Raw genomic sequence first — 57,671 nt, 5'->3', positions numbered from 1 at the left:
CACTTGTATGCGGCTTGGGTGGCCGCAATTCGGCAAGGGGAGCTTTGTATTCCGATTATGGGTGAGTCCGAAAATGCTTGACATGTCTCCGGTTCGCTCATTAGGGTGATCGCCATCATCAGGGTAGAAGGATTTTGGCCGAGCGGACCGCGAATCAGGCGGCGATCGAGCGGGCCAAGTCTCGGACGGGGGAGTGTTCGAGGGTGGTGGCGGTAGTGCGAATGGATGCGCGCAGTTCCTGCTGAGATGCTCGCTGGCTGAAGGTGTCGCCAGCCCTGGCTTCCGGCTTATCGAATTCTTTTCCCTGCCGTTCTGGCAGGTTATCGGTGACCCTTTTTGGTGGGTCTCATGTGTGCCGCTTCCGGCTACTCAAAGGCGGGCGGAAGCGTGCCAATAGAGTCTCGGTGGGGTATTTTCGTGTTCATTATTGATGCTGTTCGTGCGCGGGTTGTCGAGTCGTCTGAAAAGCCCGCGCTGATCATGCTGGCCGAGGGAGAGAACGAGGCCGAGCGCCTGTCTTTCGCCGAGTACGATCGACGCGCCCGGTCCTTCGCCGCAGGGCTTCAGGCCCAGGGGATGGCCGGCGAGCGCGTACTTATCCTGCTGCCGCAGGGTGTCGACTACGCCGTCGCTTTCTTGGGCTGCCTCTATGCCAAGGCGATCGCGGTGCCGGCCTTCCCGCCGACCAAGAGTCGCAAGGGTGCGCGGGTCGGGGGCATCGTCGACGATTGCACTCCGCGGCTCGCCGTGGTCGGCGTCGACCGTGTCCAGCCGATGCGTCACGAACTCCCCGCATCCTGCGCTGTGATGACGACGGCCGAGCTGTCGGCGGACCCGGAGACATGGCAGCGGCCCGAAGCAGCTCCCAACGACGTTGCCTATCTCCAGTACACCTCCGGCTCGACGGGCCGCCCGCGCGGCGTGATGGTCACCCACCGAAACCTCGTCCATCAGCTCGACATGCTCGCTGATGTGATCCGGCTGGGGCCGGACGAGGTGTCATTGTCCTGGCTGCCGCTCTTCCACGACTTTGGTCTGGTCGCCGGGCTCATGTATCCGTTGCGAGCCGGTGCGACGAACGTCCTGATGGCGCCGATCGACTTCGTCCAGGAGCCGCTGCGCTGGCTCACCGCGGCCACTCGCTACCAGGCCGCGCTGACTTTCGGCCCCAACTTCTCGCTCGACCTGTGCTGCGAGCGCATCCGCCCTGAGGACCGCGAGGGCCTGGACCTCTCGGCGCTCCGTACCTTCATGATCGGTGCCGAGCCGATCCGGCCCCAGTCGATCGAGCGCTTCGCGGCCGAGTTCGGGCCGTCCCGATGTGGTACCGACATCTTCACCCCGGCCTACGGAATGGCTGAGTCCACACTCGCCGTGACGATGCGGCACTCCGGCGAGACACTCGGTATCGACTCCTTCGACGGCGATGAACTGGGCCACGGCCGACTGCGGCGCGTGCCCGACGGTACCCCCGGCAGCCGTCGGCTCCCGAGCAACGGCGATGTTCTGCTGGACACCGGACTGCTGATCGTGGACCCGGAGACACACACTCCGCTGCCGGACGGCGAGTGCGGCGAGATCTGGCTGCGTGGCGAAACCGTGGCCCCCGGTTACTGGCAGAATCCCGACGCGACAGAGGCCACGTTCGGGGCACGCCTTGCCAACGGTGCCGGCCCGTATCTGCGCACCGGTGACCTCGGCGGCCGCCTCGGCACGGACACCTACATCACCGGACGGCGCAAGGACCTCATCGTGGTCCGCGGTGTCAACCACTACCCGCAGGACATCGAGCTCACCGTCGCCGACTCCCACCCGGCGCTCGAACGAGACAAGGGTGTCGCCTTCTCGGTAGAGAACCCTGAAGGTGTGGAACAGCTGGTCGTGGTCACCGAACTGACGCGGAACGGCTTCCGCGACGCCGACCGCGACGAGGTCGTGCAGAGTATTCGGCTCGCCGTCGTCGAAGCCCATCAGGTCGATCCGCAGACCGTCGTACTGATCCGCCCGGCCCAGCTCCCGCTGACATCGAGCGGCAAGGTCCGACGCCAGGAGTGCAAGCGGCTCCATCTGGCGGGCGAGCTCAAGTCGGTGCACACCTCCTCCACCTCCGCGGCGGTCGGCCTGCCCACCCCCGTACCGGCTGGACCGGGCCGCTCCCGGCAGGAGATGACCGACTGGCTGACTGGGCGGATTGCCCACCTCCGAGGGCTCGACCCCCGCGCGATCCCGGTGAACGCTCCGTTCGGCTCCTTCGGACTCGACTCGTTGGGGCTGGCCGGACTCGCCGGTGACCTCCGCGCCTGGCTCGGCGACCCGGTTGACGTCAAGGCCTTCTACAACCACCCCACAGTCGCGGCACTGGCCGGCGCGCTCACTGGCGGCGACGGAACCCGGTCGTGGCAGCGGGCCGAGGCGGCCGCGCCGCAACCGCCGGACGACCGCGAGCCGGTCGCTGTCATTGGCATGGCCTGCCGCCTGCCGGGTGCCAAGGACGTCGATGCCTTCTGGCAGCTGCTCCTCGACGGGCGGGACGCGGTGACCGAGGTGCCACCACGCCGCAAGCTGCTCGGCTACCGGCTGGAGCACGGTGAACCGGCGTGGGGCGGATTCATCGACGGCGTGGATGAGTTCGATGCCGCGTTCTTCGGTATCTCCCGCGACGAGGCGCGGCACATGGATCCGCAGCAGCGCCTACTGCTGACCACCGTGTGGCGGGCCCTTGAAGACGCCGGAACGGACACCGCGGCGCTTGCTGGGGGCAGGACCGGCGTCTATGTGGGTATCAGTACCAACGACTACGGCCGGCTCCAGGACCGTGCTCACCGTTCCGTCACCGCCCACGACGGCACCGGCAACGCGTCCAGCATCGCGGCCAACCGCATCTCCTACCTCTGGGACCTTCGAGGCCCCAGCCAGGTGGTGGACACGGCCTGCTCGTCTTCCCTGGTGGCTCTCCATCAGGCATGCGAAGACCTGCGGCGCGGCGCGTGCGATCGCGCCGTCGTCGCCGGCGTCAACCTGCTTTTGGACCCCGCGCTGACCACCGGCTTCACTCAGGCCGGCATGCTGGCCCCGGACGGCCGGTGCAAGACGTTCGACGCCGCGGCGGACGGCTACGTGCGCGGCGAGGGCTGCGGTGTGGTCGTGCTGCGACGTAGCTCGGACGCGCTCGCCGACGACGACCGGATCCGAGCCCTGGTCCAGGGCTCGGCGGTCTCTTCCGACGGACGCAGCAGCACCCTGACGGCGCCGAACGGACTGGCTCAGGAGGCGGCACTGCGCGCGGCGCTCGCCTCCGGCGGCCTGACGGCCGGACAGATCGGTTACGTGGAGGCCCACGGCACCGGAACCAGGCTCGGCGATCCCATCGAGATGGGCGCGCTGCGTGCCGTCTACGGCGAACCGGACGACCCCGAACTCCACGTCGGCTCGGTGAAGAGCAACATCGGCCACCTGGAGGCCGCAGCCGGCATGGCAGGCCTGATCAAGACGGTGCTCTGCCTGGAACACCGCCGGATCCCGGCCTCGCTGCACGTGGGCACGGTCAACCCGCTGATCGACCTGGAGGGCTCCCGCCTGCGGATTGCTCGTTCGGCGACGGACTGGCCCGAGGGCCCTGGACAGGCCGCGGCCGTCAGCTCGTTCGGCTTCGGCGGCACCAACGCACATGTGATCCTCTCCGGCGCGCCGACCCGGCAACCCGTCGTGGAGGTGGCGGACAGCGGCGAGTGGTTTCTCCTCCCGGTCTCCGCGAAGAGCGGGCCCGCCCTGCACCGACTCGCCGGTGACTACGCGCGGCTGGTGGGAGGGGAAGACGTCGCGACTCCGGCCTCGAACGCGCTGGTCCACACCGCCGGAGCCCGGCGCCCCCACCATGACCACCGCCTCGCCGTGCTGGCCCGGTCGCATCAGGATACGGCGGAGGCACTCACCGCGTACCGGAACGGCCTGCCGACCGACGCGGTGGCGTCAGGCGTTGCCGGCCGCGCAGGGGACGGCCCGGTGGCCTTCGTGTTCACCGGCCAGGGCGCGCAATACCACGGCATGGCCAAAGCCCTGTACTTCCGGCATGCCGCCTTCCGCGAAACGCTCGACCGGGTGGACGCGGTGCTGCGCGCAGAGCTCGGCGTCTCCCTGCTGCCGACGCTGTGCGACGCCCCGGGCCCCAAGGTGGACCTCGAACAGACCCGCTTCGCACAGCCGGCCCTCTTCGCCGTGGACTACGCGCTGGCCGCCCTGTGGCGCGCGAGCGGGATGGAACCCGACGCCGTGGCCGGGCACAGCCTCGGCGAGTACGTGGCGGCCTGCGTCGCCGGCGCCCTGAGCCTTCCGGACGCCGTCCGGCTGGTCGTCGCCCGCGCCACCGCCATGCAGGACCTCGCCGGGCCCGGGACGATGTTCGCGGTCCACGCGGACAGCGAACTGCTCGCGGCGGTGCGCGCGGAGCTTCCCGCGGACCGTTCGGTAGTGGTTGCCGCCCTCAACGGGCCGGAGGACCTGGTGATCTCCGGTGCCGAGGAGGCGACGGCGGGGCTCGCCGCCCGCTGGGCCAAGCGGGGTGCCCGGGTCACCCGTCTGCACGGCACCCGCGCCTTCCACTCCCCACTGATGGCGGACGCCGTCGCCGAGTTCGAGCGCTTCGCCTCGACGGTCACCTTCCACACCCCCGAGATCCCCCTGGTGTCCAACCTGACCGGCGTCGCCGTACCGGAGCTCTCGGCCGGTCATCTCGCACGGCACGCACTGGAGCCGGTGCGGTTCGGTGACTGCCTGGACAGTCTGGCCGCGCTCGGCTGCACCACCGTCGTGGAGTGCGGACCACACCCGGTGCTCAGCCCCCTCATCGACGCCGTGCTCACCGACGCGGTCAGCCTGCCGAGTCTGCACCGGGACGACACCGACGACCGGCGCTTCAACGAGGGACTGGCCCAGTGGTACGTCAGGGGCGGGCAGGTCGACTGGACGGGGCTGCTGAGGGACCGGGACGGGACGTACGGGCGGCTGCCGCTGCCGGTCCGGCTGCCGGGCCACCCGCTCGAGCCGACCCGCCACTGGTTCACCGACGGTGCCGATGGGCGACACCCGCTGCTCGGCGCCCCCGTCGAGCTCGCCGGTGCCGAGGCCCACTGGTTTTCCCGTACTTTGACCGCCGAACAGCCCTGGTACCTCGACCAGCACCGGGTGGCGGGCCGGCCGGTGCTGCCCGGTGCCGCGATGACGGAGTGGGCCGACGCGGCCGTCCGCGCGGCCGCGGGTGACGGGCCGTGGTCGCTTCGCGGGGTGTCCTTGACCGCTTTTCTGCCGTTGCCCGATGACGCACCGGTCGCCACCCAGATGGTGGCCGAGGCGGGGCACGGGATCCGCGGCTTCAGCCGGGTGTCTGGGCGGGACGAGTGGACGGAGCACGTCACGGTGGCCGCCGTGCAGGCGGCGGAACCGGCCCCGGACACCCGGGCCGACCTCGACCGGCTGCGCGACGGCCTTACCGAGCTGGACGTCGGGATGCTGTACAAGACGCTGCGTGAGCGCGGACTTGACTATGGTCCGGCCTTCCGCGGACTGCGTCGGCTTTGGGCGGCTGGGACGCGGGCCGTCGGCCGTGTGGAGGTGACGCTCCCGGCCGAGGACCGCGCTGCGTACCAGGCGCACCCCGTCGTGCTCGACGCCTGCTTCCACGTGACCTCGGCCTTCCTCGGCGACACGGAGGAGCTGTTCCTGCCGGTCGGCATCGACCGGATCACCGTCTACCGCCGACTGCCCGCACACGTGTGGTGCGTGGTCCGTGACGTGGGATCCGAGGACGACGGCACACGCGCCTTCGATCTGGACCTGCTGTCGGACGACGGTGAATCGCTGGCGACCGTCGAGGCGCTGCGGCTGCGGCCGGTCGCGCCGGACCGGATCGCCGCTGCGGCCGGGGCCGGGGTGCGGACGCTTCGGACGGATTGGGTACCGGCCCCACCGGAGGCCACTGACCAGCGTCCGGGCATCTGGCTGGTCTGCGGGACGGACGCCGCGCCGATCGACGACTGGTGCGCCGGGGTCGGAACCATGGCCCAGGCACTGGTAGTCGCTCCGGACGCTTCCGACGAGGAATTGGCCCGACTGTTCATCGAAGCCCGTGACCGGGCGGGCACGGTCGCCGGAATGGTCCTTTGGGGCACCCCCGCGGAAGCCGGGAGCGATCTCTTTGGGCCCGCGGGTACGGCCTTCGCGACTCTCAGGCAGTTCATGCGGGAGTTCGGCTCTGAACGCCCTGATTTCGTGGTCTGCTCGACCGGCGCGGTCCGGGTTCCGCAGGTGCCGACGCGTCCGGATGCCGGACAGGCGATGCTCACCGGGCTGGCCAAGGCGGTCATCGCAGAGTACCCGGAACTCAAGTGTGTCCAGGTCGACTTCGAGCCGGGCGGGACGCCGCCGCCGTTGACCGGGGTGCTCGCCCGTGTCGCGGGACTGCCGGGGCGCGGCCATCTGGCGGTGCGTGACGGCCGGTGGTTCACCGCCCGACTGAGGGAATCCGGGCCCGGCGACGCGGCAACGGCATCCGTCCGTCCGGACGGCAGCTATCTGGTGACCGGCGGACTCGGTGCGCTGGGCCTGGCCACCGCGCTGTGGCTGGCTGACCGGGGCGCGCGGTGCCTGGTGCTGACCAGCCGCTCCATACCATCCGGAATCCCGCGTGAGGTTCAGGAGCTGCGGGCCGCCGGGGTACGGGTCGAGCTCTGGCCGGCCGATGTGGCCGACCGCCCGGCGATGACCGGCCTGTTCGGGCGGATCGACCGGGAACTGCCCCCGCTGCGCGGTGTTGTCCATGCTGCCGGTGTCGTTGATGACGTCCCGCTGATCGATCTCGACCGCGGACGCTTCGATGCCGTCCTCCGGCCGAAGGCCCAGGGCGCGAGTAACCTCCACACGCTCACCGCGGGCGTCGAGCTGGACTTCTTCGTGCTCTTTTCGTCGCTCGCGGCCCTGACCGGCTCGGCAGGACAAGCCGCCTATGTTACCGCCAACGCTTTCCTGGACGGGCTCGCCGAACAGCGGCGTCACGAGGGACAGGTGGCGCTTGGCGTCAACTGGGGCCCCTGGGCGGAGGCCGGCATGGCCGCTCATCCCGAGTTGCTCGCCCGGCTTGCCCGTACCGGCATCACCGGCATCGGCTCCGCCGAGGCCCTGGCAGCGCTCAGCAGCCTGCTGGACGGCGCCCTTCCGACAGCCGGGCTCGCGACGGTCGACTGGGCCCGGTTCACCGCCATGGACAACCACCGGCTGCCGTACACCCTGTTGAGCGACCTGGCTCCGGACCGCACCCCGGGCGGGCGTCTGCCCGAAACCCCGGCGGAACCGGCCGCGGACCTGGAGGGCCGTGCGGCCGACTGCGTGGCTGAACTCGCGCGCCGGGATCCCCAGGCCGCGAAGGCCGCGATCGGCGAGGACCTTCTCGGGGCAGTTGGTGAGCTGCTCGGCCTCACGGCGCGGCAGCGGGACGAGCTGCGGCCCACCTTCGGGCAGCGCAGGCTGAGCGAGCTCGGCCTTGACTCACTGAGCGCCGTACGGCTTCGAAACCGGCTGCTGGCCGACTTCTCGGCGGATGTCCCACCCTCGTTCGTGTTCGGAGGCAACACCGTCGCCGACGTGGTCGATCTGATCCACCGACAGGTCACGCTCCGCGGCCTGGTCGCCGACGACGGAGAGGTCGGCGACGGCGGGGCCGACGATGTCGAGGTTCTCACCATCTGAATCCGATCCACGCCCACATCGCGCCGCCGTCCCACGTCTGTTCGCCCGTCGGTTCACCGGTCGGCGGACGAACAGACGCGCCTCGGACCCGTGGCGTCGTGCCCCTGGGCGCCATGCCCCGGCCCCGGCTGCGTGCCACTTCCCCGTGGCGGTGTCGGCCCGACCGGGTCAGGCGCCCCCGATCGTCCGAAATGGAGTTCCCGGAATGACAGCACACGGAGGCCACGCCGACCCTGCCGAGCTGCTGGGCCGGCTCGCCCAGCAGGGCATCCGCCTGCGGCTGGTCGACGGTGACCACATCGAGGTGCGCGCCACCGCCGGCTCGCTCCCCGACCAGATTCGGCAGGAACTCACCGAGCACAAGGCGGAGCTGGTCGCCCTGCTCAAGCAGGGCGACGCTGCCCGGCAGACCGGCGCGCTCCCGCAGGTCGTCCGCGACGAGCAGCGGCGCTACGAACCGTTCCCGCCGTCTGACCTCCAGATGTCGTTCTTGGTCGGCAGCACTGCTCAGTTCGAGTACCACGTCCGGCCGCACCAGTACATGGAGTTCGACTTCGCGGAACTCGACGCCGCGCGCTTCGAGGCCGCGCTCAACCGCATGCTGCACCGCCAGCGCGACAGCCTGGTGGTGGTGCGCGACGACCTCCAGCTGGAGACCGTCCGTGACCCCGTGCCCGTGAAGGTCCGGGTCACGGACGTCCGGCAGGCCCCCGAGGCCGAGGCGCGCGCCGTTGTCGAGCGGACCCGGGACGAGATGCAGGCGGCCGAACTCCCGCTGGACACCTGGCCCTGGATGGACGTGCGGATCACTCGCTACGGTGACGGCCGGGCCCGGCTGCACTACAACAACAACAACTTCTTCAGCGACGGCCCCGGCACCGGCCGTTTCCTCGACAGTGTGCTGCGCAGCTACCACCACCCGTCCGAGACCCTGCCGGAACTGGAACTGGCCTATCGCGACTGCGTGCTGGCGCTGGCCGCCCTGGAAGAGTCGGAGCGCGGCGAAGCCTCGAGGAAGTACTGGTGCGGCCGGATGGCCGACTGGCCGGAAGCGCCGAACCTGCCGCTGGTGAGCGGCACGGACACCCGTACCAGGGTGCAGCTCACCCGCCGCGAGTTCACCCTGACCGCCGGCCAGTGGACCCGCTTCAAGCAGCGGGCGACGGACAACGGTGTCACCGCGACCAATGCCGTGTATGCGGTCTACGCCGAACTTGTGGCGTACTGGTCCGGGTCCCGGCACTTCCTGCTGAACAACATGATGACCCACCGGCTGCCGATCCATCCGCAGATCTCGGAGGTGGTCGGCAACTTCGCTTCGCTGTACCCGCTGGAGGTCGACTGGCGGCACGACGAGACCTTCCGGGACCGGGCACGACGGCTGCAGAGCCAGGTCATGACCGACATGGAACACACCTACTGGAGCGGGGTGAAGGTCCTCCAGACGCTCAATCAGGTACGGCGGACGCCCGGTCGCGCGACATGCCCGTTCGTGATCGGCAGCGGACTGTTCATGGGCCACCTCGACCAGCCGGTCTTCAGCCATCTGGAAACGCCACAGGTGCTGCTCGATAACCAGTTCTGGGAGCAGAGCGATGGCGGCCTCTGGGTAGTCTGGGACCTGGTGGAGACCATGTTTCCAGCCGGGCTGGTCGATGCCATGCACACGGCCTACCGTGACCTGCTCCTGCTGCTCGCGGACGACCCGGCCGCCTGGGCACGCGGCTCCTTCGGCCTGCTGCCGGACGGACAGCGCGAACGTCGCGCTGTGGTCAACGACACGGTCTGTGAAATACCCGAGGGCCTGCTCGGCCGCGCACTGGCCCGGCAGGCCGGCCGACGTCCCGGGGCTCCGGCCGTGGTGGCGGCGGACGGTGTCACGGACTACGCGGAACTGCACGCCCGCGCCCGGGACGTGGCCGCCATCCTGCACCGCTACGGTGTCCGGCCCGGCGACAAGGTCGCCGTCGTCCTGCCGAAGGGCGGTGAACAGATCGCCGCTGTCCACGGGGTGCTCGCGGCCGGGGCCGCCTATGTGCCCATAGACCCCGGTTGGCCCCGCGAGCGCGTGGGCGAACTCCTGGTGGACGCGCGGGTCGCCGCAGTGCTCACTTCGCCGGACGCACGGAACGTCCTTGCTCTGGACGCCGGCTGCCCGGTGCTGACGGTCGCCGACGCGGAGCTGGTGGAGGGCTCAGTGCCCACGCACGAGGGTGACCCCGGGGACACCGCCTACGTCATCTACACCTCGGGGTCCAGCGGCAAGCCCAAGGGTGCGGTGCTCGACCACCGTGGGCCGCTGAACACCGTGGTCGACATCAACCGCAGATTCGGCATCGGCCAGGACGATGTGGTCTTCGGCGTCTCCTCGCTCTGCTTCGACCTCTCCGTCTACGACGTCTTCGGCACCGCCGAGGCCGGTGCGACCTTGCTGCTGCCCCCGGCCGGAGCCGCGAGCCCGGGACAGTGGGCGGATCTGGTGCTGGAACACGGTGTCACGGTCTGGAACTCGGTACCGGCGATGATGCAGCTGTTCGCGGAGGCCGCCGAGCAGGCCGGGCTCACCTTCCCTGCACTGCGCGTGGTGCTGCTGAGCGGCGACTGGATACCGGTCCGACTCCCGGACCTGATCGCCCGGATCGCGCCCCATGCGCGGGTCGTGAGCCTCGGCGGCGCCACCGAAGCCTCGATCTGGTCCATCCACCACCCGATTGACCGGGTCGATCCGGCCTGGTCGAGCATCCCCTACGGTCGTCCGCTGGGAAACCAGACCTGGCGGGTACTGGACGCGGTGGGCCGTGACGTCCCCGACTGGGTCACCGGCAACCTGTTCATCGGCGGTTGCGGTGTCGCACTCGGCTACCTCCACGACCCCGACCGGACGGCGGCCTCCTTCGTCACCGACCCGGTCACCGGCGAGCGGCTGTACCGGACCGGCGACCTCGGCCGCTATCTGCCGAACGGCGACATCGAATTTCTGGGACGCGCCGACTTCCAGGTCAAGATCCAGGGATTCAGGGTGGAACCGGGCGAGATCGAGCATGCGTTGGCCCAGCACCCGGCCGTGCGGCATGCGGTCGTCGTCGCCCGCGCCTCCGGCTCGGGACAGCAGCTCGCCGGCTATGTCGTCGCCGAGCCGGACGTACTGCGTCCGGAGCCGGAGGAACTGCGTACCTATCTCGCGGAACGGCTGCCTGGCCACCTCGTACCGAGCTTCGTCGTCGTCGTCGACGGGCTGCCGCTCACGGCCAACGGCAAGCTGGACCGCCGCGCGCTGGAGGCCATGGGCCCGGCGCAGGACGGCCCGACCCGTTCGTACACGGCGCCCCGCACGGAGACCGAGAAGGTCCTCGTGGAGATCTGGGAGTCGGTCCTTGAAGTCGAACCGGTCGGCGTCCACGACGACTTCTTCGACCTTGGCGGGCAGTCCTTCGCGGCGCTGCGCGTCATCGGCCTGGTCGGCACCCGGCTGGGTCTGCGCGCCCCGCTCGGGGCACTGCTGGAGCACCGGACGGTCGCCGCGCTCGGCGCACTGCTGGAGGCCGGGCAGGACGAGTGGTCCCCGCTGGTGGCGCTCGATGACACGGGTGACGGGACCCCCTGGGTGATGGTGCACCCGGCTGGCGGGAACGTGCTCTGCTACCGGGGACTGGCGGAACTGCTGGACGGGCCCGCGTACGCCTTCCAGGCGCCCGGCCCGGGCGTGGGCAGGGAGCCACTGGACTCCGTTGAGGCACTGGCCGAGTGCTACGCCCAGGCGCTGCTCGCCGCTCACCCGCACGGTCCCTACCGGCTGGCTGGCTGGTCGTCCGGCTCCGTGATCGCCTTCGAGCTGGCCCGGCTGCTGGAGCAGCGGGGCGAAACCGTGGAGCGGCTCGTGGTGATCGACTCACCAGCTCCGGACCAGGGGGCCTCCAAGGCGGCCGAGCCCGACGATGCGGCCATGCTCCTGTGGTTCCTGGAGGATCTGGACGTCGGCTTCGCCCCGGCGGCGGTTCGCCCCGCCGTGGCGGCCGAACTGGCCGCCGCCCCGGTGCCGGAGCGGCTGCCCCGGGTCGTGGCACTGGCCCAGGAACAAGGCCTCGACGTCCCTGACGCCGCCGACCTGGCACAGAGCTGGCCGGTGTTTCGAGGGGTCATCACCGCTTGCCATCGCTATCGGGCGGCTACGGTCGCGGCCGACATCACCGTGGTCCGGGCGGCGCACGGGACAGTGAGCGAGTTCGCGGACCATCCGCACACGGGCTCGGCGGATTGGGGCTGGGCCTCGCTCACCAGCGGCCGGGCCGCCGCCACGCGCACCGACGGCACCCACCACACACTGCTCACCGACGCCCACGTCGCGGCCGTCGCCGCGCTCATGACCAGCTGTCCCGCTCAGCACTGACCCCAGGGGAGGACCCGCGATGGACCACGATCTGATATCGGAACTCCAGCAGCTCGGCATCAAGCTGAGGCTCTCCGGGGACAGTCTCGATGTGATTGCGCCGCCCGGCGCACTCACCGCCTCGCTTCGTGACGAACTACGAGCGCGGCGCGACGAGTTGGTGACCCTGCTGCGTGCCACCGAGAAGGGTGCCGAGCCGGTGACGCTCACCGCCCGGCCGGGCGAGCGTAACGAGCCGTTCGCTCTGACGGACATTCAGCATGCCTACTGGATCGGCCACAACCGCGCCCTGGAACTGGGCGGGGTTGCGACACATTTCTACTTCGAGCTCGACCGCGACGGCCTCGATGTGGCACGCCTGGAGAGGGCCCTGCGGAAGGTGATCGCCCGACACGACATGCTGCGCGCGGTGATCGGGCCGGACGGCCGCCAGCGGGTGCTCCCCGAAGTCCCTGAGTACGGGATCCGGTTCTACGACAAGAGTGACGCAACCGAGAACGCCTTCGAGGAGCACCTGCGGACCCTGCGGGGCGAGCTCGACCACCAGGTCCTCGCCCCAGACACCTGGCCGCTGTTCGACATCCGCGCGACCCGGCATCGCGAGGGGCTCCGCCTGCACATCAGCCTCGACCTGCTCATCATGGACGCCTACAGCTTCAACCTGTTCTTCCGTGACTGGCAGCACCACTACGAGGACGAGACCTGGCAGCCGGAGTCGTTCGCGATCGGCTACCGGGACTTTGTCCTTGCCGAGGAGGAAAAGCGTGACGGGGCCCGCTACCGGGCCGCCGAGAAGTACTGGCTGGACAGACTCGACGAACTGGCGCCCGCCCCCGACCTGCCCCTGGCGAACCAGCCCGGTTCGGCGGACCGCACGGTCTTCACCCGGCGCCGGGCCGGCCTGCCCCGCGAGCAGTGGGAGTTGGTCAAGAAGATTGCCCGGGAACGTGGCCTCACCCCGTCCTCCGTCCTGCTGGCGGCCTTCACCGACGTGCTGCGCCTCTGGTCGCTGCAGAGCGACTTCACCCTCAACCTGACGCTCTTCAACCGGCCCACCGAGATCCACCCGCAACTCGCCGAGATCATCGGCGACTTCACCTCACTGATCCTGCTTCAGGTGAGTGGCGCCCAGGATCAGTCCTTCGCGCTGCGGACCGCGGGTTTCCAGCAGCAGCTGATGAAGGACCTGGAACACGCGTCGTACAGCGGTGTTCGGGTTCTGCGGGAGCGGGCGCGGCGGCTCGGCAGCGGCCCCGGGGCCGGGATGCCGATCGTCTTCACCAGCGCGCTCGGCTTCTCGGGCGATGCCGACGCGATGGACGGTATGGCCTTCTTCGGCGAGTACCGCCACGGAGTGAGTCAGACCCCCCAGGTCTGGCTCGACCACCAGGTGATGGAGGAGAACGGGGAACTGGTCTTCAACTGGGACGCGGTGGAGGCCTTGTTCCCCGAGGGCCTGCTCGACGACATGTTCGCCGCCTTCCGCACACTGCTGGGCCGGTTGAGCAGCGAGCCGAGCCTCTGGGACGCCCTCGGCCCGACGGTCTCGGCGCCGCGCCCGCAGCTCGAACAGCGTGACGGAGTCAACGCCACCGGTCTCGATCTGCCCGGCGGGACCCTGCTCGGCATCGTTGCCGAGCAGGCGCTCCGTACCCCGGACGCCACGGCTGTGCTGTCCGATGAATGCCGGCTCGGCTACGGCGACGTGATGGCCTCGGCGTACCGGCTCGCGCACAGGCTCGCGGGGCTCGGTGCCGCCACCGGCACACTGGTCGGCGTCGTGCTGGACAAAAGCCCGGAGCAAGTCCCTGCGGTCCTCGGAGTGGTGGCCTCCGGCGCGGCCTACCTGCCGGTCGATCCGCAGTGGCCCGCGGCCCGCCGCCAGCAGGTGATGGAGTCCGGCCGGGTGAGGATCGTGGTCACGTCGTCCCGGTACCGCGACGAGCTGCCCTGGCCCGACGGGACGGTCCTGGTGACCCTGGACGACGCCGAGACGCTGGCGCAGCCGGACTCGGCCCCGGCTACCGGACCGTCCCCTGAGGATCTTGCCTATGTGATTTTCACATCCGGCTCCACCGGCGTCCCGAAGGGCGTGATGATCGACCACCGCGGAGCCGTGAACACCATCCAGGACCTCAACCGGCGCTTCTCGGTGGGCCCGGCGGACCGTGTGCTCGGCCTCTCGGGGCTGACCTTCGACCTCTCTGTCTACGACGTCTTCGGCACGCTCGCGGCCGGCGGCACCCTTGTGCTGCCGAGCGCCGAACGCTCACACGACCCCGGCTGCTGGGCCGAGCTGGCGGAGCGCCACGGCGTCACCGTGTGGAACTCGGTGCCTGCTCTGATGCAGCTGTGGGTCGACTCGTCCGCTCGCCTGTCCGAGGGGCGGTCCGGTGATCTGCGGCTCGTGCTGCTTAGTGGCGACTGGATCCCGGTGGCGCTGCCTGACGCGGTCCGCGCCCGGCACCCGCGGGCCGAGGTCATCAGCCTGGGCGGGGCCACCGAGGCGTCCATCTGGTCGGTGCACCACCCGATCGGCGAGGTCCCGCCGGAGTGGACCAGGATCCCGTACGGCAAGCCCCTGGCCAACCAGACCTTGCATGTCCTCGACGACCGGTTCGAGGCACGCCCGGTGTGGGCTACCGGCGAGATCTGGATCGGTGGCACGGGCGTGGCCAAGGGCTACTGGGCCGACCCGGAGCGCACTGCGGAGCGCTTCGTGCCCCACCCGAAGTCGGGTGAACTGCTCTACCGCACCGGCGACATGGGCCGCTATCTGCCAGACGGAGACATCGAGTTCCTCGGCCGCCGCGATTTTCAGGTGAAGATCAACGGTTACCGGGTGGAACTCGGCGAGATCGCCGCCACCCTGGAGCGGCTCTCCGGAGTGAGCCGAGCGATCGCCCGGGTGCACACCAACCCCGCCACCGGCCGTCGTCAGCTCGTCGCCTACGCCGTCCCGGCCGCGGCCGGGACGGCGGAGAGCGCGGAGCTGCTCGCGGAGCTGGCGGAGCTACTCCCCGAATACATGGTCCCCAAGCACTGCCTGTTCATCGACGCCATCCCTCTCAGCGCCAACGGCAAGGTCGACGTAGCCCGGCTGCCCACACCCTGGAGCGAGCTTGACGCCTACGAGATCGTCGCTCCCCGCGACGAGACCGAGGTGGCTGTGGCAGCCATCTGGGCACAGGCCATGGAGTTCGACGGCTTCGGGGTGGAGGACAACTTCTTCGAGATCGGTGGCGACTCCCTGCACGCAGTGCAGATCCTGACCCGGGTGCGGAAGGAGTTCCACTGGGAGGGCGACACCGAAGAAGGTCTCCAACTGCTCTTCGAGAACCCCACGGTCGCCGGACTGGCCGCCCTGCTCAAGGCCCGGCAGGAGGCATGACCCGGTGAGTACGGAAACGGAAGTCCTGTACTGGGACGACGTGGTCGTCGGCGCGGGTTCGGCCGGCGCGGTGCTCGCCGCCCGCCTGTCGGAGGAGCCCGGACGCCGGGTCCTGCTGATCGAGGCCGGGGAGCTCCCCGGCAACGCGGACGAGCGGGCCGGAGCGCCGGTCCTCACCGGCCGCAACTGGGACTACACGGCACTGCCATCGGAGGGCGGCAGACGGGAGTTCCCGTACAGGATCGGCAAAGTCGTCGGTGGCTCCTCCGCCGTCAACGGCGCGCTCGCGCTGCGTCCCTTGCCCGCGGACCTCGACGCCTGGACGGCTGCCGGGAACACCGAGTGGGGCTGGGAGCAGCTGCGGCCGTATCTGATCGGCCTGGAGACGGACCTGGACTTCAACGGGCCGGAGCACGGCACGGACGGGCCGGTACCGATCCGCCGGGCCGCCGTGGATTCTCTTGCCACCACGGCCGCGGCCTTCCTCGACGGCTGTGCGCGACGTGGGCTGCCGGTCCTCGAGGACCTGAACTCCGGCGCTGCGCTGGGGGCCGGGGTCACGCCGGTCAACGCCGTCGGCGACCGCCGGATCTCGTCGGCCGAGAGCCACCTTGCGGCGGCTCGCGCACGGACTGGCCTGACGCTCTGGACCAAGACCCTGGCGGCCCGGGTTCTGCTGGACGGACGGAACAGGGCCACCGGGGTCGAGGTATGGCGCGACCGACGGCTCCAGCGCGTGGCGGCCGGCCGGGTGACGCTGGCCGCTGGAGCGATCAACACTCCTGCGGTGCTCCAGCGTTCCGGCATCGGCGACCCCGGGCTGCTGGCTGGACTTGGCATCACCCCCGCCCTGGACCTGTCTGGAGTAGGACAGAACCTCACCGACCACCCCGCGGTCGTGCTCTGGTCCGAACCCCGCCCCGGCGTCTGCCGGGCGGGAGACAGCTGGCACCAGGTGACCGCCCGCTGCACGTCCGCTCCGGCTCGCGGAACGCCGGACATCGGGCTGTTTCTGCTGGACGCGGTACCCACTGCGGCGAATCCGTTGATCGGAGGCATGCTCCGGGCCGAGCTCGCCGTAGGGCTGTCCGCCATGGTGCTGCGGCCTGTCTCCCGGGGCAGGGTCACGATCCGGGACACTGCCCCCGAAACCGCACCGGAGATCGTGCTCGGCCTGGCCAGCGAGTCGGCCGATGTCGAGCTGCTGATGGCCGCCGTCCGGCAGGCATGGGAGGTACTGCGGTCGTCACCGATGGCCGGGCTGCTGGAACGGGTGCTCGTCTGGACCGACCGGATGGTACGCGAGGACCGGATGCTGCGTAGCGCCGTCACCCGTTTCGTCTCGCCCAGCTGGCACGCCGTCGGCACGGCCCGGATGGGCCCGGCGGATGACCCAGGCTCCGTGGTGGACCAGCGCTGCGCCGTCCATGGCGCTACAGGGCTGTACGTCGTCGACGCCTCGGTGTTCCCCACGATGACCAGCACCCCGCCCAACCTGACCTGTCTCGCACTCGCAGAAAGGGCGGCACGATGGATGAGCTGACCCGTACCCCGGCTCTCGCCCGGTCCGGCGCGTGGGCCGTCCGCCGCAAGCCGCTGCCGGAGGCCCGGATCCGGCTCCTCTGCCTGCCCCACGCCGGTGGAGGCGCGACCGTTTTCCGCGCCTGGAGGCAGCGCCTGGAGCCGGAGATCGAGGTCGTGCCGATCCGGCTCCCGGGGCGTGAGTCCCGCTTCGGGGAACGCCCCTACAAGCGCCTCGACGACCTGCTGCCGCCGCTCCTACGGGATGTCACCCCGCTGTTCGACCGGCCGCACGCCTGGTTCGGTCACAGCATGGGCGCCGGTATCGCCTTCGAGCTGTGCCGGGCACAGCGTCGGCTCGGCCTGCCCGAGCCGGTCAGGCTGCTCGTCGCCGGGTTGCCCGCGCCGCACGTGCCACGCCGGGCGACCCCTGTGCATGACGCTCCTTCGGAAGAGATTTTTTCCCGACTGGGAGAGTTGCACGGAGGACTGGCCGAGCCGCACGCCGACAACCCGATGCTGAACGTCATGCTGCCCACCCTGCGGGCCGACTTCGCGGTAGCCGAGACGCACACCCACCGTCCCGGCCCGGCATTGGGCTGTCCGGTTACCGTCTATGGCGGCCGATCGGACGCTTCCACCACGAGGGAGGAACTCGCGGCCTGGTCAAAGCATTCGGTTGCCGATACGACTATCCGTCTCTTCCCTGGCGGGCACTTCTTCCCGCACGACGACCCGGACGGCTTCCTGCCGGTTCTGGCGGACGACCTGCTCGGCCGGCGGTCGCACAACGAGCCTGTGAGCAGCGGGGCATACGGTCACTGACGCGGTGCGGTGCGACGGTGGAACACAGCCAGTGCTTTAGCGGCGCGGGTGAAACTGAGCCATGCGGGCCGGTGCCCTGCTCAGGCCGCCGCCGCCGCTCCGTCTGCCCGATCCCCCGTTGCTCCCTCCGGGTAGGCGGAGCACCAACTGCGCCCGCTGGGTCCCGTGGCCAGCCGGGTGGCGGAGACGACCTCGCCCGCGAGCCGGAGCGAGACCAGGTTGTCGGCGACGCGCTTCTCCGGGCCGTAGTGGCCGTCGCCCGCCGCAGACTGCGCGGGGCCGGACGCCGGCCGTACAAGCGGGACTTCAGCACGCGCCAGCACGCTGCTGCCGGGCGCACGCCCCGTGCCGCCCGCTCGGGAGCATGACGGAAGGACCGCAATGCAGGAGATACAGGAGACGGACAAGGCCCGGGCGCCAGCAGCCGCAGAGGACCGGCCGGATCCGCGGCGCTGGTGGGTGCTCGGGGTGCTGTCCCTCGCCCTCTTCGTGATCGTCCTCAACAACAGCCTGCTCAATGTCGCCCTGCCCAGCATGAGGCGGGACCTGGGCGCGAGCATCGGCGAGACCCAGTGGGTCGTCGACAGCTATGCCCTGGTCCTCGCAGCCGGTCTGCTCACCGCCGGCACCCTGTCCGACCGCTATGGCCGCAAGCGAGCCACGCTGCTCGGCATGGCCCTGTACGGAGGGGGCAGCCTGATCGCGCTCACCGCGCAGGGCACCGGCCAGCTGATCGCCGCTCGGGCCGTTATGGGGGTGGCCGCGGCGATGGTCATGCCGGGCACTCTGTCGATCCTGGTGGACGTGTTCCCGGAACGGGAGCGGCCCCGGGCGATCGCCGTGTGGGGCAGCACATCCGCCCTGGGGGTGGCAGTGGGCCCGGTGCTCGGCGGCGCTCTGGCCGCCCACCTCGGGTGGGGCTCGGTGTTCCTGGTGAACCTGCTGCCGGTAGCCGTCGTGCTGACCGCGGGCGTCTTCCTGCTGCCGGAGTCGGCGGCGACAGTACCGCGCCCGATGGACCCGGTGGGCGCCATCCTGGGCGGCGCCGCCATGGTGGGGCTGGTGTACGGCGCCATCCACGCATCGGGCGAGGGATGGACGTCGACGCCGGTGCTCGGCGCGTTCGGCGCGGCGCTCGTCGCCGGTGGTGCGTTCACCGTCTGGGAGCGGCGGCATCCGAGCCCGATGGTGGACTTCGGGCTGCTGCGCCGGCCGGTCTTCATAGGTGCGAGCGCGGGGATCACGCTGCTGTTCAGCGGTGTGGCGGGCACGCTGTTCGTGCTGACCCAGTACCTCCAGTTCAGCCTCGGATACAGCCCGTTGCGGGCCGGACTGGCGATCGCCCCCCTCGCGGTCGCGGTCGGGCTGGGCTCATCCGTCTCACCCTGGCTGGCCCGGCGCACCGGCCCGCGCGGCGGGGTGACGACGGGCCTCGTGGTGGCCGCCGCAGGCATCTTGACGCTGGCCGCGGACGGAGCGTACCCGGGCATTCTGGTCGGACTGGCCCTCTTGGGTATCGGCACCGGTGTGGCGTTGTCCCCGGCGACGGACACCGTGCTGCGACTGGTGCCGCCGGAGCGCTCGGGCAATGCGTCCGCGCTCAACGACACCATGCTGGAGCTGGGCAACGCCATGGGTGTGGCCGTCGTGGGCTCCGTGCTCGCCCAGCGGGCCGGCGACCCGCACGGTGCCGCCCCGTCCGACTTCGAGAGCTCTGCCGCCGCCGGTTTCGGCGCCGCTGCGGCGATCGTCGCCGTGGGCGTCGTGCTGGCCTGCGTGCTGCTGCCGGGACCGGCGTGGCCCGGGCGTCGGGCTCCGGTTCACGGGGGAGCGGAGGTGGAGAAGGATGCGCCGGAGGGATCCGGTCCAGCGACCCGCCAGCCGACCGTACCCCGCTCCTGACCGAGGGCGACCTCATCGACGACCGGGTGCCCGTCATCGCCTTCAGCCGAGTCGTTGCAAGGCGCCGAGCGGCCAGTCAGCCAAAGCAACCAGCGGGAGCACCCCAACCAGGCAATGACTGAACGAACGAACCTGACGTCCTGTCAACCCGCCCTGACCAGCGGATGAACGCCTCCCGCACACCGGGGGAACCTCACCTCTAGACCAGCCGCCTTTAGCGGCTCCAAAGCAGGACCTCTGACCATGCGAACAAGGGGTGGGGCCGCTTGGACGGTCCGCCGTCCCCGGCAGGCTGTCATCGTTTAGGGGGACCATTGACCACACGCACGCTTGACTCTGTAGCCGCAACGGCAACTGTGGCCGGGACCGCAAACGCAGTCGGTTCCCAGCACGCCGATCGGATCTCCAATGCAGCCGAGGTGTTCCTCGGCGAGGCCGCCACTGTCCATCCCAGCGCACCGGCGGTGCGGGACCGCTACGGCGTCTGGACCTACTCGGAACTGGACGCGGCGGCCGACTCCTTCGCCCGGATCCTGGACGGATACGGCATCCGACCGGGTGACCGCGTGATGGTCCGGGTCGGCAGTATCCGAGAGTTTGCCGCGCTGCTCTTCGGTACCTGGAGGCGTGGAGCGGTCCTTGTCCCGATCAACCCCGCAATGAAGTCCTTCCACCTGCAACCGGTGCTGGCCGACTCCGCGCCGGCGCTGATCGTGGCGGAGACAGCGGAACGGGAGGAGGCCGACGGGCAGCGCTGGCCGGCAGGGGCGCCGGTCGTAGTCTGCTCCGAGCTGGACCTTACTGGGCCCGCGGATCCGGGGGGGCGTACCCAGGCCGAGGTGCCTGCCGACCGACTGGCACTGCTGATCTACACCTCCGGCAGCACCGCTGCGCCCAAGGCGGTAGCGTGCCCTCACGCGCAGGTGGCCTTCGCCGCTCGCGCGGTCGCGCAGCGGCTGAACTACCGCTCGGACGATGTCGTGCTCACCGCGGTGCCGCTCTCCTTTGATTACGGCCTCTACCAGATCCTGCTCTCCGCGTTGGCCGGTGCCGAACTGCTGCTGTCGGGCCCGGAGAGCCGCGCCCGGCTGTTGGGGTTCGCCCGCGACCACGGTGCGACCGTCGTGCCGCTGGTGCCCTCGCTCGGTGAGCTGCTGGTGCGCCTGGCCTCCCGCGATCCGCGGCCGACTCGAATCCGGCTGTTCACCAACACCGGTGCGGCGCTCAGCACTTCGCTGATCACCTCGCTGCGGGACACCTTCCCTGGCGCAGCCGTGGTTCCGATGTACGGAACCGCCGAGTGCAAGCGGATCACCGCCCTGGAACCCGACGGGGACCTGGCACGACCGGCCTCGGTGGGGCGTGCGCTGCCCGGCACCGAGGTGCTGGTCGTGGACGAAGACGGGCGGCGGCTGTCCCCATTCGAGATAGGCGAGATCGCGGTGCGCGGACCACATGTGATGGCGGGGTACTGGCGGGCCCCGGAGGCCACAGCGCTGCGTTTCCGGCCGAGCCCGGAGGAGAATAGGGTCACGCTACACACTGGTGACTATGGCTGGCTGGACGAGGACGGATACCTGTACTTCCAGGGGCGGCGGGACGACCTGTTCAAGCGGCGCGGCTCGCGGATGAGCACGGTGGAGATCGAGACAGCGGTCCTGGATATCGACGGGGTCCGCGAGTCGGCCCTGCTGGCTCCGGAGGACGACCGAGACATGGTGCTCTTCGTCGTCGGTGAACTCACGGCGGAACAGGTGCTGGTGAGGCTCGCCGACCGGCTGGAGGCCGCCAAAGTGCCGGACCTGTGCCGGGTGCTGCCCGCCCTGCCGCTCATCGCCAACGGTCAGACCGACAGCAAGGCGTTGCGCGCCCTGGTGATGGCCGACACGGCTCAGCAGTGAAGTTCGGTTCTGAGAGTGCGGTACGTGAAATGTTGTCCGTTTCGTAGATGCCCTGCTGATCTGAACTCATCCGACGTGTCGTGCGATTGCCTCGCGCACCGGTTCGGAAAAGCGGACCATCAGCCCGACCGTCGGCCGCGCTAACCCTCGGACATGACGGACGCCGTGGGCCGGGAGTGTCAGTCGAGAGCAGTGAGGGTGAGGGGCGCCACCGGGATGATCGGGGTGCGGGGCGACTCCGCGTTCTCCTCCGCCAAGGTCGTCGCCGCCTGCCGCCGGGCAGGAGCCCCCCGAGACCGCCTGGACTGCGATCAAGTACTCCAAGGCGATCTGGGACAGGGACGAGAACCGCTGGGTCCCCGACGGACAGGTCGAGTTGTTCGCCGCCTGGCGCTTCCACGCCGTGTTCACCGACAGCTGCCTGCCGCTGGTGGAGGCCGAAAGTACCTCCCCCGCGCGCTGGGCACCCCGGCCTCCGCCTTCCACGCTAAGGGCCGGGCCGGCAGCATGCGCCGTCAACTCCGCTGTTTTGCGGCCTGGTTGACGCAGGAAATCCGCACACTGACCGGGTACTTCCCCGAGCGCTGTCCCTGGCAGGACGCCCTGGAGAACCTGTGCACAGCCCGCGGTCACCCGGCGCCCATCTCTGCCCACCAGCAGAAAACCACCGTGAGAGCCCCGAAATCTCTTCGTCGGCTTCTGCGCGGTGGATCCAGGGGGGAATGCATCAAGGCGCTTCCATGGCGCTGTCCGTCAAGGCCGGCCGCTCGCCAAGGCTGACCAGCGGCACCATCATGACCGGCGTTCACTAAAGCCTTGGATAAGCCAATCTTTCACGTCCGCTGACAGCGATGTAAGTTCGCCGAACGCTCGCCTCCTCGAGCGGGAACGGATTCACGCATCGTGATGAGCTGTGAGAGCTCAGGGGGTTGCCAGGTGTCCGCAACAGATCTCACCACTAGCGTCGTAACCGGAAGGCGGATGCCGGCCGCAGCGGTCATCGCCGGTCTCGGAACTTGTCTGCCGACCGCCGAGATCGACAACAACTCTCTGTCCAGAGATCTGGACACCAGCGACGCGTGGATCCGCACCCGCACGGGTGTCGAGGCCAGGCGCCGGGTCGATCCACAGACCTCGATGCGCGATCTGGCCTGTGCCGCCGGCGCGAACGCCCTGCGTTCGGCAGGTGTGAGCACGGCCGACGGCCTGATCCTCGCCACGTCCACTCCGGACCGCCCCTGTCCTGCCAGCGCCCCGGAGGTCGCCTCCCGCCTCGGTCTCGGTCAGGTGGCAGCGTTCGACGTGGCCGCGGTCTGTAGCGGCTTCATCTACGCGACCGCCTCGGCGGCGGGCCTGATAACCAGCGGAATACTCGACAGCGTCCTCGTCGTGGCCGCGGAGACCTACTCCCGCATCGTCGATCCTACCGACCGCGCCACGGCCGTGCTGTTCGGGGACGGCGCGGGTGCGGTTCTGCTGCGCCGCGGCACCGCGGACGAGCAGGGCGCCCTGCTCGCCTTCGATCTCGGCAGCGACGGGGCGGGCGGCGACCTGATCCATATCCCGGGCGTTGCCGAACAACCGACCGGAGAGCGCTGGTTCCGTATGTCGGGCCGGAAGGTCTACATACAGGCCATCGACCGGTTGGTGGGATCGGCGCTGCGGGTGACCAAGGACTGCGGCTGGGGTCCGGAGGACATCGAGGCCTTCGTACCTCATCAGGCGAACGCCCGCATCATCGACGCGGTCGGGGACCGCCTGGGGCTGCCGCCCCGGGCGGCGGTGACCAATGTGGCCCGGCTCGCCAACACGGCGGCCGCCTCCATCCCGCTCGCACTGGCCGACGGCGTCCGGTCAGGGCAGCTGAAACCCGGTGCCCGAACCGTACTCACCGCCTTCGGAGGCGGATTGACCTGGGGCTCCGTCGCCCTCACCTGGCCCGAGACCACACCTGTCGGCTCGGAGATCTGAACCCCCGACTTCATCTATCGAAGGGAATACGCTGATGTTCGTCGACTACCTCACCACCCTGCTCAGCGGCGTGTACCAGATCCCCGGCACCATTGACGCCGCGAAGTCCTTCCGCGAACTGGAGGTCGACTCGCTGTCTCTGGCCGAGCTCGCCGCGCAGCTGGAGGACGAGTTCTCGATTACCGTGGACGAGGAGGAACTGGGACCGCAGACCACGGTGATCGAGCTGTCCGAGTTCCTCGAGACCCGGGGGGCGGTCCTGTCGGCATGACCCGCCATACTCACTCCCGCCCCGATGTGACCATCACCGGCCTCGGGCTGGTGACGCCGGCCGGCGTGGACACCCAGTCGGCGTGGAAGACGACGTGTGAGGGGCGGCCCACGGCGGCGGCAGATCCACGCCTCGCAGGCCTGGGGGTTCCGTTCAGCTGTTCCGTGACGGACTTCGACGCCGAACTGACACTTGGTGTGGAAGCCCGGCGGATGGCCCCCTTCACCCAGTTCGCTGTCGCCGCCGCGCGAGCGGCCGTTGCCGACGCTGGGGCGGCCGACCACGTCTGGGATCCGACCCGGGTCGGCGTCGTGGTGGGAACCGGCATCGGGGGACAGGAAACATGGGAGGAGCAGGGCGCGCGCATGCGGGACAAGAGCCCGCGTGCGGTCAACCCGCTGACGGTTCCCAAGGCCATCGGTAACATCGCCGCGACAACCATCGCCATGGATCTCGGGCTGCACGGGCCGTCGTTCAGCACGTCCACCGCATGCGCCACCGGAACCACGGCGCTCGGGCTGTCCCTGGACCTGCTGCGGGCAGGCCGCTGTGACGTGGTGCTGGCCGGCGGCACCGAGGCCGCCGTGACACCGCTGGTCGCCACGGCTTTCGACCGGCTCAAGGCCCTGTCCCGACGGCAGGACGACCCGTCTGGCGCGTCGCGTCCCTTCGACCGGGACCGGGACGGCTTCGTGCTCGCGGAGGGCGCCGTCGTCCTCGTCCTGGAGCGGTCCGAGGATGCCCGGGCCCGCGGCCGCCGCGGCTACGCACGGGTGCTGGGGTACGGATCGACCACGGATGCCCATCACCTCACTGCCCCGGATCCAGAGGGCCGCATGGCACAACTCGCCATACTGCGGGCCTTGGAGGACGCGCAGCTCGACGCCGCGGACATCGGACTTGTCAACGCCCACGCCACCGGCACACCACAGGGCGACGCCGTCGAGGCCCGTCTGCTGGAGCGGGTCTTCGGGGACGATGTCGCGGTCACGTCGACCAAGGGGGTCACCGGCCATATGCTCGGCGCGGCCGGAGCCGTCGAGGCCGCGTTCACAGCCCTGTCGATACGTGACGGGCTGATACCGCCGACCGCTAACTTCCACACCCCCGGGTCGGACATCGCCCGGGTGGACATCGTCCACGGCAATGCCCGGTCCGCGCCGCTGTCCGCGGCCGTGAGCAATTCCTTCGGCTTCGGGGGGCACAACGCAGTGGTCGTTCTCGGCCGCGCCTGACCGCGAGGATCGGGCGCGGCGGGCGGCCCCGCTACCGCGGGCCGGTCTCGCCGGGTGCCGCTCAGGCGCGGACTTGAGTACGCCGAACTGCACGAGCGACTTGACTTGCCACTGCTGACCAGAGTCCTTGTCGCCGTCATGCCGTGGGTCGGAGCAAGGGAGGTACAAGTACTGCGGTCGGAGGTGTGGCGGCGTCGGAGGTGGGCCATGAGGATGACGCGTTGCCGGAGGAGCGGAACCCCGGTACGGCTGGGAGCCGGGAGGCCGCGAGTTGCTCGAGCCAGCCCGGCAGCGATGCGGCGTCACGGGCGTCGAGCATAGCGACGAATTGTCGTTCCAGGTCATGGGTTCGGTTCAACTCTGGGCAGTGCCCTGGCCGAGTAGCCCGCTCGACCACCCTCCGGGCGACCTCACCCGCCGGCCCGGCATGACCTCGCTTACAGAGCTGGTGGACACCACGGACATGAGCGTCCACGTCCGCCGGGGGCGCATGCCTTGAGCTGGTTGATCACCATGGTGTGGCGTCGGATGTGGCCAGCACGTGAGCCGACCAGCTCGCGCAGCTCGCGCACGTGGTCGTCGATGCGGTGACGGTCCAGGCCAGGGGTGGCGATCGCGGCGTGCAGTTTGCGGTGTGCGGACATCAGCCTGGTGGGGACCCAGACGACTGAGGTTCCCCCGAGATGCGGCAAACGGTGACGGAAAATCAGTTGGGATTCATGAGCAGACCTTTGGCTATGGCTGCACCCCGGAAATACTCGCTGGAGTTGCGTGAGCGCGCGGTGCGGATCCATCGCACCTCTGATCCGAAGCCATAGATCAAGAAGCGGCCGTCGACCTCGGCGTGCATCCGGAGGCCCTGCGCGGCTGGATCCGCCAGGCCGAGGAGGATGCCGGCGAGCGCGACGACCGGCTCACCACCGACGAACGCGCCGAACTCGCCGCGCTGCGCAGCACAAGTGGCGGGACGCCGAACTCACCTGGTGGGTCAGGGAAATCCACGCGCATTCCGGCGGGGTGTGCGGCTCGCTGCGGGTGCGCCGTCCTCGAACGCGAGGGTTTGCGGCGCGGGCCGCAAGGGCTTTATACACCGCGATCCGCGACGCGTTCTCCCGCCGCGTGGTCGCGTGGGAGACGTTCGCCCGCGCGGACGCCGACCTGGTGCCGGCCATGCTCGAGTACGTGCTCGCTTGCCGCGGGATCGAACCGGGGCCACCGGTCCAGCACGCCGACCACGGGTGTCAGTACACGTCCGTGAGACGCACACCCCGCCCGCCGGGAGCGGGAGTGGAGGCGTTCATGGAATCGGTCGGACTCCCGGCGCATACGTAAGCAGCTCGGCTACCTCAGCCCCGTCGAGTCCGAGGAGCAGCACTACGCTAACCAGGCAACGACAGAACGAATCTGAGTTTCCGTCAATCAGCCCTGACCAGCTGACCAACACCTCCCGCACGCCGGGGCAACCTCACGGAGGTAGACACCCGACCGTGAGGACGTCGTCTGCTCACACGATGCGGATCCCGGCCGGCACGACGAGAAGGGTGTGACTCACGGCTAATGCATGGCCAAATCCCGTACCGCTGGGCTCGTCGCTTTGCCAACCGTTTAGCACCCCGCCCCAAGCTGGATCTCGGCCGCCGTCTCCCTGCAAGGAGTGAATGCATGACATCCCCAACGCGCCATAACGCCACCCGGAGTTCAGCCTCGGGCTCGGTCCGTGGAGCCTGGGCCCTGTTCGCCGTATTTCTGCTGGCCTGGACCGTGCTCGAGATGGTCAACCACCCCGGCGCGACGATTCCGCTGGGCATTGTGGGCTTCATCGCTCCTGACCTGACGCTGATCGTCGGGCCGTCGGGGCCGCACGAACCCGGGCAGCTCCCACGCGGCAAGGTGGCCGCCTACAACCTCGTCCACCGGCCGATCGTCCCGATTCTGGCGCTCGTCGTCATCCCTTTCCTGCCGGGCGACGGACCGGGTGCCAACACGGGGCTGTTCACCTTGGCACTCGGCTGGCTGCTGCACATCGCTTCTGATCGGGCGTTGGGCTACGGACTGCGCACTGCCGACGGCTGGCAGCGCTGAGCGCCGACCGAGCGGCTTCCGCGGCCTGGACGCGGCGACCGAAGCTCCGCACGACCTCGACCAAGGCTCATCTCAGGAGGCTTTCTCCATGGACACGAATCAGCGGACGGCCCACGAGCCCTCCGCGACCGACGGCCCTGCTCTCAGCTACCCGTTCCACCGACCGTCAGCGATCGAGATACCCCCTGTCTACGCCGAGCTGCGAGACAAGTGCCCCGTCGCGCACGTACGACTTCCCAGCGGCGACACGGGGTACGTGGTCAGTCGATACGACGACGTGCGCACGGTGCTCGCCGACGGCGCGTACAGCCGTGCAGCCACCGTGGCTCCGGGTGCGCCCCAGCTCTCGAAGACCCCGCCGCTGGCCGGTGGGCTGTTCACCATGGACCCGCCCGAGCACACCCGGTTGCGCAAGCTGGTGCTACGGGAGTTCTCCAACCGCCGTGTACAGCAACTGCGCCCGCGCATCCAAGAGTTGACCGATGGCCTGCTCGACTCCATGGAACAGCTGTCCCCACCAGTCGACCTCAACACCGAGCTGGCCTTCCCCCTGCCGGTCATGGTGATCTGTGAGCTGCTCGGAGTGCCCTTCGAGGACCGGGACCGCTTCCGCACATGGTCGGACGCATTCGTGTCGCTCACCTCGCACACCGAGGAGGAGTCCGCGGCTCAGCGCGCGTCGATGATCGCCTATCTCAAGGAGCTCATCGACCGCAAACGCGAGGAGCGCCCCGATGACCTCATCGGTGCGCTCGTCGCCGCGCACGACGAGGACGGCAAGCTCACTGAGCAAGAGCTGATCACCATGTGCATCATCCTGCTCGTCGCCGGCCATGAGACGACCGTCTCCATGATCGGAACCTCTGTCCTCACCCTGCTGCGTCATCCTGAGCACCTCGCCGCCTTGCGTGAGCGCCCCGAGATGATCGAGCATGCGGTAGAGGAACTGCTGCGGATCAACCCGATCGGAGACGGGGGCCCGCTGCGCGTCACATTGGAGGACGTGGAGCTGGGCGGCACAGTGATCCCGAAGGGAAGCGCGGTGATCGCGGCGATATGCTCGGCCAACCAGGACGCTGGCCGATTCCCGGAAGGGCTGCCGTCCGACTTCGACCCGGCCCGGCCTTCTGCGGGACAGCATCTGGCCTTCGGGCACGGGCCGCACCACTGTCTCGGTGCCGCACTCGCCCGAGCCGAGCTGCAGATCGTCATTGGGACGCTGCTGCGCCGTTTCCCCGGACTCAAACTCGCCGAGGAAGTCGAAGGGCTGCGCATGACCAGCGGAATGATGGTGCACGGACTGACCCGGCTGCCCGTGACCTGGTAAGCCGGCCTGCCGGATGACATCGTCGGCCGTCACTACCCGATGGGGGAGGTGACGGCCGATGACGTATGGGGGAAGGTGCCGGTGTCGTTGCGGCAACTACCGGGGGCTGGGTGTGCCCTCACACGAGCGAGTTGGGCCCCTGGGCGACGGCCTGGTGCGGGCCGGGTTTCTGCAGCTGGAAGTAGGCGCCCGCGAGCACCCGCTGCTTCAGCGGCTGACTGTGGTCCATCACGCGGTAGAGGGCGCGACGCAACACACTGCCCGCGCCGTGCAGCGCGAACAGCCGTTCCTGGCGCAGCTGAAGTTGACGGGACTTGCCCACCGAGGCTTCACGCGCCCGCTGGAACCTCTCGGCCGCGCACGTCAGCTGCTCGGGCGTGCCACCGGCCGTGAAGGCCTGCTGCACCAGCGGCGCCAGGGTCACCGCATCGATGATGGCGTGATTGACGCCCTGCCCAAGAATGGGTGTCAGGGTGTGCGCCGCATCGCCGGTCAGGATGAGCCCGGGACGGTGCCAGCGCGGCATCAGCGTGGTGAAGATGTCCAGCATGGAGGTGTCGGACCAGCTCCGTATCTCCGAACGCACAGCGGCCGACAGTTCGGGAGCGAGCCGATCCAGGCGCGAGTACAGGGCGGGCAGCCCTTGGGCACGCAACTCCTTGAGGCCGCCTTTGGGGATGTTGAAGCCGACCCGCACACTGTCCGGCTGCGTAGGGATGAACAGCCCGTGCTGGTCGCCATGGATGCGGATGCGGTACGTACGATCGTCCCACTCCTTGGGGAAGGGGAGCTTCAGCCACACGACGTCCCGCTCCAACGGGACGCGGGTGTACGGCAGTCCGGACATCTCTCGTACCTTGCTGAACCGGCCGTCCGCCGCCACCGTCAAGGCTGCCCGAACGGTCATCTCGCCGTCCGGGGTACGAGCCCGCACCCCGGTCACCGGCCCGTCGCCCTCCTGTAGCAGGCCGGTCGCCGTTGCCTTGCGTACCAGGGTGAAGTGCTCCAGGTGCTCTTCTCCCAGCCCGGCGAGGGCCGACAGCAACGCGGGTTGGGGCAGCTCCACCGGGTAGGGGTGTGGGTACGGGAACCGTGTGAAGTCGGCGCGCAGCACGGTGCTGCCCGCGTCCATGATCTCCATGTGGTGCATCTGCTGGTAGGAGCCGTCGAGTCGGCCGAGGAGCCCCAGCCGGTCCAGAAGCCAGACCGAGTCGGGGGAGATGGACTCGCCGCGGAACGACCGGTCGAAGTGGCCGCTCTGCTCCACGACCACGACGGAGATCGAACGTTTGGCGAGCTCCACGGCGAGCGTGAGTCCCGCGGGCCCTCCTCCGACTACGCACACCTGTGCCGTTAGCCCATTAGTCATCGTCAATGCTGCCTTTCCGGAGGAGTCACGGTGAGTCGATCGTCCCGACATGGGCTAAAGAGGCTCTTGCGGACCTCTTCTTTCGCGGAAACGCAGCGCGTCGGAGGATTTCACGTGGTCGGGTCGTTGATCCAGTCGCGGGCGTGGGCCAGGGAGCCGAAGCGCTCGGGGTGGTCGGACATGTACGTCGTGGTCGTGGACTGGGCCTCGCTGTAGGGAATGTCGGTGGAGACCTGCGGGTGCGGGTGCGACCGGGTGAACACCTGCGACGGGCCGGTGGCCACCAGCTCGGGCACCATCTTGGCGAGGTGGCCGGCCTGCCGCCGGCGCTCGCCCACCTGGCCCTTCCCTGCGCAGGATCCGGTACATCGCGGACACCGGGCGGTGGTGGCGGCGGGATGCCTCACTCAAGGCTGGCAGAGCGGGCTTCAGGCGGTGGCCCGGGCCTCAACTCGAGTCTTCAGGGCGTCGGTGAGCTGGCCGAAACCCACTTCGCTCTGTCTGATGACCGGACCGGTGACAAGTACGAGTATGCCCGTGAACGTCTCCGTCTGCAGGACGTGCGTGCCCCCGTCACGGGGCGTCAGTGCGAAGCTGTGCAGGCCATCGAAGACTCCTGGAGTGCCGAGGCGGCCGCGCCAGCGCAGGAGGCGTCCCGGTTCACTGACGAGCACGGTCGGTTTGAACGTCATCTCGCGACCGCCGTTCGGCAGGCGGAACCGCAGACTGAGGCGCTGCCCGACAAGTGCCCGGCCCGAGGCCTCCACGAGGAAGGGGTTCCATTCATGGAACCGCGAGAAGTCGGTCAGCACGGACCACACCTCTTCGGCGCTGGCGTCGATCTGGACCTCGGAGGAGATGCGGCGCATGGTGTTGCGCTCCTTTCACGGCCCCGTCGGGAACCGTTCACAGGGGGATCGGGAATCCACGGTAGCCAGGACAACCTGGTTCCCCTAGCGTGCCGGAACGCCCCCTTAGTTGCGCTTTAGCGACAGGCGTCCGGCAGCAGCCACACACCGGGACGGACCTCCAGCGGGCCGACGACGTCCTCCGGTGGTCCGGCGGAGAGCGCCAAGATGAGCCCCGGGCGGTGTGTTCCTGTCAGCGCCGGCCGCCCGCCTGCCGGGCGACCACCGCGCACTCCGAGAGCAGCAGGATGGCCAGTGACCGGGCACAGCCGAATACGCTTTCGGGGATGAGGTGGGAGCGCAATGGTCAGGGCACAGAGGTCGATGCCCGGATCTTCGAGCGGCTGGCGGTGGCCGGGCATCGAGCATCCTCCGCGACGACCCCGCGCTGGACTCAGCCGCCTCCGGTTTGGCTGTCTTTTAGCAGGAGACCCCATTCTTGTCGCACGCCTGCCGGGGCCTGCCCAACCGTGCGTCGAGGTATCCGGCTGGCCGGGCTGGTGATCCGCCTGTGTCCGTGTGACCCGGTTCCCCCAGGGGCTCTGTAATCGGCCCTTTCGAATCACCGCGTTCGGAGCCCGGCCGTGCACCGCCCGCCGGCCGGCCGTCCGCGGCCACGCAGTTCGGGCTGGTCCCGGTGGGTATCCCGACATCGGACGAGCCCGAGGCGGAACGGTATGACGCGTTACCTGTCCCAGACTTCCCTGTCCGGACCGGACGACAGTGCCGGGCTGCGGCTGCTCTGCTTCCCGTATGCGGGTGGCGGGGCGTCGGCGTACCGGCGCTGGCAGCGCGGCCTCGACGCCTATGGCGCGGGGGCGCGGGTGATGCCCGTTCAACTGCCCGGCCGCGAGGGGCGGATGAACGAGCCCCGCTTCCACGACCTGCACGACCTGGTTGCCGACCTGGACGAGCAGCTCGAAAGCGAGCTGGAGTACCCGCACGTGTTCTACGGTCACAGCATGGGCGCGCTGATCGCCTATGCGCTCACTTGCCGCCGTCAGCAGCGCGGTGCCCCGCTCCCGCTCGCTCTGGTGCTGAGCTCCTACCGGGCCCCTCATCTGCCTGCGCCGGAGATCGCCGACCCGGGCGCGAGTGATGAAGAGCTGGCCGCTGAACTCGCCAGGCTGGGAGGCATTCCGAAGGCCATTCTGAAGCACCCCGACTTTCTTGCTGCACTGCTGCCCATTGCCCGTGACGACCTGTTGTTGTGCACCACCTCCAGCGGGTCCGACATCGAGTCCGTGCGGGTACCGCTGCACCTGTTCGTCGGTGCCCGGGACCGGCTGGTGTCGCTGCCGGAGCTGCTGGCCTGGAGGCGATATGCCGCACGCGGCTGCGAGGTGCGGGTGATGCCCGGAGGGCACTTCTTCATCCGGGCCCACGAGGATTCCTTCCTGCGTGAACTCGCCAACCTGACCTGCCGGTACGCCTACGAGCCAGCTCTCGCCGATGCCCTGTCCTCCTGAGCCGCCCACCGCCCGGGAGATGAACTGATGCCATACCAGGAGTCCTACACCGAACGGGGGCTGGCGCGGGCCGCCGAACGCAGTGAGGCGGAGGCGTTCGTCTTCGTCCGTGACGCGGGCACCGAACGGCTCAGCTGCGCCGAGCTGGGCCGGCAGGCCAAGGACTTCGCGTCGTGGCCGCAGCACAGCGGTCTGTCCGGTCGGCAGATTCTGCTTCCCCACCCTCGGACCCGTCCTTTGTGACGTCTTTCGTCGGCTGCCTGTACGCGGCTGCCCGTATGCGGGTGCCGTGACCGTCCCCGCTGCGGTCCCGTCCAACCGCGAGCGCCACTTCGAGCGGCTGTCCCGGACAGCTGCGGACGCGGGGATCGGGGCGGTCGTCACGACCGCCCCGTACGTCGACGCACAGCCTGCCCGGCCGGTCGGCCGGACCCGGTGCCGTGCATCGCCACCGGCGCAGGTTGGGTCAGTGACGCGGCGCAGTGACGCGCACCCGCGCTGCGCCCCGACGATCTGGCCTTCCTGCAGCGGCTGGCTGAAGATGATCGGCGAGCACGGCGTCACGCTCGGTGGCGGGGCGCGGAGCCCTTGGCAGCCGCCCCGCCACCCGCACCGTCGATGCGGCCGCCCTGGAGCCCGGTGGACTCGCCGCACCCCGGCAGGGAAGTCCGCAACGAACCCTCGTGAGCGGCGGTGTGGTGCGCGCCGAGGACTTCGCGGTGCGGGTCGTCGACCCGAGCACGGCACAGAACCTGGCGGGCCGGGACGCGCGCAAGGAAGGCTTAAGTGGTGTCCCGCAGGCTCGGCGCGTCCATCAGGGGGCGGCGAAGGAGAGGCTGTGACCGCGGTTGTGAACACCGTCACCGGCGAACGAACCGGGCCGCTGGACCGACTGCGCGTCCTGTACGACGAGGGGCGGCTGACCCAGGAGTTTCGGCAGGTGCCCGGGTTGTTGGCCGAAATGGCGACGGCGGCCGAACCGGCCGGGGCGCCCGGGGGTGACCTGGTCCGGGCCGGCCAGCTGCTGTCCCGGCTGGACCCGGCACAGGTGCTGGATAGCGGCGAGGGGCTGGAGGCGGTCACCGTGGCGGTGACCGGGCACTCCACCCTGGGCGCCCTCGTCGCCCCGCTCACCGCCGAACTCGCCCGCCACGGCTTCGTACCGAAGGTGCATTCCGGCGACTTCGGCTCCTGGCTACGCGAACTCCAGGACACTCAAAGCGACTTGTACGCCACGGGCATAGACCTCGTCCTGTGTGTTCTGGACGCCCAAGTGGTCTTCGACGAACTGCCGAATCCCTGGCGGGTGGAGGACCTGGAACGGGTCCTCTCGGTGCAGTTGTGCCTGCTGGAATCGCTGGCCGCCCGCTACGTCGAGAACGGCACCGGAACCCTGGTGCTCAACACCCTGCCGCTGTCTTCCACTCACACCCGTCAGCTGGTCGACGCGCGGTCCCGGGCCCGGCTCGGGATCGCGTGGCGGGAGTTCAACGCCGGTCTGCTAGGTATCGCAGCTGCCCATGAGCGGGTGCGCATGGTCGACCTGGACCCGCTGATTGCCTCGGGTGGCCCGGTAAACGAGCCCCGGTTGGCCGCATACGCCAAGGCCCACCTCGGCGAGGAACTGCTCGCGGCGTACGCCCGCGAGGTCGGTCACTTGGCGCGCGACCTGCGCGGGCGGGCCAAGAAGGTACTGGTGGTGGACCTCGACAACACCCTGTGGGACGGCATCCTGGGCGACGACGGACCCGAAGGCATCGCCGCGGCCACCACGTACCGGGGAGAGGCGTTCGGGCGGTTCCAGCGGGTGTTGGCGCAGCTCGGCTCCCAGGGCGTGCTGCTGGCTGTGGCCAGCAAGAACGACCAGGAACGGGTGCTCGAAGTGCTTCGCGACCACCCCGACATGGTGCTCCGGGAGGACGACTTCGTTCGGGTAAACGCCAACTGGGAGCCCAAGGACGGCAATCTGCTGGACATCGCCAGGAAACTCAACCTCGGCGTGGACAGCTTCGTCTTCGCTGACGATTCTCCCTTTGAGTGTGGGCTAGTTGCGAGCAACCTGTCCCAGGTGGCGGTCGTACGGCTGGATGAGGAACCGGCCCTGCACGTGGAGCGACTACTCGCGGACGGCTGGTTCGACGTCGCCGCGCTGACCATGGAGGACCGGACCCGCGCGGGCCAGTACGGGGCCGAGGCCGCTCGCCAGGACCTGCTGGACAGTGTCGGCTCGATGGAGCACTATCTGGCCCAGCTCGACGTGAGCGTCGCCCTCTCCCCGGTGCGGGACCACGAGGTGGCCAGGGCCTCTCAGATCACCCTGAGAACCAACCAGTTCAACCTCACCACCGAGCGGCTGCAAGCAGCCGACATCCGGACCCGGCTGGACTCCGCCGAACATCAGGTACTCGCCGTTCGCTCCACCGACCGCTTCGGTGACAACGGACTGGTGGGCCTGGTGCTGATGCGGATCGCCGAGGACGGGTGGCACATCGACAACGCGCTGCTCAGCTGCCGGGTCTTCGCCCGAGGCATCGAGCAGGCTGCCCTGGCGGCCGTGCTGGGACGTGCCCGCGAGGCCGGGGCGCCGGCCGTCCACGCCCGCTACCGGCCGACCGCTAAGAACCGCAAGGTGCGGGGCCTTTATCCGTCGCTGGGCTTCACGAAGACGGGTGAGAGCGCAACCGGCGAGATGACGTTCCGGCACGGCCTGGGCACCCTGCCCGAGGTGCCGAGCCACGTCCGCCTGGCCGTGGACTTTGCCATGGACACGGACTGAGGGGGTGGCGGTGGAATCGGGAAGGCGATGGAGATCAGCGGTGCGCCGTGCGGCCAGCGGCTGGGGCTGGACACTGGCCGACCTCGGCGTGATGTTCGGCGTGGTCACCGAGAATTGCCTGGCCGCCCGCCCCGTACCGGAGCCGGCCGTCGTACCGCTGGATGAGCCGCTGGCGGCCCCACCCCAAGCGCCTGCCCCGAGGAGCCCCCTTCTCGGCGCGGGAGCGGGAGCTGTGGGCGCAGCTGGGCGGACTCGACAAGCGCACCCAGTGCTGCGTTCCTCGAAAGGTTTGGACGAATCGTCGCCGCAGGTCTTGCGGGGGCGGTGGTGGCTGTCCCCGGATCCATCGCTTGGCGTGGTGGCGGAAGATCCGCCACCAGCCTTCCTGGAGGTTCGGCCAGCAGGCTCCGACCGTGATGAACACGTGCTGGATGCGGGGATGGCCCTCCAGCCAGGTGCGGGTGGAGTAGCTGTGGTGGCTGGAGGGGCTGTCGGTGATCACGAAGATGGTGCCGCGGCCCGGGGCCGCGGCCTCGACCTCGGCGAGGAAGTGCTGGTGGTGCGGGCTGCTCCGGGACGGTGCGGTCATGGTCACCGCCGCGCCGCCCGTGACCCGCAGCGCACCGTATACCCAGGTCTTCTTCGGGCCGCGGGAGTTGTCCAGCATCGCCTTGATCCCGCGCCCTGGAGAGGGTGCGCGTAGAGATTTTCGATCCGGGCTCTTTTGCTGTGCATTCCAGGTACGTGGAGCTGGTCAATGACCGCGAGCGACGTCATCACACCCCCCCCGGCCAGCAGGACGCGGCGGACCGGGGATCGGTGGATGTCGATGCCGGCCTCCCGGGCCGCCTCGGTCAGCGCATCCAGGGTCCCTACCACCGGCTTCAAAGACGGCTTTAGTGCCCGAACGAAGGATCAGCCTGGTTGTGTCGGCCGAACGAGGGGATTGATGATGGCGGACTTCCGATCGTTTGCGGAGCTGGTGCTTGCGCGGGGGGAGCAACGTGAGGATGCGGACGCCTACCTGTTCCTGGAGAACGGGGCGCGAGGGGCGGAACCGGAGCGGCTCTCGTACGCCGGCCTCGACCGCGCGGCGAAAGGACTCGCGGCTTTGCTGCAGGATCGGGGGCTGAGCGGTCGCCAGGTCCTGTTGCTGTACCCGTCGGGGCTGGACTTCCTCAAGGCGTTCGTGGGGTGCCTGTACGCCGGCGCGGTGGCCGTTCCGGCGCCGCTGCCTACCGAGCAGGGCCAGGGCTTCCAGCGAGTGTCCGGAATCATCCGAGACGCCCAGGTCGGGGCGGTGCTGACCCTCGGGAAGCACGCGCCGGACATGGAGGTATGGCTGGCGCAGGAGGGCTTCTCCGATGTGCGCTGCCTCGCGACGGATGCCTTCACTGGCGACCCCGCCGCCTGGGTCGACCCGAAGCTGCACTCCGACGACCTGGCGTTCCTCCAGTACACCTCCGGGTCGACAAGTGAGCCCAAGGGGGTGATGGTCTCGCACGGCAATCTACTGGCCAACGAGGCCGCCATCCAGCGCTCCACAGGCAGCGACGGGGACACGGTCGTCGGCGGCTGGCTGCCCTTCTTCCACGACATGGGCCTGATCGGGCACGTACTGCTGCCTCTCTGGCTTGGCTCCAGCGCCGTGCTGATGTCGCCGACCTCCTTTCTTCGTCGACCCGTGCGCTGGCTGGAACTGCTTAGCGAGCACCGGGTGAACCTCTCCGCCGCCCCCAACTTCGCCTACGACATGTGTGTCCGGCGAGTGCCCGATGCGCGTCTGGAAGGCATCGATCTGTCCAGCTGGCGGGTCGCCTGCAACGGCTCGGAGCCCGTCCGGGCTGACACCCTGCGGGCGTTCGCCGAGCGGTTCGCACCGTACGGATTCTCTGCCGACAGCGCCTTCCCTTGCTACGGCATGGCCGAAACCACGCTGCTGGTCTCCGGCAAGCGGCCCGGCTGCACGGCAGTGCTGCGCGAGGTGGATTCCGCCGGACTGGAAGCGGGTCGGCTGGACGGGCCGTTCCTACAGGCACCGACACGGACTCTGGTGTCGAGCGGCGTGGTACGTGCGGAGGACTTCGAGGTACGTATCGTCGACCCGAAGACCCGCGAGGAGCGCCCTGAGGGCGGGGTCGGCGAGATCTGGGTGCGCGGCGCCAGTGTGTCCGCCGGCTACTGGGGGCGACCCGAGGTCAACGCCGAGACCTTCGACGCCAGGATCGCCGGTGCACAGGAACTCGGGCCCTGGCTGAGGACCGGTGACCTGGGGGCGACGGAGCACGGCGAGCTGTTTGTGACGGGCCGTCTGAAGGAGATGGTTCTGATCAACGGGCGCAACATTTACCCCTCTGACGTGGAGAGCGCAGTGCGCGCACTGGACCCGGCCTTCGGGCCCGGAGCCGTCTTCTCCGTCGATACCGACCAGGAATGCCTGGTGGTGATTCACGAGGTCCACCCGAGCGCCCTCGCCGGTGGGGACCTCATGAGCGCGACTTCCCGAGTGCAAGAGCTGATCAGCCGCGAGTTCGCCGTGCCCGCGGGTAACGTTCTGCTGGTGCGCCCGGGCGTCGTCCGCAGGACGACCAGCGGCAAGATCCAGCGGACTCTGATGCGCAAGCTCTTCCTGGACGGTGCCGTCACTCCGCTGCACGCCGTGCTCGATCCGGCAGTACGCGAGCTCATCGGATCCTTGGGCCTGGAGCCGGTGAGCTGACATGGCACGTCTGCCCCATCGGCACGCCAGGGTACTGGAGCGGTACCCGGGCGACCCCGCCGATTCCGAGACGGTGTTCTCCCATGCCCGCTGCCTGGACAAGATCCGAACACACGGCATCCGGGGCGCCGACATCAGTGGTAGCGCCTTCGAGCGGGCTCCGGTGCTCCCCGTCACCCGGATCGACACCTTCGCACGGGTCCTGAGACCAGTCTTCCGCCGCGATGTCGCGCTGGGGCTCCGCTACGGCACCGACTCCTTCCTGGCTGATCCCGGCTGGGCAGCGGCCACGCTGCACCGGCTCGCCCAATGACTCAGACAGCACCCGACCGACCTGCCCGTCGGCTGCGCGGAGCAGGCCCATGGGGAAGTGCTGCGGCGCTTCCACGAACACCGCAGCTACGACCTGTACGACACACCACTCGCCGGCTGATCAGCCGCCGGTCAGATGCACCAACGCAGCGAGGAGTTCGCCATGACTGTCCCCACCGGCCGCCCGGACACCGTCCATGAGCACACCGTCGAGACGCTGAGCGAATGGATCGCCAACCGGATCTCGCTCTACCTGAAGCGACCGGCCGGCGAGATCGCGTCCACCGTGCCCCTTGCCGAATACGGCCTGGACTCGGTCGCCGCACTGAGCCTGTGCGGCGACATAGAGGAGGACTTCGACCTCGTCCTGGAGCCCACCGTGGCCTGGGACTACCCGACGATCGACGCGCTCGCCGGGTATCTGGTGGAGGAGCTGCGCGCCACCGTGGGAGAGGCGTGATGCAGCCGGTTGCCATCGTCGGCATCGACTGCCGCTTTCCCGGGGCCCCGGACCCCGTTGCGTACTGGGACCTGCTCATGCGGTCCGGCGACGGGGTCGGACCCGTACCCGAACAGCGGTGGAACTCCGATGACTTCTACTCGGCTGCTGGGACCGACGGGCACTCCAACACCACCAGCGGCGGCTTCATCACCGATGCGGACGCCTTCGACCACGAGTTCTTCGCGATCTCGCCACGCGAGGCCGCCGCGATGGATCCGCAGCAGCGGCTGCTGCTGCAGTGCGCCTGGCGCGCGGTCGAGGACACCGGTGTCGCGCCGCAGAGCCTGGCCGGAACCGCCACCGGGGTCTTCGTCGGCGTCATGGGCAACGAGTGGGCCCATCTCCATCTCACCGACTACGCACGGGTCACCGCGCACGTCGGCTCCGGCAACGGCTACTGCATGACCGCGAACCGGATCTCCTACCACCTCGACCTCAAGGGGCCGAGTCTGGCGGTGGACACTGCCTGCTCCTCCTCGCTGGTCGCCGTCCACCTGGCCTGCAACGCCCTGTTGGCGGGTGAGTGCGACACCGCTATCGCGGCCGGTGTGAATGTGGCCCTCACCCCGGCCCTGGGCATCTTCTACACGCAGGCAGGGCTCTCCGCGCCCGATGGCCGGTGCAAACCCTTCAGCAGCGACGCGAACGGTATCGGCCGCGGCGAGGGCGTCGGCGCGGTGGTACTGCGCCGATTGGAGGACGCGATCGCCGACGGGCAGTCGGTCTACGCGGTGATCCGCGGAACGGCGGTCAACCAGGACGGCCGCAGCAACGGCATCGTCGCCCCCAACCGCTGGTCGCAGCAGGAGGTGCTGGCTGCGGCATACCGGCGGGCCGGGGTAGAACCGTCTGACGTGGCGTTCACCGAAGGCCACGGCACCGGCACCGTGCTGGGCGACATGATCGAGGTCAAGGCGCTCGGCGGACTGCACGCCGACCGGGCCGGCAAGCCGATGGCACTGGGCTCGGTCAAGGGCAACCTGGGCCACACCGAAGGCGCCGCCGGGGTCGCCGGGCTCATCAAGGTCGCCCTTTCCCTGCACCACCGCGTGGTGCCGGCCAGCCGGTTCGCAGCCCGAGAGAATCCGGCGCTCAAGCTCTCCCGGCACGGCCTGCGGCTGCTCAAGGCACCCTTGCGGCTGGCCACTGGAACCACCGTCGGAGGCCTCAGCAGCTTCGGTATGGGCGGCACCAACGCCCATGCGGTGCTGGAGTCCGTGCCCGCGTATGCCGCACGGCCGAGAAAAGGCGAATCTGACGGGGCCACCGGCATCGGAACCGCGGTCTTCACTGTGACCGCACCCACGGCCAAGGCGCTGCGCCGCAATCTTGTGGCGCAGGCCGACGCCCTTCAGCGTCACCGGGTGGTGCCGGCCGGCGCGGTGGGTTGGAGCAGCAACCGGCTCAAAACCAGACACCGGGTCCGGTTCGCCGCAACGGCCGACAGCATCGGCGACCTGGTTGCCACACTGCGCCAGACCGCCGGGGACGAGGAGTATCTGGCGGACCTCACCAGCGAGTCCGCCGGACCGGTGCGGCCCGCGCTGCTCTTCACGGGCCAGGGCTCTCAGTACCCGGGCATGACCGCCGTTCTCTACCGCGACGCTCCGCTCTTCCGGCGCTTCCTCGACCGAGCTGACAAGGCGCTGCTGCCACACACCGGCGGTTCGGTGCGCGAACTGCTGCTCTCCGCGGACCCGGCGGTGCACCGCACCAGCTGGGCGCAGCCCGCCCTGTTCGCCGTCGGCTACGCACTGGCAGCCACCTTCATCGAACTCGGGGTGCGCCCCGCGCTGTTGCTCGGGCACAGCGTCGGAGAGTACGCGGCCGCGGTGGTCGCCGAGGCACTCCCGCTGGAGGAGGCAGCCCGGCTGATCGCCGCTCGCGGGCAACTGATGCAGGAACTTCCCGAGGGCGGTGGGATGCTGGCCGTCCGGGTCGGCGCTGCCGCGCTGGCGGAGCAGGTCGACGCCGAGCCGCTGGTCGGGATCGCCGCAGTGAACGGGCCGACGTCCACCGTGCTCTCCGGCCATCTGACGGCGCTGGCCCGGATCGAGGAGGAGCTGACCCGTGCGGGAGTGAAGTCCCGCCGCCTGGAGGTCTCGCACGCGTTCCACTCGCCGCTGATGGACCCCATGCTGGAACGTTTCGCGGCAGTGGCGGAGCAGGTCAGCGGCACCGTTCCCGCTGTGCCGGTCCACTCCACGCTGCGCGGCAGGCTGCTGCGGGACGAGCCGATGGACGCCGCGTACTGGGTGGAGCACGTCAGAGCTCCGGTGCTCTTCGCCGACGCCGCGCGGCAGTTGCTGGACGAGGCACCGACCCACCTGCTGGAGATCGGCCCGCGGCCGGTGCTCGCTCCCATGACACGCCGACTGCTCACAGCCCCCCAGAGGGCCGAGGCCCGCAGTGTCCACCCGGTCCCGGGCGAACAGGCCGGTGGCCGGGAGCTTGCCGAGGCGGTCGCCGAACTCTTCCGAGGGGGAGCCGACATCGCCTGGGACGCGGCCTACGCCGATCAGCACCGGGTGGCACACCGCCTGGCTCCGTACGTCTTCGCGGACGACCACCGGTTCTGGGCCCGCGGGCCGTCACCCGTCGCACAGCCCATCCAGTCCGTGCAACGGGACGGCGTACAGACAAGCATCCAACGCCCGGACACGTCGCGGCCCGTGGTGCTCTCCCCGGACTGTCAGAACGCCGTCGATCCGGTGGCCGAGGCTGTGCTGGACGCCGTCGCCCGGGTGGGCAGCTACGCGCCCGAGGCGATCGTCCCGCGGTCGAGGCTCTACGAGGACCTCGGCTTCGACTCGGTGATGGTGCTGGAGCTCAAGAGTCAGATCGAGGAGCGGTTGCCCGGCCTCGAGCCGCTGAGCGTGGAGGACCTACTGCCCCGGCTTTCCTCGATCGGCGACCTGATCGGCTTCGTGAGCGAACGACGCCCCGACGCCGCCTGAACCCGTCCCGTCGAAAGGACCCCACCATGCAGTCACCGCCCGACCGCGATCCCGCCCAGGTGTACCTCGCCTCGGTCGGCACCGCCCTGCCCGGCGACCCGATCGACAACGCCACTCTCGCCAAAACGCTGAAGATCAACGAGGAGTGGATCGACCACTTCATCGGCACCCGCACCCGCCACTTCGCCCGGGACCTCGGGACCGGGACGGTGCGCTGGTCACTGGCCGATCTCTGCGCCCAGGCCGGTGCGCGGGCGCTCGCCGCCTCCGGGGTCGACCCGGCGGAGATCGACTTCGTGGTGCTCGGCACCGCCACCCCGGACAACCTGATGCCCGCCACCGTCAACCACATCGCCGACCAGCTCGGCCTGGACCAGGTGCCCACGTACCAGCTCCAGTCCGGCTGTGCCGGTGCCGTGCAGGCACTCGGACTCGGCCGGACTCTGATCGCGGGTGACGGGCACCGGGCCGGCCTGGTCATCGGTGGCGATGTCTGTAGCAAGCACCTCGACCTGAACCGGGACCTTGCCGACGCCGCCCCCAGCGACCTGGTCAACTTCGTCCTCTTCGGCGACGGCGCCGGGGCCGCGGTGCTCACCGCCGAGCCTGCGGCGGAGGCGGTGGCCCTGCGCCGTGTACTCAACCGGTTCACCGGCCTCGGGCGGGAGCCCGGCCAGGTCATCGACTGGTTCGGTCTCGCCGACCGGCACGAGAACCGACAGGCGGTCAAGGAGGACTACAAGGCCATCGAGGAGTTCGTCCCCGTGATGGCGGTGGAGATCCTCTGGGAGATACTCGGCGACCTCGACTGGTCCGCCGAGGAGCTCGACTACTTGCTGCCGCCACAGCTCTCGGGCCGGATGACCCGTCGCATCCACGAGGAACTCGATGTGCCCGGCGCCGTGGAGGTGTCCTGCGTCGCCGACACCGGCAACAACGGCAACGCGCTGCCATTTCTCCAGTTGGAGCAACTGCTACGACAGATGTCCAGCGGCCAGAAGGCACTCGCGGTGGCCGTGGAGTCCAGTAAGTGGATCAAGGCAGGCTTCGCCCTCGAAAAGATCTGACACTCCGTCGCTGATTGGAAAACACTGATGCAGACCATCGACGAGTTCGCCCGCCTGGTCCGCGAGGAACTGGGCATCCCCCTGGCAGACGAGGACCTGGCAGCCGACCTCGACCGGCTCCCCGAGTGGGACTCCCTCTACATGCTCAAGCTGGTCACCGCCCTCGAGCGCAGCACGGGCCGAAAACTGCTGGTGGGGCGGGTACTGGAGGCCCGCAGCCTGGACGCGATCTACAAGCTGGCGGTCGCCCCGTGACGGCCGGCCCGCACCCCGAACGCCGTCGTCGGCACACCCTCTACTTCCTGGAGTACGCCGCCCGACAGCGCCTGGTGCACCTGGACACCGAGGTCGACATGACTCGCATCCAGCACCACCGCGCCGAGGCCCGGGAATCAGGGCGCCGCTTCTCCGTGGTCGCCTACCTGCTGCACGCCGCCGGCCGAGTGCTGGAGCGCCACCCCGAGGCGAACGCCGTACTGGCCCCGGGCTGGCCCGGCCTGCGCGGTCCTCGAACGGTCCGCTTCACCGGTGTCACCGCGAAACTCGCGCTTGACCGCACCGTGGACGGCGAACGCACCGTACTTTCCGCCCTGCTGCCCGGTCTGGAGTGCGCCGACCTGGCCGCCATCCAGGAGCGGATCGACCGCTACCGGAACCCGGCCGCGGCCGATCTCCCCGAATTCCGCGGCGTGCGGATACTGGGTCGGCTGCCGGTCCCGCTTGGCCGGACGGCGTTCGCCACCGCACTGCGCAACCCGCGGCGCCGCCCCACCGTGCTGGGCACAGTCGCGGTCAGTTCGCTCGGGCACCGCCCTGTCGACGGCTTCCACGCCGGCGGCGGCACTGCGGTGACACTCAACGCCGGACAGGTGGTCGACCGTCCCGTCGTCCGCGACGGCCGGATCATGGCCGCCCCGCTGATGCGACTCGGTCTCACCTTCGACCACCGGGTCATTGACGGCGCGGCCGCCGCCGACGTCCTCGCCGATCTCAAGCAGACCATGGAGTCCTTCGAGGACGGCCCTGCCGGTCCTGGAACCGGACGGCAGCCCGAGCGCCGGGTACCGGACGGGACGACGACTGCAAGGACGGCTTAAGGCCCCCCCACCGCACCATCGTTGCGACGGGCGCCGTGCCGAAGTACCCCACACCCGGCACGGCTCTGTCGACCGGACCCGCCCGACACCCGCCTACTCGGAGACGGACGCTATGGACCATCTGGCAGAACTCAAGGAGTTCGCCCGGCTGCACGGACGCGGCCAAGGCCTGACGGAGCAGCATGTCCAGGCCGTACTGTCCCGGATCACCGGCGACCGCCCCGGCGACCCCCACTCCTGGGCGCAGGTGTGGACCGCCGAGGGTGACGCACTGATGCAGGGAGGCCACCCGCTCGACGCCTGCCGCCACTACGCGCTCGCCCGTTTCCCCCACCATGGCGACGAGGACCGGCTGCTGGCCCAAGACCGCTGCGTCGAGGCTTTCGACACCTGGCGGCGCAGCGGCCGGGGCGGGATCGAGCGGCTGGAGTTCGACCACCCGGACGGCACCATGGCCGCTTGGGCAGCCGGACTGTCGGCCGACCGGCCGCGGCGCCTGTTGCTGATCATGGGAGGCATCGTCAGCGTCAAGGAGCAGTGGGCACCGCTGCTCCCGCTCTTCGCCCGGCTGGGCTTCGCAGCTGTGGCCACCGAGATGCCCGGGGTCGGCGAAAACACCCTTGTGTACCGGGCCGACTCCTGGCGCCTGCTGCCCTACCTGCTCGACGAGCTGGCGGGCCGGGCACGGGTCACAGAGACGGCGATGCTCGCCCTCAGCTTTAGCGGGCACCTGGCCCTGGCGGCCGCCGCCGAAGACGCCCGCATCCGCAGCGTCCACACGGTCGGAGCCCCCGTCTCCGACTTCTTCACCGATCCTGCCTGGTGGCCGGAGGTGCCAGGGATCACCGTGGAGACTCTGCGCCGCCTCACCCGCACCGAGGACGACGACGAACTACGCAGCGTACTGGCCCAATTCCCGCTCACGCCGCCCCGGCTCGGTTCGCTGGACATCCCCGTCGGATACGTGGCCAGCTCGCGCGACGAGATCATCCCGCAGACCGAACACCGTCGGCTCGCCCTGCTGCTGCCGCAGGCCCGGTTCAAGGTGTTCGACGATGTCCACGGCTCCCCGGAGCACGTGGGCGAGATGCGCCGCTGGCTGGTTCTCTCCCTGCTGCGCGCCCGCCTCGGCGGACGACGGGCAGTCCGCGCCGGCTGAGCGAAAAACGGAGGCCGTGCGACGGGAAACCTACCCTGCCGCACGGCCGGTCCGAGATCACAGCCGCTGAGGGAGCCGCTGGGCGGGGACACCGATGGTGCGGTCCGCGGCGGACCGGGCGAACGAATGCCGGCCCGGGGCCAGCAGCCACATGCCCGGACCCACCTCCACCGCCGCCACCCGATCCTGCGGAGAAGTGATCCGTCCCGCCGCTCGGCGAGAGTACTCCGCCCAGCGGTGGTCACCGAGCCGCTGAGCCGCCCGCCCGCACTCCGCAAGCTGCCGCAAGGCGTCCTCAGCCAGTCCCTGACTCAGGTCCACCATCGCCAGACCGCTCAGCGCGACCACGACCCCCCGCAGGTCGTGGCCGGCCGAGCAGACCGCCAGTGCTCTGCCGTACCTCCTGGCGGCGGTCGGCAGACGGCCCTGGCCCAGCAGCACGTCGGCCTCCCCGATCGTGCAGCGTGCGGCGCCGAGCTGGTCGCCCACCAGACCGAACAGCCGCCGGGCCTGGTCGTACCGGCCGAGCGCCCGGTCCGCCTCGCTCCGCTGCCAGGCGAGATCGCCCAGCGAACGGAGCACTGCCGCCTCGGCCGCCCGCGAGCCCGCCCGGCACGCCGCGTCCAACGCATGCCGGTGGGTCTCCTCCCACTCCTCCCAGGCCGCACATGTGTGGAAGTACCCGGCGGCACTGCTCGCCAGCTCCCACACCATGGCCCCCAGCCCGGCCTCGTGCGCCAGCCGCACCGACTCCACCAGCCCGGCCGCCTCCTCCCGGAACCAGGTAAGCGGCGAGTACCGGTCCAGTACCGGATCCTCGACGTACGGCGAAGGCTCCGGCGACACATCCCCGCTCCGCGGGATCCGGCCGGGTGCGAGCACCGCGTCGGCCCGTCGGGAGAGCGTCAGAAAGGCGCTGCACAGGCGCTTTGTCGCCTCGTGCAGCGACTCCTCGCTCTCCTCCTGGCGCAGTTGCACAGACAGCACCCGCAACAGCTCGTGGAACCCATAGCGGACCTGACGTCCGTCCGGCTGACTCCTGGTCTCCAGCAGCTGTGCGCGGACCAGACCCTCCACCAGCTCCTCGGCGACGGGCAGGGACACACCGAGGAGCGCTGCCGCCGTCCACAGCGCAAAGTCGGGCGCGGGCGCCAGCCCCAGCAGTCGGAAGGCTCGCTGCTGCTCCGGTTTCGCCTCCAAATAGACCGTCATCAGGCAGGCCCTCAGGTCTAGGTCGCCCTCGTGCAGCCGCTGCAACCGGGTGCGTTCATCTCGCAGCCGGGCCGCCAGGCCCGCGGCGGTGGTGTGCGGACGGGCGACCAGCGAAGCGGCCGCGACCCGCAGGGCCAGCGGCAGATAGCCGCAGAGCCCGGCGATTTCAGCGGCGGCCACTGGGTCGGCCGCCATCGGCTCGCCCCCGTTGGCATGGAGCATCTCCATCGCCTCGTCTGGTAGCAGCGGCTCCAGGACGAGGTGCCTGGCACCGTCCAGGGCCGACAGAGTCCTGCGGCCGGTGATGATTACCGAGCAGTCGCCGACCGCCGATAGCAGCGGCCGCACCTGCGCTTCGGAACCGGCGTCGTCGAGAACCAGCAGCAGTCGCCTGCCCCTCACCGCTTCCTGCAGGGACGCGGTGAGCCGTCCGCGGTCGGCAGGGAGCGGACCCACCGGGCACTGCTCTTCCTCCGCACCGAGCAGCCGCAGTAACGACGCCGCTGCCTCCTCGGTGGTCAGATGTCGGCCGAGAGCACCACGCAGCCGGAGCAGCACCTGGCCGTCGGGGAACGCGTCCGCCACCTGCCGGGTCAGATGCATCGCCAGTGCCGTCTTGCCCACGCCGGCGTGCCCGGCCACGGTCAGCAGCTGCACTGGACGCTCTCCGACTTCGCCGCGCAGCATTCGTTCGGCCGCGGCGGTCGCCTCGTGGCGGCCGATAAACCCGATTGTCTCGACAGGCAGTTCCTGCAGCGGCACCGTGGACGGGGCGACCGCGGGGGCGCCCGGTTTGAGCGGTCTCCAGTCCAGGGACGGATCGGAGCGCAGGATCCGCTCCTGCAAACGCCTGACCGCGCGCCCGGGTTCCACGCCGAGGTCCTCGACCAGCGAGCGCCGCAGTCTGCCGTAGATGCGCAGAGCGTCCGACTGGCGGCCGGTGCGGTACAGCACCACCATGAGATGCCCGTGCAACGACTCCCGCAGGGGGTGTTCGGTGGCCAGGGCCATCAGCTCCCCGGTGAGTGCCCTGTGCCGCCCGAGCCGCAGATCCGCCATGATCCGCTGCTCCAGGGTCTCCATCCGCAACTCGTCCAGCCGGATGGCAGAGCTCTCCAGGCGTACACCGTGCGGCACCCCGGAGAGCGCCGGCCCGGTCCACACCCCCAAGGCGTCGTGCAGTAGTTCGGAGGCGTCGGCGTACTCGCCCTTTTCGTAGGAGGTACGGCCCGCCGCGTTCAGTGCCTCGAAGCGCGCCAGGTCGAAGTCTTCGTCGGGCACTCGCAGCAGATAGCCCGGTGAGCGGGTGAGGAGGAGCCCTTCGGACGTCTGGTGGGGGCGTTCGGCCTCGGCCAGGAGCTTGCGCAGTTGCGATACGTAAACCTGAAGGGTGGTGGTCGCGGTGCGGGGTGGTTCGGTTCCCCAGAGTTCGTCGATCAGGCTGCTCGCAGAGATGACCTCCCCGGCTCGCACCAGGAGGGTCGCCAGCAGTGCGCGCGGTTTGGCGGCGGATGGTGTGTGTGGGGACAGGGAAACCGGTCCCAGGATCCGGAAACGCATCAGTTCGGTCCTCAGTAGGCGGTTGGGGAAACGGACGGTTCGTGGGCAGCCCGGTCCCAGGGCCGCCGGACGGACTCCCGGTTGCTCCGGGCAACTTCGGGCCGTCGAGATTCGGCGTCCTGGCACGTGCGTGAGCACGCTGGCTGTAGCGGGTCAGCAGTCCTGTAGGAGAGAGACGGAGGCGCTGGCCACGATCCGGCTGCCCTGGCTGAAGACGGCCCGCATCCGGGCGACGGGACGGCCAGCGGTGTCCCGGCTGGGGCGGCGAGGGGAGACCGTGCAGGTCAGCGGCAGGTCTGTGTCCCCAAGGCCGCGGTAGGAGGTCCGCCAGTGCGTCAGAACGGCGTGGCCGGGTTCGAAGCCGTGTAGTTCCGAGGCCACCAGTACGGACGCCTGCCGGGACGCCTCGAGGAACAGCGATCCCGGAATGGGCCCTCCGGACGTTGGGTGGAAGACCTCGTGCTCCGGGGCCGGATCGACCGGCAGAATGTACTCCCCGTCCAGCACCCGAAGCGGCGGCCCGACCAGCACATTGCGCGGGTCGTCGCGGCCAACACGGGCCGGGGGCAGGGACTGGCCCGCGCCGACGGGTGCTGTCGGGCAGGTGTCATTCAGGCTTTCGCGCCTGCCCCGTGCGCGGTGACTCTGGAGAGCCCCTGGCATGACGAACACCAGCCGGGTCCGATTCAGCCCGCAGCTCATGCCGCCGATGGTCACCTTGGCCACCGACTCCAGACAGCGCGGGATGCCGTTGACCACGTCACTCGGTGTGAGGGTGAGGTCCATGGCCAGGTGGGCGGCCCGTCCGGTACGGCGCCACGGGGTGAGGTCGAGGATGTCGGTGCTGCTGGAGACAAAGGCTCTGGGCCGGTTGGCGGGCACCCGGAAGTACTGCTGAGCGACGAAGTGCGCCGCCTGATGCATCGTTTCAACAGGGAACAGTACGTCGTGGAAGATCCCCGGCCCGTCGGTGAACAGGTCGTGGTCGTCCGGTAGTTCCGTGGACAGGACGAAGTGCTGCTCCTCGGGCGCCGTGGTGTCCAGGACAAAGCCCTCGGCGGTGGCTGGCCGGCGCAGCAGATGCAGCGGCGCTGGCACGGCCTTCGTGGTGGCAGGGCCTGAGCTCTGGGAGAGCGGGTGGTCGGAGGGGAACGGGAGCGCAAAATCCATGGAGTGGTCCTCAGACTGACGGCGCTCGGAGCGTCGGATCGGGTGGAAGTGGCGGCCTTCCGCGGGCGCTACCCGCGAGGTGCGGATACTGTCCGCAACGCCGCGGAGGTGACCACGCGCAGAGAGCGCGCGGCCTCGACTGACGCGCAGCCGGCCAGCCCGAGCGCGTCCCGCAGCTCCTCGGCCAGCATGCGCAGGACGTCGCCGACTCCGGCCTGGCCGTTCGTGGCGAGCCCCCAGAACACGGGTCGGCCGACGAGGACGCCGCGAGCGCCGAGCGCCACCGCCTTGACGATGTCGCTGCCGGTGCGCACCCCGCCGTCGACCAGGATCTCGCACCGGTCGTCCACTGCGTCCCGGATCTCCGGGAGCACCGCCATCGGCGGTACCGCACCGTCGAGTTGGCGCCCTCCGTGGTTGGAGACGACGATCGCGTCGATTCCCCGGGCCGCCGCCTCCCGCGCGTCTTCGGGGTCGAGAACCCCCTTGAGGATCAGTCGGAGACCGGTGCGCTCACGGAGCTTTTCGATGTGTTCCCAGGAGAGCGATGCCGTCATGAACGCCTTGGTGTGTTCCGCCACCGCGGACGTCCGGGACCGGTGGGCGTGGGCCCGGGATGCGGCGCCGTCACCGAGGTGCGAGGCCTGGACGTCCGGCGGGAGGGTGAACCGGTTGCGGACGTCGCGCAGACGGCGCCCCATCCACGGCAGGTCCACGGTCAGCATCAGCGCCTCGCAGCCGGCCGCCTCGGCTCGGTCCACGAGGTCGAACAGGCGCGCCTCGTCGTTGAGCCAGTAGAGCTGGAGCCACAGACGACCACCCTGGGCAGCGATCTCCTCCAGCGGATAACTGCTCAGGGTCCCGGTGACGAAGGGCACCCCGGCGTCCCTGGCCGCGCGGGCCACGGCCGGTTCGCCGTCGGGATGGGCGAGCCGGTGGTAGGCCATGGGGGCGATGGCCAGCGGCGCCGAGGCCTCCCGACCCAGCAGTGGGGACCCGGTCGAGCAGTCGGCGACGTCCCGCAGGACGCGCGGCACCAGGTGCAGCTGTTCGAAGGACGCGAGGTTGGCACGGAGCGAGGACTCCGTACCGCTGCCGCCCATGATGAAGTCCCAGATGTCTGTGGGCAGGACTGCGGCGGCAGCCTGCTCCAGATCCTGCAGGCAGGCCGGCTCGGACTGCGACCAGGCGGTGTCCTCCTCCCGGACCGGCCCGGGTACGGAGGAATACGAGGAGTGCGTGGTCACCGCGCGGCACCGCCTTGTCTGGCCCGCTCCAGCTCGACCGCTTCGTACAGCGCCTTGATGTTGGAACTGCCGAAGGTCTCCGCGCCCAGACGCTCGATGACCTCGAAGAAGAGGGAGCGGCGCGGGTGCGAGGAGCGGGTGAAAATCTGGAACAGCTGGCCGGCATGGTCCTCGTCCACCAGGAGGTTCCACCTGCGCAGGTCGTCCATCGGATGGTTCTTTGGCGACACCCGCCCTCCCAGGAGGTCGTAGTAGGAGCCGGGCGTGGTCAGGAACTGCACCCCGCGTCCGGACAGCGCGCCGACGGAGCGCACGGCGTCCTCCACGGAGAACGCGATGTGCTGCACGCCGGAACCGTCGTGACGGGCGAGGAACTCGTCGATCTGCCCGGGTTCGGCGTTGACATCGGGCTCGATGACGGTGAAGGTCACCGACTTCGAGGTGCTCTGGACGACCTTGGAATTCATCCCCTGGTCACCGATGACTATGTGCTCCTTGAAGACCGAGTCGAAGCCCAGTACCTCGCAGTAGTAGTCCACGGTCTGCTGCAGCTCGCCCGCCTTCACGCAGACCGCGAAGTGGTCGATCTCCTGGAGACCGACGGGCTGCGCGCCAGTGCGCGCCGCCGTCAGTGCGGCAGGGTCGGCGACCAGTCCCCGGGGCAGCGTCGGCTCCGTGCCGCCATCCGGAACCAGTGTGTGCACGACATCGCCGAAACCGCTGACGGTCGCGGTCTCCCCGCCCGCCGGATGTGGCGCCGGGGCGGCCATTGGCCGCGCCCCGCGCCGGACGGCCTCAGCGAAGGCCGCGCTCACATCGGGGACCCGTACGGCGATGTCGGCCACCCCGTCGCCGTGGCGCCGGGTGTACTGGCCGATGGGATGGTCCTGCGCCCGGCTCTCGGTGAGGACGAGTGTGATGCCACCCTGCGCGAGGGCAATGCACCTGAGGCCGTCCCTGGTGGAGACCTCACGGGCCACCACCTGGAACGCGTACTGCTCGACCCACGCGGCCGTGCTCGCATCGAGGTCTTCCACACCGAGCTCGACGTAGTCGATGCCGAGATCGCCGTAAACTGCAAACTCACTCACGTGTTTGTTCTCCTCAGAAGTGTCGCGGTGCAACGCCGGTACGAGGCCGACGTCCCGGCTCGAGAACCGAACGCGGGACGTCGGCCGTACGCCTTCTCACCCGGGGCCGATACCGTTGGGCGAGGCAAGCAGAGTCGCTGCCGGTCAGCTGTCGGCCATGGCGTCGGCCAGGCTCTTGGGACGCATGTCGGTCCAGGCCCCTTCCACGTAGTCCAGGCATTCTTGGCGGCCGGCCTCACCGAAGACGGTGTCCCAGCCCTCGGGCACGTCTACGGAGGCGGGCCACAGCGAGTGCTGGCCCTCCGCGTTGCGCAGCACGAAGTACGTGGCGTTGTTGTCCTCGAACGGGTTTGTCACTGTCGTGTTCCTTTGCTGTGTGGGCTGACGGTCCGTGGGCTGACGGACCGTCGGTTCAGGTGACGGCCGGTGCACCGATGCGGGAGAGCACGTCCCGCAGCAGGGCGGCCCGGTAGTCGGAGAGGTAGAAGTGCCCGCCTTCGAAGGACCGTGCGGTGAAGCGGGCGCTGGTGACAGATGCCCAGGCCGCCACCGAATCGGCGTCGACATCGTCGTCGTCATCGCCGTAGTACGCGACGACGGGCGTGCCCAGAACTGCACTGGTGTGCCCTGCCCGGTACTCCTCCACGATGCGGTAGTCGGCGCGGATGGCGGGAAGGGCCAGCTCCAGCAGGTCAGGATGATCAAGTGCGGCCGCATCCGTGCCGCCCAACTCCTTGAGGTGCTGGACGAGTTCCGCTTCGGAAGCGGTCGAGTAGGCCTGTTCCGGGGTGGACTCCCGCCCCGGGCCGGACCGTCCGGAGACGAACAGCCCCGCGATGTGGGCGCCGTGCACTTCGCACAGTCGTCTGGCGACTTCGAAGGCGACCGACGCGCCCATGCTGTGGCCGAACAGGGCCAACGGCCGGTCCAGCAGCGCCAGGCACTCCGCGACTGTCGGTGCCACCAGGTCCTCCATCGTCTCCGCGAGCGGATCGACCAGCCGGTCCTCCCGCCCGGGGTACCGCACCGCGCGCAACTCGACGTCGTCGGGGACGAGGGGCCCCCACGGTTGGTAGAAGCTCGCCGTGCCACCGGCATGCGGGAAACAGACGATGCGCGTCCGCGGGTTCGCGGACGGCTTGACTACTCGTAGCCACTGCTGTGCTGGGCGCACGTCATTCCTCTCGGCCTCGGTCTCGATGGGCCCTGGTGCCCACAGCGATGGGGCGGGCGTCGGATGCGTGTCAGGAAGCCTTTGCTTGCTCCCGGACGAAATCGGCGAGCCGGTTCAGCCCTTCGTGGATCTCCGCCGGAAGCAGATGGCTGAAGGACAGTCGCATCACATTGCGTGGCTCGGAGCCCGCGTAGAAGTGGTGCAGCGGCGTCCACAGCACCCGGTGCTTGCCGGCGCTGAACTCCAGCAACTCGTCGCTCGCGGCGAAGGGAACGGCCAGCAGCAGAAAGAATCCACCGTCCGGGATGTTCCAGGACACGCCCGGCACCTGCCCGTCGCCGAAGCGCGTGGCCAGGCCGTCCAGCATCAGCCGGAGGTTCTTGCGGTACGTCTCCCGCTCACGTGTGTTGGCTGCCCGCAGGCTGTGCCTGTTCTCCAGCAGCTTCCCGGCGATGACGGCCTGGGCGATCGGCGAGGTGTTCACCGTCGTCATGCTTTTGATCTTCGCCAACTCGTCGGCCAGCAAGCCGGTCCCGCCCCGTGCGTCGATGACGGGCTGGTCGGCGACGGCGTATCCGACCCGGGCACCCGGCAGCCCCGTCTTGGCGAACGAGCCCAGGTAGATGACGCGTCCATCGGTGTCGAGGGCCTTCATCGTCCGGGGCCCGTCGTCGCCGAGCAGACCGTACGGATTGTCCTCCAGCACCAGGAGATCGAGCTCCGAGGCGGCCCGCAGGGTCCGCAGCCGCTCCTCATGGCTCATCCGCACCCCAGAAGGGTTGGCGAAGTCCGGCACCAGGTAAAGGGCTCGCGGGCGCAGGCCCTCCGCCTTTGCCTTACGCACCACAGCCACGAGGTCATCCAGGTCGACACCGGTCGAGGACTCCTCGACCGGCAGCAGTGGCATGTCCACGAGCTGCGCCGCCCCGTGTACCCCGACGTAGCAGGGCGACACCGCCAGTAGCGCGTCCTCGGGAGTGGCCCGTAGGGCCCGCAGGCTCAGATAGAGAGCCTCCTGGCAGCCCACGGTGATCACGATGGACTCCGTGTCCACCGTGATGCCCTCGTCGACGGCCAAGTGGGCCGCGACCAGCTCGTGGATCACGCCCTTGGTGCGCCCGTACTGCAGCACGGTGCGCCGGACTCGTGCCTCGTCACCGTCGAACCGATCGGACAGGTACCGGCGATAGACATCGAGGTAGCGGTGAACGTCGTCGAGGTCGAAATAGCCCTCGAAGGGGCGGCCCGCAGCGAAGGACACGGCGTCCGGGTACTCCTGCGCCACCTCGTTGAGGAAGTTCATGGACGCGCTCACCGGGGAGTTCAGAGAGTCGTGCAACTCCCGCACGTCGAGTTGCGGGCAAGAGCGTTCCACGGCCGGGTTGCTCATCGTTCCTGGTTCCCTTCTGACGGTAATCGCGCTGGCCCGTGGGGGGCGAGGGTGTGCGCTCTGCTGCCGTACGTAAAGGCATCCAGTACCTTCACCGCGACCTCGTCGGGGGAGTCGGTCTTCTTGACCAGCCAGACCTGCGGCTCCTCGGCCCTGGTGCCGGTGCTGATCTTCTTACGTCCGCCACCGGTCACGTTGAGCAGGCACTTTGCGTCGGACGGCAGCAGCTTCGCTCGTACGGCGTTGCGCAGCGCCGCCACGGCGACCGCGGGGGCCGGCTCGATGTCGATCCCCTCCAGCTCTTCGAACATCGCACGAGCGGCTGCTGCCTCGCTCCGGTCGGCGACGAGCACGTCACCCGAACTCGACCGCAGGATGTCCCGGACACCACCGGCTACGAGGTAGGGAGGAGTCGCATTGGCCAGCTCCGGGGCGTACAGATCGAGCGGCGCCTCGACGTCGCCGAGGCCGGGTTCCTGTTTCCACGCCCTGCTCAGGGGCGGGTAGTCGGCGTTCTGGCACAGGAACATCCGTGGGACCGACTGACCGTCGGCCGAACCGGACGCGATGACGCGCTCCCACGCCTCGTGGCTGGCGATCGCTCCGGCGCCGCTTCCCACCGCCTGGAAATAGAAGTTGGGAAGTGTCCCCATCTCTTCGAAGGCGGCCAGGGCGACCACGCTCAGACCGTCCCGGCGGCCGACGTTGCGCACACCACCTTCGGCGAAGAACTCGGGGCTGGAGGAGACGACCTTCCGGCTGAAACCGATGACATCGTTGTACGTCGCGTCCTCAAGTGCCACCACCTGTACATCGGCTGAGGTTCCGTCGGCTGCGGCCAGCACCACGGGCAGCGCCTGGCTCGGGATGATGAGCAGGCGCGGGATGTCTTCGCCTCCGGCGGCGGCGAAGGCCGCCGCGGTGTTGCCCGCCGACGCGACCACCATCACACCGGCCCGTTGGGGAGTGCGCCCGAGCACCGTGAAGGCTTCCAGTTCTTTGAAGGAACCGGAGACCATGCGGCAGCCCCGTTCGGGCCAGTACCCGCTGAAGGAGATCCACAGGTCCGTCAGACCGAGCTCTCTCCCCAGTCCTTCACTGCGATACACCACGGGCCGGCTGGACCCCTCGATCTCACGTTGGACCGGAAGCCAGCCGTAGCGAAAGATCCCGGATTTCTCCGGTGCGATAGTGAACTGCTTCGCCGTGTACTCAGTACGCAGCAGGGTGTCGTCCCCGCATCGCGGACAACTCATGCAGAGCCCGTCGTCGGAACTCCCCCAATCGCAGCCGGCGCACACAAGTAGGTAGGGACAAGCAGGTTCCACGGAGCGCTTTCCTTTCGTATCGAACAATGTTCTCGCCAGGCAGCACACCACCTGTCCAACGGTTTTGCGGAGCAGGCGCCTGCACTTTGCGAAAGGTTTACGTCCCGGCCAATTGCATGCCGTGGCGCGAACTCGACGGACACACCGGTGCCAAACCCGCATGGCGGCATGACATCGGTCTGCAAAAAGGGAAAAAGGCGCTAAATGATTCCTTCGCTGACCTTTGAAGTGAGAGTAGTTCCAGCTATGGCAAAGGCGCGGCAGCCGTAAATCGGCATGCGTGTTCCCGTGCCGGCTGAACGCTCGCGCACTGAGCGAAATTGATCACCATCGAGGCTGCGCCAGAAGGGTCTGGCCAAGCACGCGCTCGGGCGAGGCGATATCAAGGAGATCGCCTGATGTCAACCGTGGTGAAAATAAACCTAAAAATGGCCCTACCCCCCGTCGTCCCCCGCTTGACGTACGTACGCTCGCATGCATGCGATGCAGAACATAGACGCCGCACTGGGGGCTTTCATATGACACAGATCACATTGCGCGTGTCGAGGTGATCAATTACATTGGACCGCCGCCTGCTCGGAACCGGCCTGGATCCTACTGCTTGTACAGGGCGACGGGGTCTTGGGTAATCGTCGCACGTCGTTCGTGATGTGGTTTTCTGTGCGGTGAACACGCTAGCCATACGGGGGGAAGCTATGTGTGCACAAGCAAATTCTACATGCCTCGTCGAAGGTAATGGTCTGAGGCCCCGCGCCGCGGAGTGTCGTGTTTCGGTGGAACTCTCCTTGAGGCTCGGCGGTCGTGAACGGCCGCCACAAAAGTTCTCTGTTGGCGTGTCTGCGGCAGTCGGTCCGCATGGATCCCGCTAACTCTGTTGCCGAAGCTCGGCACGGCTGATATTGAATTCTTCGCGGCGTGGATGCGCCGCCTCGCCACGACGGTTGTGCGTCCTTCGCCGGTTGCGCACCCTTCGTGAAGCTAAGCTGTCAATTCCCTTTGGTGGTCGCGCGTACTTCGGCCGTGCCTACCTCCCATGGGGAGGTCTTCAGGGGCGAAAATCGCAAGCCCTGCACTCGCGCATGCCTGAAAAATCTTTATTGACGGGATGATGGAGCGGTATGAGCACATCAGAAGTCGGCGCTGTCCACATGGAGCTCTCTGCCGCGCAGCGAGGCATCTGGAACGCTCAGCAGATCGACCCGGACAATCCCATCTACAGCGTCGCCCAGTACCTGGAGATTACGGGCGACCTGGACACGCAGCTGTTTGAGTTCGCTCTGCGGGAGGTCATCCGCCGGACCGAGCCGCTCCACGTGCGCTTCACCGGCTTCGGGACCACGCTGCGGCAGTATGTGGCCGTCACGGACGACTGGCCCCTGCACACCTTTGACGTCAGCGATGAGAACGACCCGGTCGCCACCGCCGAAGCCTGGATGCATGCCGACATGGCCCGGCCGATCCGGCTGGACGGCGACCGCCTCTTCACCCACGCCCTGTTCCGCCTCGCAGCCGACCGCTACTTCTGGTACCAGCGCGCCCACCACGTTGCCGCCGACGGGTTCAGCGGGGCGATCGTCAGTTCCCGCGTGGCCGCCCTCTACTCTGCCCTTGCGGCCGGAGCCCCCGCGCCCGAGCAGACCACGGCATCACTGGCCACCCTGCTGGACACGGACGCTGAGTACCGTGCCTCGGAGAACTACGCCGAGGACCGCGCGTACTGGACTGAGGCGCTGGCCGGCCGCCCGGAGGTGTCGAGCCTCAGCGGCGGCCGACCACCCGTCGGCACTCCGCACGCCCTGGCGCGACACGTCGAGACCGTCGACACCGAAACCTCCGCGAACCTCCGCCGTGCTTCACGGAAACTGAGGACAACGGTGTCAGGGCTTGCCATCGCCGGGGCGGTGCTTTACCTCCACCGCATGACCGGAGCGGAGGACGTCGTCATCGGCGTTCCTGTTCTCGGCCGGACCCGCAAGGAGATCGACGTCCCGGGCATGGCGGCGAACATGTTGCCGATCCGCGTGGCCGTGTCGGCCGACATCTCTCTTCAAGAGCTCGTCAGCCGCGTGGGATCGGCCATCCGGAAGGCACTGCGTCACCAGCGGTACCGCTATGAGGACATGCTCAGGGACCTCAAGCTCGTTGGCCGCGGCAACCTCTTCAGCCTCGTCGTGAGCGCCATGCCGTTCGACTACGACTTCGCCCTCGGGGAGTGCTCCGTACAACTGAAGCCGCTGGGTGGCAGCCACTTCAACGACTTCTCGCTGTCGCTCTACGACAACTCCTCCGATGGCCTCATCGGAATCGCTTCGGACGCGAACCCCGAGCTCTACGACACCGAGTCGAACCGCAGCAAGGTCGAGCACTTCCGTAACGCCCTGATCGCGATGGCCGAGGCCACCCCCGACACCCTGGTCGGTGGGGTGGAGGTGTTGGGTGAGCGGGAGCGTGAGTTGGTGGTGTCGGGGTGGAATGACACGGCGCGTGAGGTGTCGGCGGGGACGTTGCCGGAGTTATTTGAGGCGCAGGTGGTGCGGTCGCCTGATGCGGTTGCGGTGGTGTTCGGTGGTGGTGCGGAGCGGGAGTCCGTGTCGTATGCGGAGTTGAATGCGCG

At 69.3% G+C, this 57,671-nt stretch carries 40 protein-coding genes; 26 read left to right on the top strand and 14 right to left on the bottom strand.

What is annotated here, in order from left to right; translation table 11 throughout:
• The first annotated feature begins 348 nt into the window (after positions 1-348).
• The 5 genes from ACH4TL_RS44500 (at position 349) to ACH4TL_RS44480 (ending at position 17,861) form a co-directional block, all read left to right on the top strand.
• The gene (locus ACH4TL_RS44500; protein ID WP_398425492.1) at positions 349-7,737 is read left to right on the top strand and encodes a type I polyketide synthase; all 7,389 of its coding nucleotides are present in this window, start codon (positions 349-351) and stop codon (positions 7,735-7,737) included.
• Between the two features lie 205 nt (positions 7,738-7,942).
• Positions 7,943-12,124 carry an amino acid adenylation domain-containing protein gene (locus ACH4TL_RS44495; RefSeq protein WP_398331109.1) on the top strand — a complete coding sequence of 1,394 codons (4,182 nt, stop codon included), beginning with the start codon at positions 7,943-7,945 and terminating at the stop codon, positions 12,122-12,124.
• 19 nt (positions 12,125-12,143) lie between these two features.
• Complete coding sequence (locus tag ACH4TL_RS44490) at positions 12,144-15,515, top strand: amino acid adenylation domain-containing protein (protein WP_398331112.1); 3,372 nt, start codon at positions 12,144-12,146, stop codon at positions 15,513-15,515.
• 4 nt (positions 15,516-15,519) lie between these two features.
• Positions 15,520-17,058, top strand: coding sequence for a GMC family oxidoreductase (locus ACH4TL_RS44485; protein ID WP_398331115.1), 1,539 nt, complete (start codon positions 15,520-15,522; stop codon positions 17,056-17,058).
• The gene (locus ACH4TL_RS44480; RefSeq protein WP_398331118.1) at positions 17,046-17,861 is read left to right on the top strand and encodes a thioesterase II family protein; all 816 of its coding nucleotides are present in this window, start codon (positions 17,046-17,048) and stop codon (positions 17,859-17,861) included. The genes ACH4TL_RS44485 and ACH4TL_RS44480 overlap by 13 nt, the downstream gene beginning before the upstream one ends.
• Positions 17,862-17,941: 80 nt before the next feature.
• On the opposite strand, the gene ACH4TL_RS44475 is transcribed toward ACH4TL_RS44480, so the two are convergent.
• Positions 17,942-18,184 (bottom strand): hypothetical protein, encoded by a 243-nt coding sequence (locus ACH4TL_RS44475; protein ID WP_398331121.1) that lies wholly within the window; start codon positions 18,182-18,184, stop codon positions 17,942-17,944.
• Positions 18,185-18,242: 58 nt separating this feature from the next.
• Here ACH4TL_RS44475 and ACH4TL_RS44470 point away from each other — a divergent pair, with 58 nt between their 5' ends.
• From ACH4TL_RS44470 to ACH4TL_RS44450, 5 genes are all read left to right on the top strand, one after another.
• A complete protein-coding gene (locus ACH4TL_RS44470; protein ID WP_398331124.1) occupies positions 18,243-19,763 on the top strand; it encodes an MFS transporter in 1,521 nt (506 codons plus the stop codon).
• A gap of 419 nt (positions 19,764-20,182) precedes the next feature.
• Complete coding sequence (locus tag ACH4TL_RS44465) at positions 20,183-21,664, top strand: class I adenylate-forming enzyme family protein (RefSeq protein WP_398331127.1); 1,482 nt, start codon at positions 20,183-20,185, stop codon at positions 21,662-21,664.
• A gap of 981 nt (positions 21,665-22,645) precedes the next feature.
• Positions 22,646-23,635, top strand: coding sequence for a beta-ketoacyl-ACP synthase III (locus tag ACH4TL_RS44460; protein ID WP_398331130.1), 990 nt, complete (start codon positions 22,646-22,648; stop codon positions 23,633-23,635).
• A 34-nt stretch (positions 23,636-23,669) separates the two neighbouring features.
• Positions 23,670-23,906, top strand: coding sequence for an acyl carrier protein (locus tag ACH4TL_RS44455; RefSeq protein ID WP_398331133.1), 237 nt, complete (start codon positions 23,670-23,672; stop codon positions 23,904-23,906).
• Positions 23,903-25,141 carry a beta-ketoacyl-[acyl-carrier-protein] synthase family protein gene (locus tag ACH4TL_RS44450; protein WP_398331136.1) on the top strand — a complete coding sequence of 413 codons (1,239 nt, stop codon included), beginning with the start codon at positions 23,903-23,905 and terminating at the stop codon, positions 25,139-25,141. Before ACH4TL_RS44455 ends, ACH4TL_RS44450 begins: the two co-directional genes overlap by 4 nt.
• Positions 25,142-25,578: 437 nt before the next feature.
• Here ACH4TL_RS44450 and ACH4TL_RS44445 read toward each other — a convergent pair whose 3' ends face one another.
• Positions 25,579-25,785: a hypothetical protein gene (locus ACH4TL_RS44445; RefSeq protein ID WP_398331139.1), complete on the bottom strand. Its 207-nt coding sequence runs from the start codon at positions 25,783-25,785 to the stop codon at positions 25,579-25,581.
• 170 nt (positions 25,786-25,955) lie between these two features.
• On the opposite strand from ACH4TL_RS44445, the gene ACH4TL_RS44440 reads away from it, so the two are divergent.
• The 3 genes from ACH4TL_RS44440 (at position 25,956) to ACH4TL_RS44430 (ending at position 28,550) form a co-directional block, all read left to right on the top strand.
• On the top strand, positions 25,956-26,399 hold the full coding sequence (locus tag ACH4TL_RS44440) for a transposase (protein WP_398331224.1): 444 nt from the start codon (positions 25,956-25,958) through the stop codon (positions 26,397-26,399).
• Between the two features lie 404 nt (positions 26,400-26,803).
• Entirely contained in the window at positions 26,804-27,223 is a 420-nt protein-coding gene (locus ACH4TL_RS44435; RefSeq protein WP_398331142.1) for a DUF4260 family protein, read from the top strand.
• Positions 27,224-27,311: 88 nt separating this feature from the next.
• Positions 27,312-28,550, top strand: a complete 1,239-nt coding sequence (locus ACH4TL_RS44430) for a cytochrome P450 (protein ID WP_398331145.1) — start codon at positions 27,312-27,314, stop codon at positions 28,548-28,550.
• Positions 28,551-28,668: 118 nt separating this feature from the next.
• Here the strand turns inward: ACH4TL_RS44430 and ACH4TL_RS44425 are convergent, their stop codons facing one another.
• From ACH4TL_RS44425 to ACH4TL_RS44415, 3 genes are all read right to left on the bottom strand, one after another.
• Positions 28,669-29,919 (bottom strand): FAD-dependent monooxygenase, encoded by a 1,251-nt coding sequence (locus tag ACH4TL_RS44425; protein ID WP_398425490.1) that lies wholly within the window; start codon positions 29,917-29,919, stop codon positions 28,669-28,671.
• Between the two features lie 110 nt (positions 29,920-30,029).
• Complete coding sequence (locus ACH4TL_RS44420; RefSeq protein ID WP_398331151.1) at positions 30,030-30,257, bottom strand: hypothetical protein; 228 nt, start codon at positions 30,255-30,257, stop codon at positions 30,030-30,032.
• Positions 30,258-30,347: 90 nt separating this feature from the next.
• Positions 30,348-30,788, bottom strand: coding sequence for an SRPBCC family protein (locus tag ACH4TL_RS44415; protein WP_398331154.1), 441 nt, complete (start codon positions 30,786-30,788; stop codon positions 30,348-30,350).
• A gap of 716 nt (positions 30,789-31,504) precedes the next feature.
• Here ACH4TL_RS44415 and ACH4TL_RS44410 point away from each other — a divergent pair.
• The 4 genes from ACH4TL_RS44410 to ACH4TL_RS44395 all read left to right on the top strand — a co-directional run bounded on the left by ACH4TL_RS44410 (position 31,505) and on the right by ACH4TL_RS44395 (position 35,072).
• Positions 31,505-32,296 carry a thioesterase II family protein gene (locus ACH4TL_RS44410; protein ID WP_398331157.1) on the top strand — a complete coding sequence of 264 codons (792 nt, stop codon included), beginning with the start codon at positions 31,505-31,507 and terminating at the stop codon, positions 32,294-32,296.
• Positions 32,297-32,323: 27 nt separating this feature from the next.
• The gene (locus tag ACH4TL_RS44405) at positions 32,324-32,539 is read left to right on the top strand and encodes a hypothetical protein (protein WP_398331160.1); all 216 of its coding nucleotides are present in this window, start codon (positions 32,324-32,326) and stop codon (positions 32,537-32,539) included.
• A 326-nt stretch (positions 32,540-32,865) separates the two neighbouring features.
• On the top strand, positions 32,866-33,138 hold the full coding sequence (locus ACH4TL_RS44400) for a hypothetical protein (protein WP_398331163.1): 273 nt from the start codon (positions 32,866-32,868) through the stop codon (positions 33,136-33,138).
• The gene (locus ACH4TL_RS44395; RefSeq protein WP_398331166.1) at positions 33,135-35,072 is read left to right on the top strand and encodes an HAD-IIIC family phosphatase; all 1,938 of its coding nucleotides are present in this window, start codon (positions 33,135-33,137) and stop codon (positions 35,070-35,072) included. Before ACH4TL_RS44400 ends, ACH4TL_RS44395 begins: the two co-directional genes overlap by 4 nt.
• Positions 35,073-35,106: 34 nt before the next feature.
• Here the strand turns inward: ACH4TL_RS44395 and ACH4TL_RS44390 are convergent, their stop codons facing one another.
• Positions 35,107-35,739 carry a transposase gene (locus ACH4TL_RS44390; protein WP_398331170.1) on the bottom strand — a complete coding sequence of 211 codons (633 nt, stop codon included), beginning with the start codon at positions 35,737-35,739 and terminating at the stop codon, positions 35,107-35,109.
• A gap of 282 nt (positions 35,740-36,021) precedes the next feature.
• Here ACH4TL_RS44390 and ACH4TL_RS44385 point away from each other — a divergent pair, with 282 nt between their 5' ends.
• The 8 genes from ACH4TL_RS44385 to ACH4TL_RS44350 all read left to right on the top strand — a co-directional run bounded on the left by ACH4TL_RS44385 (position 36,022) and on the right by ACH4TL_RS44350 (position 44,885).
• Positions 36,022-37,791, top strand: a complete 1,770-nt coding sequence (locus ACH4TL_RS44385) for a fatty acyl-AMP ligase (RefSeq protein WP_398331173.1) — start codon at positions 36,022-36,024, stop codon at positions 37,789-37,791.
• 1 nt (position 37,792) lies between these two features.
• Entirely contained in the window at positions 37,793-38,104 is a 312-nt protein-coding gene (locus ACH4TL_RS44380; RefSeq protein ID WP_398331176.1) for a hypothetical protein, read from the top strand.
• A gap of 162 nt (positions 38,105-38,266) precedes the next feature.
• Positions 38,267-38,563 carry an acyl carrier protein gene (locus tag ACH4TL_RS44375; protein WP_398331179.1) on the top strand — a complete coding sequence of 99 codons (297 nt, stop codon included), beginning with the start codon at positions 38,267-38,269 and terminating at the stop codon, positions 38,561-38,563.
• Positions 38,563-41,562 (top strand): type I polyketide synthase, encoded by a 3,000-nt coding sequence (locus ACH4TL_RS44370; RefSeq protein ID WP_398331182.1) that lies wholly within the window; start codon positions 38,563-38,565, stop codon positions 41,560-41,562. Before ACH4TL_RS44375 ends, ACH4TL_RS44370 begins: the two co-directional genes overlap by 1 nt.
• Before the next feature lie 26 nt (positions 41,563-41,588).
• Positions 41,589-42,629, top strand: a complete 1,041-nt coding sequence (locus ACH4TL_RS44365) for a 3-oxoacyl-ACP synthase III family protein (RefSeq protein ID WP_398331185.1) — start codon at positions 41,589-41,591, stop codon at positions 42,627-42,629.
• A 27-nt stretch (positions 42,630-42,656) separates the two neighbouring features.
• Positions 42,657-42,884: an acyl carrier protein gene (locus tag ACH4TL_RS44360; RefSeq protein WP_398331188.1), complete on the top strand. Its 228-nt coding sequence runs from the start codon at positions 42,657-42,659 to the stop codon at positions 42,882-42,884.
• A complete protein-coding gene (locus ACH4TL_RS44355; RefSeq protein WP_398331191.1) occupies positions 42,881-43,726 on the top strand; it encodes a 2-oxo acid dehydrogenase subunit E2 in 846 nt (281 codons plus the stop codon). The genes ACH4TL_RS44360 and ACH4TL_RS44355 overlap by 4 nt, the downstream gene beginning before the upstream one ends.
• 112 nt (positions 43,727-43,838) lie before the next feature.
• Complete coding sequence (locus tag ACH4TL_RS44350) at positions 43,839-44,885, top strand: alpha/beta hydrolase (protein WP_398331194.1); 1,047 nt, start codon at positions 43,839-43,841, stop codon at positions 44,883-44,885.
• A 57-nt stretch (positions 44,886-44,942) separates the two neighbouring features.
• Here ACH4TL_RS44350 and ACH4TL_RS44345 read toward each other — a convergent pair whose 3' ends face one another.
• The 8 genes from ACH4TL_RS44345 to ACH4TL_RS44310 all read right to left on the bottom strand — a co-directional run bounded on the left by ACH4TL_RS44345 (position 44,943) and on the right by ACH4TL_RS44310 (position 55,108).
• A complete protein-coding gene (locus ACH4TL_RS44345; RefSeq protein ID WP_398331197.1) occupies positions 44,943-47,657 on the bottom strand; it encodes a BTAD domain-containing putative transcriptional regulator in 2,715 nt (904 codons plus the stop codon).
• A 153-nt stretch (positions 47,658-47,810) separates the two neighbouring features.
• A complete protein-coding gene (locus tag ACH4TL_RS44340; RefSeq protein WP_398331200.1) occupies positions 47,811-48,827 on the bottom strand; it encodes an AfsA-related hotdog domain-containing protein in 1,017 nt (338 codons plus the stop codon).
• Positions 48,828-48,895: 68 nt separating this feature from the next.
• Complete coding sequence (locus ACH4TL_RS44335; RefSeq protein WP_398331203.1) at positions 48,896-50,074, bottom strand: alpha-hydroxy acid oxidase; 1,179 nt, start codon at positions 50,072-50,074, stop codon at positions 48,896-48,898.
• Positions 50,071-51,165: a 4-hydroxyphenylpyruvate dioxygenase gene (gene hppD / locus ACH4TL_RS44330; protein ID WP_398331206.1), complete on the bottom strand. Its 1,095-nt coding sequence runs from the start codon at positions 51,163-51,165 to the stop codon at positions 50,071-50,073. Before hppD ends, ACH4TL_RS44335 begins: the two co-directional genes overlap by 4 nt.
• A gap of 144 nt (positions 51,166-51,309) precedes the next feature.
• Positions 51,310-51,522, bottom strand: coding sequence for an MbtH family protein (locus ACH4TL_RS44325; protein ID WP_398331209.1), 213 nt, complete (start codon positions 51,520-51,522; stop codon positions 51,310-51,312).
• A gap of 55 nt (positions 51,523-51,577) precedes the next feature.
• On the bottom strand, positions 51,578-52,339 hold the full coding sequence (locus ACH4TL_RS44320; RefSeq protein ID WP_398331212.1) for a thioesterase II family protein: 762 nt from the start codon (positions 52,337-52,339) through the stop codon (positions 51,578-51,580).
• Positions 52,340-52,409: 70 nt separating this feature from the next.
• On the bottom strand, positions 52,410-53,729 hold the full coding sequence (locus ACH4TL_RS44315; RefSeq protein WP_398331215.1) for a PLP-dependent aminotransferase family protein: 1,320 nt from the start codon (positions 53,727-53,729) through the stop codon (positions 52,410-52,412).
• Positions 53,726-55,108, bottom strand: a complete 1,383-nt coding sequence (locus tag ACH4TL_RS44310; RefSeq protein WP_398425488.1) for a cysteate synthase — start codon at positions 55,106-55,108, stop codon at positions 53,726-53,728. The genes ACH4TL_RS44315 and ACH4TL_RS44310 overlap by 4 nt, the downstream gene beginning before the upstream one ends.
• Positions 55,109-56,175: 1,067 nt before the next feature.
• Here ACH4TL_RS44310 and ACH4TL_RS44305 point away from each other — a divergent pair.
• A partial coding sequence (locus tag ACH4TL_RS44305; RefSeq protein ID WP_398331221.1) for a condensation domain-containing protein occupies positions 56,176-57,671 on the top strand: 1,496 nt, incomplete at its 3' end.

Origin of the sequence: Streptomyces sp. NPDC021115 (genome assembly GCF_044333065.1) — a bacterium.
In the GTDB taxonomy this organism is placed as follows: Bacteria; Actinomycetota; Actinomycetes; order Streptomycetales; family Streptomycetaceae; genus Streptomyces.
This window is presented reverse-complemented; position numbering and strand designations above follow the sequence as displayed.

What these genes read in the sequence shown, in the direction of transcription:
- ACH4TL_RS44365 (WP_398331185.1), top strand. Translation starts at nt 41,589, where the DNA reads ATGCAGTCACCGCCCGACCGCGATCCCGCCCAGGTGTACCTCGCCTCG.
- ACH4TL_RS44425 (WP_398425490.1), bottom strand. Translation starts at nt 29,919, where the DNA reads ATGACTAATGGGCTAACGGCACAGGTGTGCGTAGTCGGAGGAGGGCCC.
- ACH4TL_RS44350 (WP_398331194.1), top strand. Translation starts at nt 43,839, where the DNA reads ATGGACCATCTGGCAGAACTCAAGGAGTTCGCCCGGCTGCACGGACGC.
- ACH4TL_RS44315 (WP_398331215.1), bottom strand. Translation starts at nt 53,729, where the DNA reads ATGAGCAACCCGGCCGTGGAACGCTCTTGCCCGCAACTCGACGTGCGG.
- ACH4TL_RS44480 (WP_398331118.1), top strand. Translation starts at nt 17,046, where the DNA reads ATGGATGAGCTGACCCGTACCCCGGCTCTCGCCCGGTCCGGCGCGTGG.
- ACH4TL_RS44460 (WP_398331130.1), top strand. Translation starts at nt 22,646, where the DNA reads ATGCCGGCCGCAGCGGTCATCGCCGGTCTCGGAACTTGTCTGCCGACC.
- ACH4TL_RS44470 (WP_398331124.1), top strand. Translation starts at nt 18,243, where the DNA reads ATGCAGGAGATACAGGAGACGGACAAGGCCCGGGCGCCAGCAGCCGCA.
- ACH4TL_RS44360 (WP_398331188.1), top strand. Translation starts at nt 42,657, where the DNA reads ATGCAGACCATCGACGAGTTCGCCCGCCTGGTCCGCGAGGAACTGGGC.
- ACH4TL_RS44375 (WP_398331179.1), top strand. Translation starts at nt 38,267, where the DNA reads ATGACTGTCCCCACCGGCCGCCCGGACACCGTCCATGAGCACACCGTC.
- ACH4TL_RS44430 (WP_398331145.1), top strand. Translation starts at nt 27,312, where the DNA reads ATGGACACGAATCAGCGGACGGCCCACGAGCCCTCCGCGACCGACGGC.
- ACH4TL_RS44405 (WP_398331160.1), top strand. Translation starts at nt 32,324, where the DNA reads ATGCCATACCAGGAGTCCTACACCGAACGGGGGCTGGCGCGGGCCGCC.
- ACH4TL_RS44435 (WP_398331142.1), top strand. Translation starts at nt 26,804, where the DNA reads ATGACATCCCCAACGCGCCATAACGCCACCCGGAGTTCAGCCTCGGGC.
- ACH4TL_RS44340 (WP_398331200.1), bottom strand. Translation starts at nt 48,827, where the DNA reads ATGGATTTTGCGCTCCCGTTCCCCTCCGACCACCCGCTCTCCCAGAGC.
- ACH4TL_RS44370 (WP_398331182.1), top strand. Translation starts at nt 38,563, where the DNA reads ATGCAGCCGGTTGCCATCGTCGGCATCGACTGCCGCTTTCCCGGGGCC.
- ACH4TL_RS44500 (WP_398425492.1), top strand. Translation starts at nt 349, where the DNA reads ATGTGTGCCGCTTCCGGCTACTCAAAGGCGGGCGGAAGCGTGCCAATA.
- ACH4TL_RS44390 (WP_398331170.1), bottom strand. Translation starts at nt 35,739, where the DNA reads ATGCTGGACAACTCCCGCGGCCCGAAGAAGACCTGGGTATACGGTGCG.
- ACH4TL_RS44495 (WP_398331109.1), top strand. Translation starts at nt 7,943, where the DNA reads ATGACAGCACACGGAGGCCACGCCGACCCTGCCGAGCTGCTGGGCCGG.
- ACH4TL_RS44490 (WP_398331112.1), top strand. Translation starts at nt 12,144, where the DNA reads ATGGACCACGATCTGATATCGGAACTCCAGCAGCTCGGCATCAAGCTG.
- ACH4TL_RS44345 (WP_398331197.1), bottom strand. Translation starts at nt 47,657, where the DNA reads ATGCGTTTCCGGATCCTGGGACCGGTTTCCCTGTCCCCACACACACCA.
- ACH4TL_RS44445 (WP_398331139.1), bottom strand. Translation starts at nt 25,785, where the DNA reads ATGTCCGCACACCGCAAACTGCACGCCGCGATCGCCACCCCTGGCCTG.
- ACH4TL_RS44380 (WP_398331176.1), top strand. Translation starts at nt 37,793, where the DNA reads ATGGCACGTCTGCCCCATCGGCACGCCAGGGTACTGGAGCGGTACCCG.
- ACH4TL_RS44455 (WP_398331133.1), top strand. Translation starts at nt 23,670, where the DNA reads ATGTTCGTCGACTACCTCACCACCCTGCTCAGCGGCGTGTACCAGATC.
- ACH4TL_RS44385 (WP_398331173.1), top strand. Translation starts at nt 36,022, where the DNA reads ATGATGGCGGACTTCCGATCGTTTGCGGAGCTGGTGCTTGCGCGGGGG.
- ACH4TL_RS44410 (WP_398331157.1), top strand. Translation starts at nt 31,505, where the DNA reads ATGACGCGTTACCTGTCCCAGACTTCCCTGTCCGGACCGGACGACAGT.
- ACH4TL_RS44450 (WP_398331136.1), top strand. Translation starts at nt 23,903, where the DNA reads ATGACCCGCCATACTCACTCCCGCCCCGATGTGACCATCACCGGCCTC.
- ACH4TL_RS44415 (WP_398331154.1), bottom strand. Translation starts at nt 30,788, where the DNA reads ATGCGCCGCATCTCCTCCGAGGTCCAGATCGACGCCAGCGCCGAAGAG.